The 57,671-nt window shown below is 63.7% G+C and carries 50 protein-coding genes (2 of these 50 running past the window's edge); 36 read left to right on the forward strand and 14 right to left on the reverse strand.

Annotation, left to right across the window (positions count from 1 at the left end):
* Positions 1-1,025 carry the 5' portion of a glutamate--cysteine ligase gene (locus tag KIO76_RS00785; RefSeq protein ID WP_213321023.1) on the reverse strand. Its footprint begins 346 nt before the window's first position, so 1,025 of the gene's 1,371 nt are visible here — the first part of the coding sequence; the start codon lies at positions 1,023-1,025; the stop codon falls past the left edge of the window.
* Between the two features lie 121 nt (positions 1,026-1,146).
* On the reverse strand, positions 1,147-1,932 hold the full coding sequence (locus KIO76_RS00790) for a 16S rRNA (uracil(1498)-N(3))-methyltransferase (RefSeq protein ID WP_349629355.1): 786 nt from the start codon (positions 1,930-1,932) through the stop codon (positions 1,147-1,149).
* 425 nt (positions 1,933-2,357) lie between these two features.
* Between KIO76_RS00790 and KIO76_RS00795 the strand changes: the two genes are divergently transcribed.
* Together KIO76_RS00795 and ubiA are read left to right on the forward strand one after the other, a co-directional pair.
* Positions 2,358-2,840: a hypothetical protein gene (locus KIO76_RS00795; RefSeq protein ID WP_213321025.1), complete on the forward strand. Its 483-nt coding sequence runs from the start codon at positions 2,358-2,360 to the stop codon at positions 2,838-2,840.
* Positions 2,841-2,974: 134 nt separating this feature from the next.
* Positions 2,975-3,913, forward strand: coding sequence for a 4-hydroxybenzoate octaprenyltransferase (gene ubiA, locus KIO76_RS00800; RefSeq protein WP_213321026.1), 939 nt, complete (start codon positions 2,975-2,977; stop codon positions 3,911-3,913).
* A 6-nt stretch (positions 3,914-3,919) separates the two neighbouring features.
* Here ubiA and KIO76_RS00805 read toward each other — a convergent pair whose 3' ends face one another.
* Positions 3,920-4,267: a hypothetical protein gene (locus tag KIO76_RS00805; RefSeq protein WP_213325371.1), complete on the reverse strand. Its 348-nt coding sequence runs from the start codon at positions 4,265-4,267 to the stop codon at positions 3,920-3,922.
* A 546-nt stretch (positions 4,268-4,813) separates the two neighbouring features.
* On the opposite strand from KIO76_RS00805, the gene KIO76_RS00810 reads away from it, so the two are divergent.
* The 5 genes from KIO76_RS00810 to lpxK all read left to right on the forward strand — a co-directional run bounded on the left by KIO76_RS00810 (position 4,814) and on the right by lpxK (position 9,324).
* Positions 4,814-5,638, forward strand: a complete 825-nt coding sequence (locus tag KIO76_RS00810; protein WP_213321027.1) for an inositol monophosphatase family protein — start codon at positions 4,814-4,816, stop codon at positions 5,636-5,638.
* Positions 5,639-5,667: 29 nt separating this feature from the next.
* Positions 5,668-5,901 (forward strand): DUF4170 domain-containing protein, encoded by a 234-nt coding sequence (locus tag KIO76_RS00815; RefSeq protein WP_213321028.1) that lies wholly within the window; start codon positions 5,668-5,670, stop codon positions 5,899-5,901.
* Positions 5,902-5,923: 22 nt separating this feature from the next.
* Positions 5,924-6,676 carry a lysophospholipid acyltransferase family protein gene (locus KIO76_RS00820; protein ID WP_213321029.1) on the forward strand — a complete coding sequence of 251 codons (753 nt, stop codon included), beginning with the start codon at positions 5,924-5,926 and terminating at the stop codon, positions 6,674-6,676.
* A 298-nt stretch (positions 6,677-6,974) separates the two neighbouring features.
* Positions 6,975-8,264 (forward strand): 3-deoxy-D-manno-octulosonic acid transferase, encoded by a 1,290-nt coding sequence (locus KIO76_RS00825; protein ID WP_213324923.1) that lies wholly within the window; start codon positions 6,975-6,977, stop codon positions 8,262-8,264.
* Positions 8,265-8,310: 46 nt separating this feature from the next.
* Positions 8,311-9,324 (forward strand): tetraacyldisaccharide 4'-kinase, encoded by a 1,014-nt coding sequence (gene lpxK / locus KIO76_RS00830; RefSeq protein WP_213321030.1) that lies wholly within the window; start codon positions 8,311-8,313, stop codon positions 9,322-9,324.
* Positions 9,325-9,392: 68 nt separating this feature from the next.
* Here the strand turns inward: lpxK and KIO76_RS00835 are convergent, their stop codons facing one another.
* The 3 genes from KIO76_RS00835 to KIO76_RS00845 form a co-directional block, all read right to left on the reverse strand.
* Positions 9,393-9,614, reverse strand: coding sequence for a DUF2093 domain-containing protein (locus KIO76_RS00835; protein ID WP_213321031.1), 222 nt, complete (start codon positions 9,612-9,614; stop codon positions 9,393-9,395).
* A gap of 28 nt (positions 9,615-9,642) precedes the next feature.
* Complete coding sequence (gene xseA / locus KIO76_RS00840; protein WP_213321032.1) at positions 9,643-11,256, reverse strand: exodeoxyribonuclease VII large subunit; 1,614 nt, start codon at positions 11,254-11,256, stop codon at positions 9,643-9,645.
* 93 nt (positions 11,257-11,349) lie between these two features.
* A complete protein-coding gene (locus tag KIO76_RS00845; RefSeq protein ID WP_213321033.1) occupies positions 11,350-12,237 on the reverse strand; it encodes a DMT family transporter in 888 nt (295 codons plus the stop codon).
* Between the two features lie 497 nt (positions 12,238-12,734).
* Between KIO76_RS00845 and cls the strand changes: the two genes are divergently transcribed.
* Both cls and KIO76_RS00855 read left to right on the forward strand, forming a co-directional pair.
* Positions 12,735-14,255, forward strand: coding sequence for a cardiolipin synthase (gene cls / locus KIO76_RS00850; RefSeq protein ID WP_213321034.1), 1,521 nt, complete (start codon positions 12,735-12,737; stop codon positions 14,253-14,255).
* Between the two features lie 15 nt (positions 14,256-14,270).
* Positions 14,271-15,035: a DUF3750 domain-containing protein gene (locus KIO76_RS00855; RefSeq protein WP_213321035.1), complete on the forward strand. Its 765-nt coding sequence runs from the start codon at positions 14,271-14,273 to the stop codon at positions 15,033-15,035.
* 861 nt (positions 15,036-15,896) lie between these two features.
* Here the strand turns inward: KIO76_RS00855 and parA are convergent.
* Positions 15,897-16,541 (reverse strand): ParA family partition ATPase, encoded by a 645-nt coding sequence (parA, locus tag KIO76_RS00865; RefSeq protein ID WP_213321037.1) that lies wholly within the window; start codon positions 16,539-16,541, stop codon positions 15,897-15,899.
* Positions 16,542-16,756: 215 nt separating this feature from the next.
* On the opposite strand from parA, the gene purD reads away from it, so the two are divergent.
* The 4 genes from purD (at position 16,757) to KIO76_RS00885 (ending at position 19,968) form a co-directional block, all read left to right on the forward strand.
* Positions 16,757-18,049, forward strand: a complete 1,293-nt coding sequence (purD, locus tag KIO76_RS00870) for a phosphoribosylamine--glycine ligase (RefSeq protein ID WP_213321038.1) — start codon at positions 16,757-16,759, stop codon at positions 18,047-18,049.
* A 48-nt stretch (positions 18,050-18,097) separates the two neighbouring features.
* Positions 18,098-18,784, forward strand: coding sequence for a GntR family transcriptional regulator (locus KIO76_RS00875; RefSeq protein ID WP_213321039.1), 687 nt, complete (start codon positions 18,098-18,100; stop codon positions 18,782-18,784).
* A 180-nt stretch (positions 18,785-18,964) separates the two neighbouring features.
* On the forward strand, positions 18,965-19,546 hold the full coding sequence (locus KIO76_RS00880; protein WP_213321040.1) for a biotin transporter BioY: 582 nt from the start codon (positions 18,965-18,967) through the stop codon (positions 19,544-19,546).
* Entirely contained in the window at positions 19,543-19,968 is a 426-nt protein-coding gene (locus KIO76_RS00885) for a DUF1284 domain-containing protein (protein ID WP_213321041.1), read from the forward strand. The genes KIO76_RS00880 and KIO76_RS00885 overlap by 4 nt, the downstream gene beginning before the upstream one ends.
* 7 nt (positions 19,969-19,975) lie before the next feature.
* Here the strand turns inward: KIO76_RS00885 and KIO76_RS00890 are convergent, their stop codons facing one another.
* Entirely contained in the window at positions 19,976-20,593 is a 618-nt protein-coding gene (locus KIO76_RS00890; RefSeq protein WP_213321042.1) for a glutathione S-transferase family protein, read from the reverse strand.
* A 197-nt stretch (positions 20,594-20,790) separates the two neighbouring features.
* Positions 20,791-22,377, reverse strand: a complete 1,587-nt coding sequence (locus tag KIO76_RS00895) for a peptide chain release factor 3 (RefSeq protein WP_213321043.1) — start codon at positions 22,375-22,377, stop codon at positions 20,791-20,793.
* Between the two features lie 478 nt (positions 22,378-22,855).
* Here KIO76_RS00895 and KIO76_RS00900 point away from each other — a divergent pair, with 478 nt between their 5' ends.
* The 12 genes from KIO76_RS00900 to KIO76_RS00955 all read left to right on the forward strand — a co-directional run bounded on the left by KIO76_RS00900 (position 22,856) and on the right by KIO76_RS00955 (position 36,683).
* A complete protein-coding gene (locus KIO76_RS00900; protein ID WP_213321044.1) occupies positions 22,856-23,764 on the forward strand; it encodes an alpha/beta fold hydrolase in 909 nt (302 codons plus the stop codon).
* On the forward strand, positions 23,761-24,222 hold the full coding sequence (locus tag KIO76_RS00905) for a GNAT family N-acetyltransferase (RefSeq protein WP_213321045.1): 462 nt from the start codon (positions 23,761-23,763) through the stop codon (positions 24,220-24,222). The genes KIO76_RS00900 and KIO76_RS00905 overlap by 4 nt, the downstream gene beginning before the upstream one ends.
* 91 nt (positions 24,223-24,313) lie before the next feature.
* On the forward strand, positions 24,314-25,810 hold the full coding sequence (gene hisS, locus KIO76_RS00910; protein ID WP_213321046.1) for a histidine--tRNA ligase: 1,497 nt from the start codon (positions 24,314-24,316) through the stop codon (positions 25,808-25,810).
* 106 nt (positions 25,811-25,916) lie between these two features.
* Positions 25,917-27,065 carry an ATP phosphoribosyltransferase regulatory subunit gene (locus tag KIO76_RS00915; protein WP_213321047.1) on the forward strand — a complete coding sequence of 383 codons (1,149 nt, stop codon included), beginning with the start codon at positions 25,917-25,919 and terminating at the stop codon, positions 27,063-27,065.
* On the forward strand, positions 27,062-28,036 hold the full coding sequence (gene hisG, locus KIO76_RS00920) for an ATP phosphoribosyltransferase (protein ID WP_213321048.1): 975 nt from the start codon (positions 27,062-27,064) through the stop codon (positions 28,034-28,036). The genes KIO76_RS00915 and hisG overlap by 4 nt, the downstream gene beginning before the upstream one ends.
* Positions 28,037-28,361: 325 nt before the next feature.
* A complete protein-coding gene (locus tag KIO76_RS00925; RefSeq protein ID WP_213321049.1) occupies positions 28,362-28,823 on the forward strand; it encodes an META domain-containing protein in 462 nt (153 codons plus the stop codon).
* Positions 28,824-29,237: 414 nt separating this feature from the next.
* On the forward strand, positions 29,238-29,525 hold the full coding sequence (gene groES, locus KIO76_RS00930; protein ID WP_213321050.1) for a co-chaperone GroES: 288 nt from the start codon (positions 29,238-29,240) through the stop codon (positions 29,523-29,525).
* Positions 29,526-29,608: 83 nt separating this feature from the next.
* Positions 29,609-31,249 (forward strand): chaperonin GroEL, encoded by a 1,641-nt coding sequence (gene groL / locus KIO76_RS00935; protein ID WP_213321051.1) that lies wholly within the window; start codon positions 29,609-29,611, stop codon positions 31,247-31,249.
* 339 nt (positions 31,250-31,588) lie between these two features.
* A complete protein-coding gene (locus KIO76_RS00940; RefSeq protein ID WP_213321052.1) occupies positions 31,589-32,059 on the forward strand; it encodes a hypothetical protein in 471 nt (156 codons plus the stop codon).
* Between the two features lie 244 nt (positions 32,060-32,303).
* A complete protein-coding gene (locus tag KIO76_RS00945) occupies positions 32,304-34,118 on the forward strand; it encodes an ABC transporter ATP-binding protein/permease (RefSeq protein WP_249729427.1) in 1,815 nt (604 codons plus the stop codon).
* A 132-nt stretch (positions 34,119-34,250) separates the two neighbouring features.
* Positions 34,251-35,672 (forward strand): lipopolysaccharide biosynthesis protein, encoded by a 1,422-nt coding sequence (locus tag KIO76_RS00950; RefSeq protein ID WP_213321053.1) that lies wholly within the window; start codon positions 34,251-34,253, stop codon positions 35,670-35,672.
* Positions 35,673-35,828: 156 nt separating this feature from the next.
* Positions 35,829-36,683, forward strand: a complete 855-nt coding sequence (locus KIO76_RS00955; RefSeq protein WP_213321054.1) for a L,D-transpeptidase — start codon at positions 35,829-35,831, stop codon at positions 36,681-36,683.
* A 330-nt stretch (positions 36,684-37,013) separates the two neighbouring features.
* Here the strand turns inward: KIO76_RS00955 and KIO76_RS00960 are convergent, their stop codons facing one another.
* Positions 37,014-37,769, reverse strand: coding sequence for a DUF2076 domain-containing protein (locus tag KIO76_RS00960; RefSeq protein WP_213321055.1), 756 nt, complete (start codon positions 37,767-37,769; stop codon positions 37,014-37,016).
* 139 nt (positions 37,770-37,908) lie between these two features.
* Positions 37,909-39,264, reverse strand: coding sequence for an omega-aminotransferase AptA (aptA, locus tag KIO76_RS00965; RefSeq protein WP_213321056.1), 1,356 nt, complete (start codon positions 39,262-39,264; stop codon positions 37,909-37,911).
* Between the two features lie 290 nt (positions 39,265-39,554).
* Between aptA and KIO76_RS00970 the strand changes: the two genes are divergently transcribed.
* Positions 39,555-40,433 carry a TIGR01459 family HAD-type hydrolase gene (locus KIO76_RS00970; protein ID WP_213321057.1) on the forward strand — a complete coding sequence of 293 codons (879 nt, stop codon included), beginning with the start codon at positions 39,555-39,557 and terminating at the stop codon, positions 40,431-40,433.
* A gap of 265 nt (positions 40,434-40,698) precedes the next feature.
* Here the strand turns inward: KIO76_RS00970 and KIO76_RS00975 are convergent, their stop codons facing one another.
* A complete protein-coding gene (locus KIO76_RS00975; RefSeq protein ID WP_213321058.1) occupies positions 40,699-41,085 on the reverse strand; it encodes a response regulator in 387 nt (128 codons plus the stop codon).
* A gap of 348 nt (positions 41,086-41,433) precedes the next feature.
* Between KIO76_RS00975 and KIO76_RS00980 the strand changes: the two genes are divergently transcribed.
* From KIO76_RS00980 to KIO76_RS01025, 10 genes are all read left to right on the forward strand, one after another.
* Positions 41,434-42,468: a bifunctional riboflavin kinase/FAD synthetase gene (locus KIO76_RS00980; protein ID WP_213321059.1), complete on the forward strand. Its 1,035-nt coding sequence runs from the start codon at positions 41,434-41,436 to the stop codon at positions 42,466-42,468.
* Positions 42,469-42,630: 162 nt separating this feature from the next.
* Entirely contained in the window at positions 42,631-43,863 is a 1,233-nt protein-coding gene (locus tag KIO76_RS00985) for a methyl-accepting chemotaxis protein (RefSeq protein WP_213321060.1), read from the forward strand.
* 330 nt (positions 43,864-44,193) lie between these two features.
* The gene (ileS, locus tag KIO76_RS00990) at positions 44,194-47,187 is read left to right on the forward strand and encodes an isoleucine--tRNA ligase (protein ID WP_213321061.1); all 2,994 of its coding nucleotides are present in this window, start codon (positions 44,194-44,196) and stop codon (positions 47,185-47,187) included.
* Between the two features lie 16 nt (positions 47,188-47,203).
* The gene (gene lspA, locus KIO76_RS00995; protein WP_213324925.1) at positions 47,204-47,722 is read left to right on the forward strand and encodes a signal peptidase II; all 519 of its coding nucleotides are present in this window, start codon (positions 47,204-47,206) and stop codon (positions 47,720-47,722) included.
* Positions 47,723-47,935: 213 nt separating this feature from the next.
* Positions 47,936-48,616, forward strand: coding sequence for a hypothetical protein (locus tag KIO76_RS01000; protein ID WP_213321062.1), 681 nt, complete (start codon positions 47,936-47,938; stop codon positions 48,614-48,616).
* 211 nt (positions 48,617-48,827) lie between these two features.
* A complete protein-coding gene (locus KIO76_RS01005) occupies positions 48,828-50,153 on the forward strand; it encodes a M16 family metallopeptidase (protein ID WP_213321063.1) in 1,326 nt (441 codons plus the stop codon).
* 22 nt (positions 50,154-50,175) lie between these two features.
* Positions 50,176-51,450, forward strand: coding sequence for a M16 family metallopeptidase (locus KIO76_RS01010; RefSeq protein WP_213321064.1), 1,275 nt, complete (start codon positions 50,176-50,178; stop codon positions 51,448-51,450).
* Between the two features lie 109 nt (positions 51,451-51,559).
* On the forward strand, positions 51,560-52,882 hold the full coding sequence (locus KIO76_RS01015) for a phosphoglucose isomerase-related protein (protein WP_213321065.1): 1,323 nt from the start codon (positions 51,560-51,562) through the stop codon (positions 52,880-52,882).
* Positions 52,883-53,246: 364 nt separating this feature from the next.
* A complete protein-coding gene (mutL, locus tag KIO76_RS01020; protein ID WP_213321066.1) occupies positions 53,247-55,112 on the forward strand; it encodes a DNA mismatch repair endonuclease MutL in 1,866 nt (621 codons plus the stop codon).
* Positions 55,113-55,211: 99 nt separating this feature from the next.
* Positions 55,212-55,598 carry a DUF930 domain-containing protein gene (locus tag KIO76_RS01025; protein WP_213321067.1) on the forward strand — a complete coding sequence of 129 codons (387 nt, stop codon included), beginning with the start codon at positions 55,212-55,214 and terminating at the stop codon, positions 55,596-55,598.
* Here KIO76_RS01025 and rsmD read toward each other — a convergent pair.
* Entirely contained in the window at positions 55,564-56,136 is a 573-nt protein-coding gene (gene rsmD / locus KIO76_RS01030; RefSeq protein WP_213321068.1) for a 16S rRNA (guanine(966)-N(2))-methyltransferase RsmD, read from the reverse strand. The two genes, KIO76_RS01025 and rsmD, sit on opposite strands and share 35 nt — an antisense overlap.
* A gap of 15 nt (positions 56,137-56,151) precedes the next feature.
* Positions 56,152-57,671 carry the 3' portion of a pseudouridine synthase gene (locus KIO76_RS01035; RefSeq protein WP_213321069.1) on the reverse strand. It continues 580 nt past the right edge of the window, so 1,520 of the gene's 2,100 nt are visible here — the last part of the coding sequence; the start codon falls outside the window, past its right edge; it ends in the stop codon at positions 56,152-56,154.

The raw sequence follows: 57,671 nt of genomic DNA on the forward strand, positions 1-57,671 counted from the left end.
CCGACCCAGAACGCCGGCAGCGCGCAGAGGAAAGGTGTCGAGCCGGTGTCAGCGCCCCGCATCTCCAGATAGCGCTTCAGGCGCACCTCGGGAAACAGCGTAGAGAGGTGGTTAGCCCAGTCGGAGAGCGTCGCGCGTTCCCCCGGCAGGGCCGCCAAGCGGCCGGTCATCAGATCCTTGAAAGAAGCGCCCGTGACGTCGTGGTAAGTGTCGCCACGCTTGACGAAATACATCGGAACGTCGAGCGCCCAATCCACATAGCGCTCATATCCCATGCCGTCCTCGAAAGCGAAGGGTAGCATGCCCGTGCGATCGGCGTCCGTATCGAGCCATATGCGCGAACGCATGGACTGGAAGCCGTTCGGGCGGCCCTCCGTGAAGGGCGAATTGGCGAACAATGCAGTCGCGAGCGGCTGCAGCGCCAGGCCGATTCGCAACTTCTGGACCATGTCGGCCTCGGAGGCGAAGTCGAGGTTCACCTGAACGGTCGCCGTCCGGAACATCATGTCGAGACCATGCTGGCCCACCTTCGGCATGTAGCGGCGCATGATCTCATAGCGCCCTTTTGGCATCACGGGCGTATCGTCCAGGCTCCACAGCGGGCTCATGCCGAGCGTGAGAAACGCAATTCCGAGCGGCTCCGCCACCTCGCGCACCTGGGCGAGATGGGCGTGGGTTTCGCAGGACATCTGATGCAGCGTTGTCAGCGGAGCGCCCGACAGTTCGAACTGCCCGCCGGGTTCGAGCGAGATGGCCCCGCCGCCCGTGACGTCCTCAAGGCCGATGGGATGGTCGCCTTCCATGATAGGCCGCCAGCCGAGAAGGCCCTGCATGCCGTCGAGCAACGCCCTGATACCGCGCGGCCCTTCATAGGGCACCGGACGGTTATCTTTGACATAGAAAGGGATTTTCTCGTGCTCGGTGCCGATTCGCCACTGCTCGGCAGGCTTGGCGCCCTCTGCGATATAGGCAATCAGCTCGTCGCGAGAGGCAATCGGCGACGCATTCGAGGAATCCCGGGCCATACAAAGACTTCCCTGCGGCCCGGCATCGGGCGTGATGACAATTGCAGGAGTAGATAGAGTGCTGAACGCGGCTCGGCAATGGACTCAGGAAAGCGAAATCTGAGCCGCCCCTCGGGCAATGCTAGCCCGCCCGTGGCGCAAGCTCCCGCCAATCGCCCATGACGCTCTGTACCAGGGCCAGCGCGGCGACGGCCGCCGTATCCGCGCGCAGGATGCGCGGGCCGAGCGCAAGCCGCAGCACGCCCGGGTGGGCGGAAAGGAGGCGGCGCTCGTTCTCGTCGAAGCCGCCCTCCGGTCCTATGAGGACCGCGACCTCGTCCGCGATGCCGAGCCCGGTGAGAGCCGCAATGGGATCAGGCTCCGGCGCTTCCTCGTCGCAGAAGATGAGCCGACAGGTCGGGGGCAGGTTTGCCAAGGCTTCGGCGAGGCGCACTTCCGCCCGAACTTCCGGCACGGAGAGGATGCCGCATTGCTCGGCCGCCTCGATGACATTGGCTACGAGGCGATCGTGATTGATCCGCGTGACCTGTGTGTGCTGCGTCACGGTCGGCGTCAGGCTTGCGACGCCCATCTCCACGGCCTTCTGGACGACATAGTCGAGCCGCGCCTGCTTAAGCGGCGCGAAGAGGTAGTGGACGCCTCCAAGACCCGTTTGCTCTCTGGTCTTCTCGCGGATTGCAAGTGCTAGTCCCCTTCGCCCCGACGATGCGATGTCGGCGCGCCATTCGCCGTCGCGGCCATTGAAGACGAGGACAGATTGGCCAGCCTTCAGGCGCAGCACGTTGCCGAGGTAGTTTGCCTGCGCCTTGTCGAGCTCCAGCACCCTCGCGCGCGCGAGGCCCGTATCCAAGAACAGGCGCGGCGCCCGGGCTGAGCGATGCGAGGATTGATATGCGGTTCCGCTCACGTCATTGACCGTCATGCAAATGGAGCCTTGCGTGTGGGTGATTCGGCTGCACCAAGGCCCGCCGACCTCACCGGAAGCCAGTGATCACGACATTGTAAGGTGGGTAAAGCCGCCGCCTCGGTTTTTTACGCCGTTGGCAGGCGTAGTGGATCCGCTCGAAAACGGCCACAATCCTGCAGCATCTGTGGCGGCGGGTTGGAAAGAGCGGGTCAAGGCGTTTCAGTGGTTTGCCTTTCGCGCCCGCTTTGTTCATAGACAGATGCAAGCTGTTTTTTCGCATTCGTGCGGACGACGCGGCGCGTCATTTGGAGTGGAGATCATGCATCTTGAGGTCAATCTCTCTTCGTAGAGCTCGGCCCCGGGGTGGCATTCTTCCCTGTTGCGAATTAAACTTATCGTTAATAGCGGCAAACGAGGGTTGGTTGATGAAACGGTTGGATGGTTTGCGGGTCCGTCACCTGGCTCTTTTCGCTGGGCTGATGCTCGCGCCGTTCATGGGCCCTGCGATTTCTCCCGCTGCAGCGCAGGCGTCCGGCTGCGAGCAGATCAAGACTTTTCTTGATCAGCGGAAGGCACTTGTCGAGCGTCTGAACAAACTCGGAAAGAAGCCCGACGCGAAATCGGCCTGCTCGCTTTTGACGAATCTCGCCAGCAATGGTTCGAGCACGTTGAAATGGGTCGATTCCAACAAGGCCTGGTGCCAGATTCCGGACGAGTTCGTGAACGGCTTTAAGGCTGATAACTCCCGAGTGACCAAATTCCGCGGGCAAGCCTGCAACGCGGCAGCCCAGCAAGCGGCGATGCAAAAGCGGGCCCAGCAGCAGCAACAGTCGAACTCGCCTTTCAACGTTCCGCCCGGCGGCGACGTCCTGACAGGCCCGATGCGGATTCCGCAGGGAGCGCTTTAACCCTTCGGCTACTGCCCGAGCGAAGTCGGGGCGTTCGTGCGTGATCGCCCCGCGTATTTCGCCCTCGAACGCTTCTTTTCCCATGCCTGTTACCAACTGGTGTGGGATTTCTCCGCCCGCAGGCATGATCGCCCATGATCGACAGTATCGACCGCCCCCTGCCCGATGCCCCCCTTGGCAACTGGGTCGATCGATATGCCCCGCAGGCCTGGCGGCCCTATCTGCGTCTCGCACGCATGGACCGGCCGATCGGCTTGTGGTTGCTCCTGCTGCCGTGCTGGTGGTCAGCGGCGCTAGCTGCCGGCGCGCTCGGACGCTCAGGCCCGGACCCCTGGCATCTCGTGCTGTTCATGATCGGCGCGACAGCCATGCGCGGGGCTGGAAGCACTTACAACGACATCGTCGATCGCGATCTCGACGCCATGGTGGCCCGCACGCGCCATCGTCCTTTGCCGTCAGGGCAGGTCACGCCCCGCCAGGCGCTCGTGCTTCTCGTCGCCCTCTGCCTGATCGGACTTGGCGTCCTCCTGCAATTCAACCGCTTCGCCATCATGGTTGGGCTCGCGTCGCTCATCATCGTCGCGATCTATCCGTTCATGAAGCGGGTCACATCGATGCCGCAGCTCGTGCTCGGCCTCGCCTTCGCCTGGGGTGGCCTGATGGGCTGGGCTGCGCTCGCCGGTCGGCTCGATCCACCCGCCTTCCTCATCTATGGCGCGGCCATCGCCTGGACGGTGGGTTATGATACGATCTATGCCCTTCAGGATATCGAGGATGATCCCATCGCCGGGATCAAATCCTCGGCGCGACTGTTCGGCGCCCATGCCAGACTTGGCGTGGGATTTTGCTATGCGCTGGCCGTGCTGCTCGCCCTCGCCGCTGTTGTCTTGGCGCATGGGGGGGCCCTCGCCTACTGCGGCCTCGCGGCTTTCGCAGGGCATCTCGCGTGGCAGCTCTCTCGGATCCGCCTGGGGGACGAGGCAGGCGCGCTCAGGCTCTTCAAATCGAACCGCGACGCAGGCCTCCTCCTGTTTGCGGGATTGACGCTGGATGCCATTCTGCGGAATGTCTGATCACGATCAGCGCCACACGAGCGGTGGTGCTTGCAGGGAGGCGGTCTTGCGGCGCACGAGGAAGCGAGGCCGGCGGCCTGAGAGCAATGCATGGCGGCGGCTCGCTCCGACGGCGCCAAGCCGCACTGCTCCGACATTGTCGTAAAGCCGCTCATAGATCTCAGCTCCGGGTGCGTTCCGGACGTCCGCACACCCAGTCGCTCGTCGGCCAATCGGCAGGAGCAATAGGAGGCCTGTTGCCTTCGCGCAAGCCTGCCATTGGGCCACGATCTCAGTCGCATCAAAGAAGCCCACAACATCCTGCCGGCTACCATCGACGACGATGAGAGCGAAGCGCTCCTCCAGGTGGGTCACCGAGGGGCTTGAAGGCGAGGCCCTGGTACCGTCGCCGGTCGGCGCCTGCGCCTCCCGGGCGGACGGCCAAGCGGGGGAGCGACGCCACCGGAGGCTTGGGTTCCGCTGATCGCGCCGCCCCGGGTTCGGGCTGCATTGAGCAGTTGTCGCCGGGGCGGCTTTTCCTAAAGGATGGAACGCCTGGCATTATCTGACACCTTCTGCTTGACGAGCTCTGGCTTTCTTGGATGAAGCCCTCGCATCGACGCCCGCATCATGCGCCAATCAATGGTATATTGGGTTAAAGTGTTGGGTTAAGATGCTGTAACTGTGTGAAACGTGCGGCGATGCTCAACGAAATCTTTCCGTGAGTGGGTTCTGCTCGTCGGAATACCTCCGACGGGCCGGTGATCAAGATGCTGCTCCTGCCCTGCAGAGCTGCGTTGCAGAAACGCCGGCAAACGCCCGCGCCCGGCCGTTTCACGCGGTTGCCGGAACAGTTGCCGGAACACGGGCGCGGGCGTAGAAGGCCCGTGCACTGGCGTTCTCATCCACAGCTCGGGACCGATGCCGCTTTCCTTCAACGAGCCGACCCAATTGCGAACCTTCCTGCGCGCGACGGCCGAGGAGGCCGGCCGTGTAGCGCTGGCTCATTTCCGCGAGGGATTGGCCACGACGGCGCGCACGTGGGCCAAGATGGGCGGCTCGCCGGTTACGGAAGCAGACATCGCTGTCGACAGGCTCCTTCGCCAGCGATTGTCCGATGCCCTGCCGGAAGCCGGCTGGCTCTCGGAAGAGACGACCGACGATCCGATCCGGCTTAACCAGCGGATCATGTGGGTGGTCGACCCGATTGACGGCACGCGCGCCTTTGCGGCAGGCGACCCGCGCTGGGCCGTGGCGATCGCCCTGATGGTGGACACGCGGCCGATCGCCGGCATCGTGCACGCTCCGGCGCTCCGGTCTAGCTACGAGGCGATCCGCGGCCATGGCGCCCTTCACAACGGGCGGCCTCTTCATGCCCGCTCCCAGCCCCTGGGTGAAGGCCTCCGCATCGCGGGCCCAAAACCGGAGCTCGAGCGCGTGGCACGGCACGTGGCCGGAGCACTGCCACAGCCGAAAATCCCCTCCCTCGCGCTGCGCCTTGCGTTCGTCGCCGACGGCCGCCTCGATGTGGGGGTGGCCTCTTCCAATGCGCATGACTGGGATATTGCCGCTTCCGACATTGTTCTGTCCGAAGCCGGCGCCATACTGACGGAGGCGGACGGCCGCCATCCCGTCTATAACAAACCCCGGCCAACCCATGGCATACTTGTCGCAGCAACGCCTCAGCTGCACAGGCAAGCTCTGGCGGCCTTCACAGCGTCCCGGCGGCCTGGTGCCACAACCTGACCCCAGGGCGCTTCACGCGGAGCTAGACCATGAGCGAAACCGGCAGCAGGCAACTTCTCCACCTCGTCTTCGGCGGCGAGCTGGAGCATCTGGACGGATATGACTTCCGCGACTTGTCGAAACTCGACATCGTCGGCATCTATCCCGACTACAAGAGTGCCCATGTCGCGTGGAAGGCCAAGGCGCAGTCGACGGTCGACAATGCCCACATGCGCTATTTCATCGTTCACCTGCACCGGCTCCTGACGCCGGACGCGGTTTGAGCGCGGGACTCTCGCGGACATAATGGCCAAGCCCCTCAAGCGGCTACTGCGATCGCGGCCGGTCCAATCCCTGCTCGGGCACCTGCTTGCGGGCTACCTCCGGCTTGTCCAGCGCACCAACACCTTCGTCTGGGACCGCGACGGCAGCGCCGACGCTGCCTATGCCCGCATTGGGCCCCTGCCAGTTATCGTGGCCATGTGGCACGGGCAGCATTTCATGATCCCCTTCGCGAAACGGCCAGGGGATCCGGCCGCCGCCCTCGTCTCACGCCATGGCGATGGCGAATTCAACGCCATTGCGCTGGCGCGCCTCGGCATCCGCGCCATCCGCGGCTCTGGCGCGCGCGGTACGAAGGTCCGAGAAAAAGGCGGCGCAGCAGCCTTGCGAGGCCTCCTCAAGACACTGGCCGACGGCGAGATGGTCGTGCTGACGGCCGATATTCCCAAGGTCTCGCGCGTCTGCGGAGAGGGGATCGTGATGCTCAGCCGATTGTCCGGAAGGCCGGTCGTGCCAGTGGCGGTCGTCACGAGCCGGCGCATCGATTTTCGTAGTTGGGACCGGGCCTCGATCGGGCTGCCCTTCGGACGAGGGGTCATCGCCGTCGGAGACGCAATCACTGTTCCACGCGACGCTGATCCCGAAACACTGGAGGCCTGCCGGCTCAGGATCGAGGAGGAACTCGACGCGGTGCACGCTCGCGCCTATGGCGGCATCGGCACTGTGGATCCCGGCGCACGCTCCATGGCGGCTGACACAAAAAGCCATGCCGCCTGATATTTTCACCGCTATTCAGTACGTTACATTCACGTGTTGTCGATCAGCGCATTCCGTACTTGCAATGGGATGCAAGAGGCTGTTGACGGTCAGGAATGACTTGAACCTCGCAGGAGTCAGTACTGTTTAACGCGGACCGGCCCTGACCATAACCGCCTTTGCCCGGCCTGCATGCCCGAAGCCTTTTGGCCCCATTTCTTTAGCCATATCTTGACGATTATCTCGTGGATGAAGAGCACGTGAGAGACTGGATAGCCCGCCCCTGGAGCCGCTTGGCAGGAGCCCCCGTCGCATGAGCATGCGTGACAGCTTTTTGCTTCGGCTCTACGGGACGATCATGGCGGCGCTCGAACCCGTTGCGGCGCTCGCTCTGCGCTGGCGCCAGAAGCGCGGCAAGGAGGACCCGACGCGCCTCGCGGAGCGGCGCGGCTTTCCCGGCCGCGCCAGGCCAGACGGGCGCATCGCCTGGGTGCACGGCGCGAGCGTCGGCGAGATCGTCTCTCTCCTGCCCGTCATGGAGCGCCTCACGCGCCGGGGTTTCACCGTGCTTGTCACGTCAGGGACGGTGACCTCCGCCAAGATGATCACCCGGCGCCTTCCGCCACGCGCGCTCCATCAGTTCATGCCGCTGGACGTTCCGCGCTACGTGAGGCGCTTCCTCAACCATTGGGAGCCCGACCTCGTCCTTATCGCCGAGTCAGAGCTATGGCCGAACATGATCAGTGAGGTGCATGATCGCGGCATCCCGCTCATTCTGGTCAATGCCCGGCTTTCGGAGCGCGCGCTCCGCCGCTGGCGGCGTTTTCCCAAGAGCGCTCGCTATCTCCTGCAGAGTTTCGATCTATGCCTGGCGCAGTCGAAGGCTGACGCCGAGCGCCTCGCAACGCTCGGCGCGCCGCGTGTCAACATCGCCGGAAATCTCAAGTTCGACGTGCCGGCTCCGCCCGCAGACGCATCCTCGCTCGCAACCCTGACGGGCTTGATCGGTGACCGACCGGTCTGGGTCGCGGCCAGCACCCACGGCGGCGAAGAGGAAATGGTTGCCGCGGCCCATCGCATGCTCCTCGCGTATCAGCCCGACCTTCTGACGATCATCGCCCCCCGCCACCCCGAGCGGGGCGAGGCCGTCGCCGAGATCGTCCGGCGGGCCGGGCTCACGGTGGCGCAACGGTCCCATGGCCTTTTGCCTGACCGGCACACGGACATCTATGTCGCCGATACGATTGGCGAGCTCGGCCTGTTCTACCGGCTGGCCACCGTTGCGTTCATCGGGCGCTCACTGGTGCCGCTCGGTGGTCAGAACCCGATCGAACCCGCCAAGCTGGGCACGGCGATCCTCCACGGTCCTTATGTGCACAATTTCGCGGATGTCTACGCGGCCATAGACCGTCGCGACGGCGCCTTGCCGATCTCCGACGAGGAAAGCCTCGCACGCGCGCTTTCGCTCTTATTCTCGGATGCCGCGCGCACCCGCTCGATGGCGAGGGCTGCGGCGGCGACGGTGGAGGAGCTCGGCGGCGCGGTGGAGCGCACCATGAACGCGATCGAGCCCTATATCCTGCAGATGCATCTGGAAGCACGCGCATGAGGGTTGGGGTATCTCAGTGCCGTGCCCTACGGCTGGCGGCCGATTGATGCGCACGCCGTCTTTCTGGTGGCGTCCGCAACCCACGCTGCTGGCCCGCCTTCTGCAGCCAATCGGCTTTATCTATGGCGCGATCACGGCGCGCCGCATGGGCCGTCCCGGCGCTAAACCGCCCTGCCCTGTGATCTGCATCGGCAATCTGACGGCGGGAGGCGCCGGAAAGACACCCGTCGCCATCGCCATCGCGGATCTGCTCAGCGCCCGCCAGGAAAGGCCTTACGTGCTGAGCCGCGGCTATGGCGGGCATCTCGCGGGTCCTGTCATCGTAACACCCGGCCTACACGACGCGGAAGCCGTTGGCGACGAGCCGTTGATCATCGCCCGCCATGTGCCTGTGGTTGTCTCGCGTGACCGGCCAGCCGGCGCGACCCTCGCCAAGGCTGAAGGCGCGTCGGTCATCGTGATGGACGACGGGCTGCAAAACCCCTCCCTTGCCAAAACGGTTACTTTCGCCGTGGTCGATGGCGCAGCCGGTTTCGGCAACCAGCTCTGTGTTCCGGCCGGCCCTCTCCGCGCCGCCCTGCCCGTTCAGTTACCCCATGTCGACGCGTTCCTCGTGGTCGGTCAAGGCCCAGCCCGCGCGGCTGTCATGGACATTGCCCGCCACCGCCCGGTCTTTACCGGGGCGCTCGTCCCAGACCCAGAAGCCGCTGCCGGCTTGCACGGCAAGCGTGTCGCGGCCTTCGCCGGGATCGGCCGGCCGGAGAAGTTTTTCGCAACCCTGCGGTCTATCGGAGCGGAGGTCGTCGACGAAGCAGCATTCGGTGACCACCAGCCCTACACGCCGGCGGATTTGCGAGCATTGGCGGCCCGCGCCAAAGCTCTGGACGCCCTGCTCGTCACGACGGAGAAGGACCTAGCGCGCCTCGGCGACGATATCAGCCATCTGCCAGGCCTCGTGGTGTTGCCGGTGCGGTTCGTGCCTGACGACGAAAAGGGTCTTGCCGCATTCGTGTTGGGCTGGCTGCGCAAGACGAAGAAGGGCCGGAAGCGGACCGCCTAGGAGCCGTCGGATGACACCGACATTCCGACATAACCTTCCATCTGAGAGTGCTGAATACCGAGTGACCCTTACGCCCGGCGAAGAGCCTTGTAGCGCTCGAGCACGGCCTCGGGCGAGGCATAGGCCTCTTGACGGTCGACACTCCAGTAGCGGAGCTTATCGAGGGGAATGCGCTCGCCCGTGACCGAGCAGACCACATAACTGCCGGGCTTCAGCACGCGAAAGTCCGCGTCGAGATATTGGAGACTGGCCTCACCATTTCCGTTGAAGCGATAGTCATGCCGGTTCATCGTGACGCCCTTGCTCGATCTGCCGCGATCATGTGTCGAACAGGCTGCTCTGCTTGTCCGAGCCGGCCTTTCCCGCCTCACCCGTCTTTCGGGTCGTGGTGCGGCCGCCCCGCGTTCCCCTTCCGGCGCCCTCCGCGCCATCAACCGCGACGGCGCCAAACTCGCCATCGGACAGCATGATCGTCATCGGCATGCCCGCCGCCACCGTGCTTGCACTCCGGACAGGGTGCCGCGCCTCATCCAGCACCAGCGCATAGCCCCTGGCGAGCACGCCCTTGTGGCCTAGACTGTCGATCAGTTTCCAGACGCTTTCAAGCTGCTTGCAACGGCGCGCCACGATTTCCGGTGCTATCTCTTCAAGGCGCCCCCCCGCGATCACGAGCCGATCGCGGCCGCGATCGAGCCTGTGTCTCAGGCCCTGGCTCGATAGCCGACCCGCTACCCGCATGAAAGCCCGGGCGTAGCGATGGCTGTTGGCTGCAAAACAGCGATCGAGCTGCTGCCCAGCCCGCGCCAGCCGGGCCCGCGACTGTTCCAGCTGCAGATGGGGCGAGAGGCGCACGAGACGCCGTGCAAGGGCCGTGAGCGCAATTTCGTGCCGGCGCGCGTTGACACGCAAGCCATGGACGAGCTTGCCGGCAGCGAGATCGAGCCGCTGGCGCGGCCCGGCGATAAGATCCTCCGGCCGGCGCAAGGCTCGCGTCAGGCTGCGCAGATCGGTTCGGCGGCGCTCACTGAGCCGCGCCATCGCCTCGCCGTGGCGGCGGCCAAGATCGGCAACGCGCAGCGCGAGATCCCGCCGCACGGGCACGACCTTCTCGGCCGCACCGGTCGGCGTCGGACAGCGCAGATCCGCGGCATAGTCGATGAGGGTCCAATCCGTCTCATGGCCCACAGCCGAAATGAGCGGGATGTCGCTGGCGGCGGCGGCACGCACGACCGCCTCGTCATTGAAGGACCATAGATCTTCCAGCGAACCGCCGCCGCGCGCGACGATGATGACATCGGGCCGAGGGATGGGACCGCTGGCGGGAAGCGCGTTGAAGCCGTCGATGGCTGCCGCCACCTCGGCGGCGCTCGTCTCCCCCTGCACGCGTACGGGCCAGACGAGTACATGGCTCGGAAAACGATCCTCCAGCCGATGGATGATATCGCGGATGACAGCGCCCGTCGGTGACGTGACGACGCCGATGACGTTTGGCAAGAACGGCAGAAGCTGCTTGCGCGCCTCGTCGAACAACCCCTCAGCCGCAAGCTTGCGCCGGCGCTCCTCCAGGATCGCCATGAGCGCGCCGACGCCCGCCGGCTCGATAGCCTCGATGATGATCTGGTATTTCGAGGAGCCGGGAAAGGTGGTGATGCGGCCGGTGACGACCACTTCCAGTCCTTCCTGCGGCTTGATCTTGAGGCGATTGAAGACACCCTTCCAGATCACAGCCTCGAGCTTGGCGCCCTCGTCCTTCAACGCGAAATAACAGTGGCCGGAGGAATGCGGTCCACGATAGCCGGAGACCTCGCCCTTGAGGCGGACGTGGCCGAACGCATCCTCCAACGTCCGCTTCAGGGCGCCGGACAGGCTCGATACCGTCCATTCCTGAATGTTCGTCGCGGAACCTTCACCCGCGAAGTTCTGACCCGTCATGCTGTCGCTCATGGCGGCACGATACCGGCTGCCGGGACGCGATCAAGCAGAAAGGCACGCGGCCACACGCCCTCTCAGGCAACGACGTCCCGCTCAGGCGACGCTCGGGGCAACGCCGCGCTTGCGCTCGCGATGGAACATGTAGAGCACCGAGGCGATGACGATGGCGGCGCCGAGCAGCATGTGGACGGTCGGCAGATCTCCAAACAGCAACGCGCCAACGATCAGCGCCCACACGAGCTTCGTATATTGCATCGGCGCGACGCTGGAGGCAGGCGCCAACCGCAGCGCTTCGAGAAAGAGGAACTGAGCCGCAACATTAAGAAGTCCGCCAACGACCACAAGGCCGATATCGAAAGCCGACGGCGGGGAGAACCAGAGGAAGGTACCTGGGATCCCGGCCATCAACTGGCCCGCGAGCACGGCCCCAACCATCATGTTGCGGCTTTCGGTGGCACCGATGGACCGCATGATCAGCACGACCGCAGTCGACACGAAGATGCTGATGAAGGCCGCGATATGGCCCATGTTGACCGCTGCATATCCCGGCCGGACCATAATGAGAATGCCGATGAGGCCCGCGATCACGGCAGCCCAGCGCCGAATACCGACTTCCTCCCGCAAGATAAGAACAGACGCCAACGTAACCAATAGAGGCGACGCAAAAGTTATCGCATAGACATCGGCAAGCGGAAGCAAGGAAAACGCATAAAGACCCGCCGTTGATCCGATGCCGGCTAACAGGCCGCGCAAAGCCAGAAGCTTCGGATTACGGACGTGTCGATCATGCACGAGCCCGCTTCTTTTGGCGATATAGCCACCCCGCATGAATATCAGCAGCACAACGACGGACGCCACGCAGGCCTGCATCGTGATGATCTGAAAAACCGGATGACGGGTCGAAAGGAGCTTTACGACCGTATCGCAGCCTGCGAAGACGAGATTGGCGAGCACGGCATAGAGCATTCCGCGCGCATGCATTGACAGTATCACGGCAATAGCTGGAGACGGCTCTCGCCGCTCACCTCTGGACGTTCCCTGGACGTCCTATCATGCACGCTCCGCACCTTTTGGGTTATTACAATTCAGCATGGCAGCCCAGCGTCAGGATCCTCCTTTAACGATCTGTTCATCATGCTTTTTTCGCGAGGCGAAACAGATCGAATCACACGGCGTCAAACGCCATTCAGCCGGCCAGGTGACGCGATCAATGCGGCGCGGCGCGAACCCCGCTTCAGATCCAACCGACGCATCCGCGAACTACCGCGCCGACCATTCCTCTTCGAAGTCAGCGCTTCACTCCCCCGGATCAACGACCGACGGCATGACGGAATCGAACCCTTCCCATCATGAAAGCGGCTTCCGCTTATGCCATTTGATTTTTGCAACTGCCTTGCTTGCGGTGATCGCATATGAATGGAGAGACAACGGGAGCCCTCTCGCGTCGTGCCATCACACTATGACAGGATGCCTGTAATTTGACTTTTCTTGATCCGGCCAATCTCGTTTGGCTGACGCATGGCGCGGTCATCGCGGGGATTTCCATCCACGTGATCATGAAGCGTCCGGCCACGGGCGTGGCGCTCGCGTGGCTCCTTCTGATCGCGCTCCTGCCCTTCGTCGGCCCTCTTCTCTACTTCCTTATCGGCAATCGACGCATCAGCGGCCGCCGCTCACGTGGCTTCCAGCATCTGCGCCAGGTTTATGAGAGCGATGCCGACCAGACCGACAGTGACGTGGTGCCCGAGATCGACTGGTCGGACCTTCCGCCGAGTGCTAACGGCATCCATCGCCTCGGCCTCCTCACCGCCGGCAGCAGCCTGACGAAGGACAACGCCTTCACGCTCCTCTCGGGTACCGACGAAATTCTCGACAGGATCACGCGGGACATCGATGGCGCCAAGACCAGCATCCTGATGGAGTTCTATATCTGGAACGCTGGCGGAAAGGCGGACGAGGTCCTGGCGGCGCTGGTTCGCGCCGCAGAGCGCGGGGTGAGCTGCCGCGTCCTCATCGATGCGCTCGGCGCACGGCCCTGGTGGAAGACCGGCCAGCCGCAACGGCTGCGCGATGCCGGCGTCGAGCTGCGCGAGGCATTGCCCGTCGGCCTGCTGCGCAGCGCTGTCGGCCGCACGGATCTCAGGCTCCACCGCAAGGTTGTCGTGGTCGACCAGGCCATCGCCTGGACGGGCAGCATGAATCTCGTCGATCCCGCGTTTTTCAAGCAGGATGCCGGCGTCGGGGAGTGGGTCGATGCCATGGTCCGCCTTGAAGGTGGCGTGGTGACCTCCCTGGCCGCCGTGATGATCGGTGACTGGTCGCTGGAGACCGGCGAAAAGCCCCTCATCCTCACGCCGCGACCGCAGATGGTTCTCACACCCGCGACAACCGCCGATGCGCTCGCGGGCGACGGCGCCTATGACGAGCCGATGCCGGAGAGACAACGGCCAGGCGCGGCGATGCAGGTGGTCGCCTCAGGCCCCGGCGAGACCGGTGATGGGCTTCTTCTGATGCTGATCGCGCTCGTGAGCGCCGCCACGTCCGAGCTCGTTCTGACCACGCCCTATTTCGTGCCGGACGAGTCTTTATTGCGCGCCCTACGCGCCGCCTCTGGTCGCGGCGTCAAGGTTTCTCTTGTCCTTCCGGAGAAGGTCGACTCTCTGCTCAGTCGTTATGCCAGCCGATCTTATTACGATGAACTTCTTGAGATGGGCGTGAACGTCTACCTTTACAAAGGAGGGCTTCTGCATACCAAGTCGATCACGGCGGATGGCGAGCTCGCGATGTTCGGAACCGTCAATCTCGACATGCGCAGCCTCTGGCTCAACTACGAGGTCGCCCTGTTCGTCTATGATCAAGATTTCGCGAGGACATTGCGTCGCCTCCAGGAAACATACATCTCGGATTCCGAGCTGCTCGAGCGGAGCAGTTGGTCTGCACGACCTTTCCTGGAGCGGTTCGTCGAAAATGTTCTGCGCCTGTCCGGTCCACTCCTGTAAGTCCCTGTCACGAAGGTGCGCGCCTTGATCAAGCGCGTCGCCCTGCTGATCCTCATCCTGTTTCTCATCCCGCTCGCCACCCACGCGGCCTGGTGGCATGAGCAGGGCTGGCCGCGTTCCTGGTCGGAAGCGGACTGGACCTCCGCCCGCATCCTGCCAGAAGCAACCGCCGAGCCCGAGGCGGTCGTCCATGTGCTCGCCGCTCGCGTCGGGCGCTGGCGAGGCATCGTGGCGCATCACAGCTGGATCGTGCTCAAACAGGCGGGTGCTGCGCGCTATACGCGCTACGATGTGGTGGGCTGGGGCAATCCGGTCAGAACCAACCATCGCGAGGCCGACGCCCGTTGGTTCGGCAACGAGCCCAGCATTCTGTTCTCGCTGCGCGGGCCGGAGGCAACAGCGCTTATCCCACGCATAGAAGCAGCCATAGCGGCCTACCCGCACGCTGCGTTCGGCAGCTATGCCGCATGGCCGGGTCCAAATTCCAATACATTCGTTTCATATCTCGCGACCCGGGTGCCGCAGCTTGCGGGCGCGCTGCTGCCAACGGCACTCGGTAAGGATTTCCGCGGCGACGGCTGGTTCAATGGTGGCCTGTTCGCGGGGCTGGCTCCGAGCCGCAGCGGCCTGCAGTTCTCCGTGCTCGGCGCCCTCGGTCTCACCGTGGCATGGATCGAAGGTATCGAGATTAATGTTCTCGGCCTCGTCGCCGGGCTCGACATCCGCCGTCCGGCCCTGAAACTGCCCGGCTGGGGCCGCATCGGCCTGTCGCCAGCCTGATCCCCCTATTGGCCGGATCCTTCCCGGCCCGCCCCATTGGCCTGACGACCTCAAGCCGCGGTCAGCCGCTGATGGATTTCAAGGCGGCGATTTCCTCCGCGCCGTTTCGGATAAGCGCATCGAGAATATCCGCGGTCCATCCGCCTGCTTTCCATACAATTCGACACTACCCGCGCCGCCACAAATTGAGCGAAATTTTACGTAAAAGCTAACTAATAATAGTAAATATATGATTTATAATTGTTATATTTTTAAAATACCTATCATATTATATTCAGGATTATTTAATAATGCCTACTATATATGATTTTATCCGCAACCTGCCCGCCGGATATGCATACAGATACGATGCGCGCCCACCTACGGAGATTCTGAAGAGAGGCTTCGAAGGAACCAACTCGCATGATCACGCGATTCTTACATTTGAGAATAGAACAATATTCGCATCACGAACCGCCGCTGGAGCGTTTTCTTTCCGAGAATCAGCATTAAACGTGGGTATACACCTAGACTATCTCTACAGAATAAATATTACCGGCCTTCGGTGTTTGGATTTTTGCAAATCATACTACAGTCGACGAGATGCGTTACTCAATGCGATAACAGATATGTCGTTCAATCAAAAAATTGAATATTATTCATCATCGAAAAAATACAGAAATATGGGACATAGGGCGTTCTTTCTCTACTTGAAGGAGAGAATCGATGCCAGGCTGCGAGCTGCCTTTTTGCAAGTGGACGAGATACATATTCAAGGCCCGATTGAACCCCTCCGGATAAGGCCGACAACCGCACATTTCGAGCTCGAAAGACAGAGCAAGGTCTGATGGATGGAGCCGACAGGCACCATCTGTCTCGCTCTTAGTTCATGGCAAGTCGCAGACTGATCTCCTGTGTCAAGGCGGCGATTTCCTGCGCGCCCTTGCCTGAGGGCTCGATCTCCTGGACGCTCAACCCCCGCCCGATACTGGCAGCGAAGGCCACCCGGTTGCCAAGGCTGGTGGCAGCCGTGTCCCTACCTAGCGCCTGGACCGCTTCCATCATCTCGCTGGTCAGGCCAGCGCGCTGCACCACACGATTGAGAACGATGAGCGAGGGCGTGCCCTCCCGCGCGATGTTCTGCAAGGTGGGGTCGGTCGCCCAGAGATCGATCTGCGTGGGTTGCACGGGAACGACCACGAGGTCCGCCGCCTCGATCGCCGACCGGGACTCGACGTCGGACTTCGGAGGGGTATCGACGATGACGATGTCATGGTTGCGTGCCAGGCTGCGGGCCTCGCGCCTGGCACCCCAACCACTCGCCGTGCCGAAACGAATGTCGATCACGTCAGAGCCAAAATGGCTCTCACGACGCTCGAACCATTGGCCGAGGCTCCCTTGCGGATCCACATCGAGGATAGCGACAGCACGGCCGAGGCGGGCGAAGGCAACGGCCAGATGCGCCGCAAGCGTCGTCTTGCCGGAACCGCCCTTCTGCTGGGCCAGGGTAATGATTCGCCCATCCATCGCCGTTGTCCCTCCGTGTGTGCGAAGGTTGCATCGCCCTCCCGGCCCTGCAACGGAAATGTGAGCTCAAGGGAGTATCGGCATGATGACAGCCGCGTCAGCCTTGTCGCTGCTTCCCTGACGCGTTAGACCGCGAGGATCCGCATGTGAGGTCGGGCAATGCGGGCCCGCGCATCGCACCAGCTCTGGCAACGATCATCGAAGAGATCCTACAGATGAACATACTCCTCATCGGCTCCGGCGGGCGCGAGCACGCCCTGGCATGGAAGATCTCCGCGAGCCCCCTGTGCGATCGGCTGTTCACCGCGCCGGGCAATCCGGGGACGGCTCAATGCGGCGAGAATGTCGCCCTCGACACCACGGATCACGCGGCTGTCATCGCCTTCTGTGACGCCGAGGCCATCGATCTCGTGGTCGTCGGGCCCGAGGCGCCTCTCGTGGCCGGCCTGGTCGATGATCTGACGGCGGCAGGCATCCGGGCCTTCGGACCGACGAAAGCGGCCGCCCAGCTCGAGGGATCGAAAGCCTTCACCAAGGAACTCTGCGTCGAGGCCAACATTCCCACGGCCGCTTTTGCGCGGTTTACGGACGAGGCGGCTGCGCGAGCCTATGTGGCGGAGAAGGGCGCGCCTATCGTCATCAAGGCGGACGGTCTCGCCGCCGGCAAGGGCGTTGTGGTGGCGATGGGCCAGGCGGAGGCCAACGAGGCGCTCGCCATGATGTTTGCCGGCGGCCTCGGCGAGGCCGGGACAGAAGTCGTCATAGAGGAATGCCTCGTCGGCGAGGAAGCGAGCTTCTTCGCTCTCTCCGACGGCACCAATGTCGTGGCATTGGCCTCGGCTCAGGACCACAAGCGCGCCTTCGACGGCGACGAAGGCCCCAACACCGGGGGCATGGGCGCTTATTCACCGGCCCCCGCGCTCACGGCGGCGCTGGAAGCGGAGGTGATGGAGCACATCATCCGTCCGACCGTCGCCGCGATGAAGGCGCGCGGCACTCCCTACAAGGGCGTGCTCTATGCCGGACTGATGCTGACCGCCGATGGCCCCAAGCTCATCGAATACAACGCGCGCTTCGGCGACCCGGAATGCCAGGTGCTGATGCCGCGCATGAAAACCGATCTCGTGGCTGCGCTCCTTGCCACGGTGGACGAGGAGCTCAGCAGCTTCGACGTCCGCTGGTGGGACGATGCCGCACTCACGGTGGTTATGGCAGCGAACGGCTATCCCGGCGCTTACGAGCGCGGCAGCGAAATCGGGGGCATCGACGCCGCTGAGGCGATCGATAATGTCATCGTCTTCCATGCCGGCACAAAGCAGGATGGGCCGCGCTATCTCGCCAATGGCGGAAGGGTGCTGAACGTCACCGGTCTCGGCCCCTCGATCGCTGACGCCCAACGCCTCGCCTATAGGGCAGTGGCCGCAATCGATTGGCCGGAAGGCTTCTGCCGCAGCGATATCGGCTGGCGCGCGGTGGGGCAGGATGCTGTAGGGCAGGACAAGGCGTGAGGGCATTCCTGCCCTGACGCATCAATCTAGGGTCCGGGGAGCGAGACCATGGCACGCGGCGTGGTGGCTAAATCTGACGCACCGGACGACACCATCGCCACCCGGATCAGCCGGATCCTCGCGGACCGGATCGTTTCCGGCGCCCTCGAGCCAGGATCGCGACTGAGACAGGATCATATTGCTGCGGAATTCGGCACCAGCCATGTGCCGGTGCGCGAGGCCTTCCGGCGGCTGGAAGCGCAGGGCCTTGCCATCAGCGAACCCCGCCGGGGCGTCCGAGTCGCGTCCTTCTCGCTGGAGGAGGTGAAAGAGGTGGCGGAGATGCGCGCCGCACTTGAGGGCCTCGCACTGCGCCATGCCGCGCCGCATCTGACCCCGGCCATTCTCGAGGCAGCCGAGGCTGCCACGAAGGCCGGCGACCTCTCCCGCGACGTGCGCTCCTGGGAGGAGGCCAACCGTCGCTTCCACCGGCTGATCCTGACCCCCTCCGCAATGCCCCGCCTCCTGGCGGCGATCGACGACCTGCACGCGGCGAGCGCACGGTTCCTCTTCGCGAGCTGGCAGACGCAGTGGGAAGCGCGCACGGACCATGATCACCGCGCCATCCTCGCCGCCTTGCGGCAGGGCGACATCGACAATGCCTGCGGACTGCTGGCCCGCCATGTGCGCTGGATCGGGCAGCGCCCCGTCGACGGCCCTGCTGGCCAAAGACGCAAGGCCTTCGTCGTCGGCTGACGGCCGAACTAAGCGTCGCGGCGATCGAACGCACCACCAAATTATCTACAATTTTCTCAAATTGCAGTACACGGCCGCTGTCTCTGGGCTCTCACTGCCAATAGGGCTTGCACGCGTGCGCCTTTTGTGGATTCATCCATAGATCGAATGTTGATTTTATCTATAATTTGGAGAAGCGGTATGACAGACCTCACTGCCTCAGGCTCCTCGTCCCCGCTGCTGCTGCAAGGGCGCTCGCTTCCGGTCCAGCTCGGAGCCATCATCCTGGGCACTGTGTTTCTCGCCATTTCCTCCCAGATCGCTGTGCCGATGGTCCCTGTGCCGGTGACGATGCAGACCTTCGCCGTCACCATCATCGGCGCGATCTTCGGCTGGCGGATGGGCGCCATTACCGTGCTCGCCTGGCTCGCCGAGGCCATGCTCGGCCTGCCGGTGCTCTCCGGCGGAGCGAGTGGTGTTACGCCGTTCCTCGGGCCGACGGCCGGCTATCTCCTGGCCTTTCCTTTCATGGCGGCGGGAGTCGGTTTCTGCGCCGAGCGCGGATGGCTCGGAAGTCAATGGCTGCTCGCCTTCGCAGTCATGCTCTCCGCCAATCTCTTCGCGCTGCTGCTCGGCACCGCATGGCTCGCGGGTATGCTTGGCCTCAGCAAGGCCATTGCCGTCGGCGCGGCGCCCTTTCTCCTGGGCGCGGTGCTGAAGTCAGCCTTGGCGGCGGCGATCGTCAAGGCAGGCGGGCATCTCTGCAAGGCGCCCCGGGGGTGACCGTCCGGCTGCGCCCGCACCATCTCCTCTGCATGCTGACCTATGCCGGCCGCGGTTATTCCGCCGCCTTCACCGCCAATTTCGACGCAATCATCCAGCGCCTCGGCGCCGAGGACATCCTCATCGTGGCCGGCCCCGACGACATCTGCGCGCCGCTCCTATCGGGACCGGATATTGACGACGCGCATTGCCGAGCCGCGCGTGTCGAGGCTCGCGACGGCGCAGCGGCGCAGGCCGCCGCGTCTCTGCTGCAACGACCGGTCAATCCCGGCGAGCGTCTCGCCATCGGCCAAACCGAGCTGGAGCGCCTGAGAGATGCCTTCAAAGCCGGCACATCGCGCTCCGCCTGTGCCGGCTGCAACTGGGCGACTCTCTGCAGCGAGATCGCCGCTGCGGATTTCGCCGGCACCCGGCTGCTGTGAACGGAACTCAAGTAAGCGGGATCGCCACGATCTCCCGGAAGGCCGGCCGCTCGTTCAGCCGCGCGAACCAGGCCGCGAGATGCGGCAGCTCAGGACGGTCGATCGACACGCCGAGCCAAGCATAGGCATGTGGCCCGAGCGCGATGTCGGCCACGCCGAAGGACGCGCCCGAAAGATAAGGCTGCTTGGCGAGAGCCGCATCAGCGATGGTGAAAAGCTTGGCGCAGCCTGTGAGCCCGCGCTCGAGCTCAGCATTGTCCCGCTCGGCGGGCGCACGTCGCAAAACGTTCCAGATCACGCAGCGGAAGGGCTCAGCGAGCCCTAACACCCAGTCCATCCACTTTTCCATGGACGCGCGCCCGACCGGATCGGCTGGATAAAGCGCGCCGTCACCATAGCGCGCCGCGAGGTAGCGTACGATCGTGTGCGATTCCCATAGGACGACGTCGCCGTCCTTCAAGGTTGGGACGAGGCCATTCGGGTTCATCGCCCTGTAGTCGGGATCGTTGACAACGCCGAAGACACCACCCGCGTCTATTCGCTCGAAGGGCAGATCAAGCTCCCGGGCGCACCACAAGGCCTTCTTCACATTGGTGGAGTTGGTTCGGCCCCAGATCGTCAGCATCACCCATGTCTCCTTCATGCCTGGAGCGGCAGTGAAGAGCGCCCGCGCTGCAAGGTCAAGGCCGCCGCTTGGATGACATGGATTCCGAAGACATGGAATACGCGGAGCGAATACCGCGTGTCATTCGCGTCGGCGCCGAGCGCGAAGACGCGTTGTCTCCGCTCAACCGCTAGGGCGCATCGACCGGCCCGATCAACTCACGCCGCCTTAGCGCTCTTCTGGTAGTCCTTCACGTCAGTGAAGGTGATGTCCGGCCAGCGGTCCTGCTCGTATTTCAGCGAGAAGGCGTTGGAGGCGAGGAACACCGGATCGCCGTCGAGGTCATTGGCGATCGAGGAGCCATGGGCGTTCAGGAAGCGCTCGTGCTCGACCTTATCCTTGGCCTCGATCCAGCGGCAGATGGAGAAGCGCGTCTGCTCATAGTCGATCGGCAGGCCGTATTCCGCCTGCAGCCGATCCTTCAGCACGTCGAGCTGCAGCGCGCCGACGACGCCGACGATGGCGCCGGAGCCGTCATGCGGCAGGAAGAGCTGCACGACGCCTTCCTCCGCCATCTGCTGCAGCGCCTCGCGCAGCTTCTTGGCCTTCATCGCATCGGTGAGCTTGATACGGCGCAGGATTTCCGGCGCGAAGCTCGGCACGCCGCGGAAGACAATGTCCTCGCCCTCGGTCAGTGTATCGCCGATGCGCAGCGTGCCGTGGTTCGGCAGCCCCACCACGTCGCCGGCAAAGGCCTCGTCCACGATGCCGCGCTCACGCGCGAAAAAAAACTGCGGCGCCGACACCGTGATCGGCTTGCCCGTACGCACGAGCTTGGCTTTCATGCCGCGCGCCAGCTTGCCCGAGCACACGCGGATGAAGGCGATGCGATCGCGGTGGTTCGGGTCCATGTTCGCCTGGATCTTGAAGACGAAACCCGTCATGCGCGGTTCGCTCGCCTCGACCATCCGCTGGTCAGCCTCCTGGTCGCGCGGGGCGGGCGCCATTTCGGCGATGGCGTCGATGAGATCGCGGACGCCGAAGTTGCGCAGCGCGCTGCCGAAGAACACCGGCGTCAGGTGCCCCTCGCGAAAAGCTTGAAGGTCGAATGGCTTGCAAGCTTCGAACGCGAGCCCCGCCTCCTCGCGCCAGGCCTCGATTTCATGAGCGGGCAAGAGCGTATCGATGAACGGATCATCCGGCCCCGACACCGGGGTGGGCGCCTCGTCGGTGTCGATGCGGCGCATGACGTTGTTGCGAATGTCGAGCGTGCCCGCGAAGCTGCGGCCAGATCCCACCGGCCAGGTGACGGGGGCGGTGTCGAGCGCCAGCGTCTTCTCGATCTCATCGAGCAGCTCGAACGGGTCCCGGGTCTCGCGATCCATCTTGTTGATGAACGTGATGATCGGAATGTCGCGCAGCCGGCAGACCTCGAACAGTTTCTTGGTGCGCGCCTCGATGCCCTTCGCCGCGTCGATGACCATAATGGCGGAGTCGACGGCGCTCAGCGTCCGGTAGGTGTCTTCCGAGAAGTCCTCGTGGCCAGGGGTGTCGAGCAGGTTGAAAACGCGATCAGCATATTCGAAGGTCATAACCGAAGTCACGACCGAGATGCCGCGCTGTCGTTCGATGGCCATCCAGTCGGACCGCGTCTGGGCGCCGCTGCGCTTGGCGCGCACCTCGCCGGCCATCTGGATGGCACCGCCGAACATCAGCAGCTTTTCGGTGAGCGTCGTCTTGCCCGCGTCCGGATGCGAGATGATGGCAAAGGTGCGCCGGCGCGCCACCGGGGACGTCTCAGTCATGACTTTATCTATGATCTTGGCAACGAGGGCCGCCGCGCGGCATTGGCGAGAGGCGTAGGCCCTCCGCGCCCAGAGATCAAGCCAAGAGATAGCCAAGAGATAAACCAAGAGAGCAGGCTCCCGAGATTGGCGCTCTCCAAAACCGCACATCTCGTTGGTCTGACGCCGCGGGTTTAAGCGATCGCCTTGCTGGTTTCCGGTGCGCAGACCACGCACGTCCTCCTCCCTTGGAAGGAGGCGCCGTTTCGCTCCCTCACCCCGGCGGGGAAACGGCTAGAGTGAGAGGTTGATCGGTGTTTCCCGGCAAGTGTCCCTCACCCGCGCCTGCGGCGCGACCTCTACCGCCGGGGGAGGTGAACGCGGCTTGTCTTCCCGCATCATCAAGTCATTTGTGTTAATCCTGAACGTCGATCCAGCCTTGCGGGAACCGGCGCGGAGCCGCATGAATTGCCCCGAGAGGCACCCGAAGGACCGCGCCATGCCCGATCTCGCTGATCTCTTCCCCGACTTTCAATCCCACTGGATCGATGTGGAAATGGGGCGCATCTTCGCCCGCACTGGAGGCTCCGGTCCGCCGCTCGTGCTGTTGCATGGTTTTCCGCAGACCCATGTCTGCTGGCACCGGGTAGCGCCGCGCCTAGCCGAGCATTTCACCGTCGTCGCCATGGACCTGCGCGGCTACGGCTGGTCCACGGCGCCTGAAAGCGACCCGGCTCACGAAATCTATTCCAAGCGGGCGATGGGTCTTGATGTTGTCGCGGTCATGAGCGAGCTGGGGCATGCGCGTTTTGCCCTGATGGGGCACGATCGCGGGGCGCGGGTGGGTTATCGCCTGGCGCTGGATGATCCCGGCCGCCTGACTGCACTCGTGCTTCTCGACATCGTCCCGACAATGGTGCAATGGCAGCGGATGGCGCGGGACGAGAGTGTCGCACCGCACTGGCGTTTTCTGGCAGAGCCCGCGCCTCACCCCGAGACCGAGATCCTGAAGAACCCGCAGCGCTATTTCGATGGGCTGCTGGCGGCTTGGTCGGGCACGGGGGATCTCAGCGCCTTTGATCCGCGCGCGCTCGCCCATTATCGTGCTGCCAGCAACGAACCGAACCGGATCCATGCCTTCTGCGAGGACTATCGCGCAGGCGCGGGCCTCGACCGCGAACAGGACGAGGCCGACCTCGGCGCGGGCCGGACAATCGCCTGCCGGACCTTTCTCGTTTGTGGCGAGAGCTACCTCTCGGGTGGGGCCGGGCCGGCCTTGGCCGCGTGGCACAAGACCTTTGCGCCAGACATGACCGGAACAGGCGTTGCAGCAGGGCATTTTGTGGCAGAAGAAGCGCCTGAGGCGGTGATCGACGCCGTTATTCCTTTTCTCTCAGGTGACCAATGACGTCCATCCGCGATGCAACAAGCGATGACCTCAGAACGATCATCGGGCTGCTGGCGGAGGACCAGCTCGGCAGGACGCGCGAGATCCTGCCGGAGGACGTCTTACCCGCCAGCTATCTTGCGGCTTTTGCAGCCATAACATGTGATCCCAACAACCGGCTCATCGTCATGGAGGACGGGGGCCGGGTCGTCGGCTGCTGCCAGCTCACATTTATTCCCGGCCTGAGCTACCAGGGATCGACGCGCGGGCAGATCGAGGGCGTGCGGATCGCTGAGAGCCACCGCAACAAGGGGTTGGGCCGCGAGCTCATCACATACGCCATCAACGCCTCCCGCGCCCACGGTTGCCGCTTCGTGCAGCTCACCAGCAACGCTGTCCGCACCGACGCCCGCCGGTTCTACGAGCGCCTCGGCTTCGTCGGGAGCCATGTCGGCATGAAGCTCGACCTGGGCTCCTGACGCTGCGGGGATGACAGCAGGGCCTGCCTGCGCTAGGACGCAGGGAAACGCGGACGGTCCCGCGTTCAGATTGTCATTACGGCGCCATTCCATGTCAGACCAAGCTAAAGCCCAGAAGCTTCTCGCCCGCCTGCCCCGCGGTTTCGGTGACCGCGGTCCTGCCGACGTGGCGGCGACCGAGCATATGCTGGCGAAGATCCGCGAGACCTATGAGCTCTACGGCTTCGAGGCGGTGGAAACGCCCTTCATCGAATTCACGGATGCGCTGGGCAAGTTCCTGCCCGACCAGGACCGGCCGAACGAAGGCGTGTTCTCCTTTCAGGACGACGACGAGCAGTGGCTCTCGCTGCGCTATGACCTCACGGCGCCGCTCGCCCGCTATGTCGCGGAGAATTTCGACGTGCTGCCGAAGCCCTACCGCAGCTATCGCGGCGGCTGGGTGTTCCGCAACGAGAAGCCCGGCCCCGGCCGCTTCCGCCAATTCATGCAGTTCGATGCCGACACGGTGGGCGCGGCCTCGGTCGCGGCCGATGCCGAGATCTGCATGATGGCGGCCGACACGCTGGAGCGCGTCGGCATCAGCCGCGGTGACTATGTCATCAAGGTCAACAACCGGAAGGTGCTCGACGGCGTGCTGGAGGCGATCGGCCTCGGGGGCGACGCCCATGTCGGCCAGCGCCTGACCGTGCTACGCGCCATCGACAAGCTCGACAAGGTTGGAGCCGACGGCGTGCGTGATCTCCTCGGCAAAGGCCGCATGGATCCCTCGGGCGATTTCACCAAAGGCGCAGGGCTCGAGCCAGACGCCATCGAGCGCGTTCTCGCCTTCACTGCCGCGCGCGGCGCTGACGCCATTGCCACCTGCGACAATCTCGATGCGGTCGTAGCGGGTTCACCCCGCGGTGCCGAGGGCGTCACCGAACTGCGCGAGATCGCTGCCCTGATTACCGCCGCCGGCTATGACGACGGACGCATCCTCATTGATCCCTCGGTCGTGCGCGGCCTCGAATATTACACAGGCCCCGTGTACGAGGCCGAGCTCACCTTCACGGTCCAGAACGATGAGGGCCAAACGGTGCGCTTCGGCTCCGTGGCGGGCGGTGGACGCTACGACGGCCTTGTCTCGCGCTTCCGGGGCGAGCCGGTGCCGGCGACCGGTTTCTCCATTGGCGTGTCTCGGCTCCTCGCTGCGCTCAAGGCTGTCGGAAGCCCGCTCGTGTCCGCGGCCGCCAGCCGTGGCCCCGTGGTCGTCCTGGTGATGGATCGCTCCGAGATCGGCCACTATCAAAAGCTGGTGGCGACCCTGCGTCAGGCCGGCATCCGGGCAGAGCTCTATCTTGGCTCGTCCGGCATGAAGGCACAGATGAAATATGCCGACCGGCGCGGCAGCCAGTGCGTGGTCATCCAGGGCTCGGATGAGCGCGCCAAGGGCGAAGTGACGATCAAGGATCTCGTGCTCGGCGCGGAGCTCGCGGGCTCAGGCAAGGACCGCGATGATTATCTGCACCGCCAAGCCGAAGCGCAGTTCGCCGTTCCGGAGGCCGATATCGTGGCTGCCGTGACCAAGGTGCTCGCCCGCCACGGCTGACGCGCAGGCATCTTTTCGCGTTCCCGCTAGCCGCCATTCACCCTTCCACGAGAATTGGGTCGCGCGTGACAGGCGCGCTTGCTAAAGACGCCTGCAGTGAAGGTGAATGGGTTTCGTCATGCTTGAACTCGATCAGGCGAATGCGCTGGGTGCGCTGTTCGCACGGGCCGGCTACAGCCGGGTCGAGCCGGCTGTGTTGCAGCCGGTCGATGTCTTCCTCGATCTTTCGGGCGAAGACATCCGCCGGCATATGTTCGTCACCCAGGACGCCGCGGGCCGGGAGCTCTGCCTCCGCCCGGATTACACAATTCCCGTCAGCCGCGACTATCTCGCCTCGCCCGAGGCGGGGAGCCGGGCGTCCTTCAGCTATCTCGGCCCGGTGTTCCGCCTGCGCGCCGGCACCTCGGGCGAGTTCCCGCAGGCCGGCGTCGAGGCCTTCGGCCGGACCGACGCGGAAGCGGCAGACGCTGAGATCATGGCGCTCGCTCTCGAGGCGCTGGCGTCGCTCGGCATAACTCATCCCGTGATACGGATGGGCGATGTCGGCCTCCTCACCGCGCTCCTCGACAAGCTCGATCTCGCGCCGCCGGTACGCCGCCGCGTGCTGCGGGCGGTCGTCCAGGGCCGGCTGGAAGCCGTGCTCAATGGCGAGGATGGCAGCGGCCGCAATGGCCAGGACCATGCGGGACTGCTTACCGCCATCGAAGGACAAGATCCGCAGGCGGCCCGCGCCTTCGTCGAGGACGTGATGGCGATCGCCGGCGTGACCAGCGTCGGCGGCCGCTCGGCCGGCGAAATCGCCGAGCGCTTCCTGGCGCGCGCCTCCAGCCGCAATGCGCAGATCAGCGACGAGCTTCGTGACATTCTGAAGCGCTATCTCGCCATTTCCGGCGATCCCGACACGGCTATCGGCGAGATCCGCGCGCTCACCCGCGACGCCGGCCTAGACCTCGACGCAGCGCTCGATCAATGCGAGGCGCGCACGGGCTTCATGGCCGCGCGTGGGCTCGATGTCAGCAGCTTCGTCTTCGCCGCTGATTTTGCCCGCAATCTCGATTACTACACGGGCCTCATCTTCGAGGCGCACGATCCCGGCCGCCCTGAAACGAAACCGATCGTCGGCGGGGGCCGCTATGACGGCTTGCTGAGCCATCTCGGCGCCAGCGAACCGATCCCGGCTGTCGGCTTCGCCATCTGGCTCGACCGGCTCAGCGGCGGAGCGCCTCGATCCACTAGCGCGGGAGACCGGACATGACGGCGCCGCTCGTTCTGGCCGTCCCTTCAAAGGGGCGCTTGCAGGAAAATACCGCCCGGTTCTTCGCCCAGGCGGGCCTCGAATTCGTGCAGCCACGCGGCGCGCGCAACTACCGCGCGTTGATTTCCGGCGTGCCGAATGCGGAAGTCCTCTTCCTGTCCGCCGCCGAGATCGTGACGCAGCTCGCGGCTGGGACGGCGCATCTCGGCGTTACGGGCGAAGACCTGATCCGCGAGGAAATCTCCGACGCGGACAGCGTCGTTGAGTTGCTCACGCCGCTCGGCTTTGGCCAGGCTAACGTCGTCGTCGCCGTACCCCAGGCGTGGATCGACGTGCGCAGCATGGCCGACCTCGACGACGTGGCGGCGGACCTGCGCCACCGCCATGGCCGGCGACTGCGGGTCGCGACCAAATACATCAATCTCACGCGGCGATTCTTCGCCGAGCACGGCATCGCCGACTATCGGATCGTCGAGAGCTTCGGCGCCACGGAAGGCGCGCCGGCCTCCGGCACCGCCGAGCTCATCGTCGACATCACGACGACGGGCACGACCCTCGCCGCCAATGCTCTCAAGATCGTCGATGATGGCGTCATTCTGCGCTCGGAAGCCAATCTCGTCGCGTCAGTGACGGCCGAATGGAGCCTGGAGGCGCAGGCCGCCGCCCGCACCATCCTCTCCCGCATCGCCGCCGAGGAAGAGGCGCGCACATCGCGACAGTTGCGGGCCGTGCTGCCGAACTTCGACGCGGCCCTTCACGTGGAGATCGAAAGCCGCCTTGGCTGTCGCCTGCCCTTCGGCGGACCGGATGAACGTGGGCTCGTGACAATCCACGCGCCGGTCAAGAACGTCTTCGCGGTCGTTGATCTGCTCTCTGCCAAAGGCGCCGATCCTGTCACGGTGCAGCGCGTGGATGCGGTTTTCCGCGCCGCCAACGCCCTCTCCGACCGGCTGTTTGCGCGAATCGGCTGACGCCTTAGCTCGCACGGGCTGCGTCGATCCGTCCTGCCAGATGCCACGTCTTCGCCACGGAGGTGTGGCCCCTTCCGGCTTGGATGCGCCGGCCTCTTGCATTTTGCCTCTGGCGATTGGCGGCCGATATGGTTAACAACACGAGGAATATGAGATGCGGCGATCAGCAATAGGCTTGCACGAGGCGAACCGCTGATGACGGACACGTGATCGGACCAATGAACCTGATCATTTCCAATGGGATAGAGTTTCAGACCCCCTGAAACCGGCTTTCCCTGTGCGGTATCATACTCTAAGGTCCGGCTGAGATTGGTTGGAAGAATCCATGAAGTTTCGCTACGCTCTGATTGCCCTCTGCCTTCTCTCGGTCGTGCCCGCCCAGGCCCAGGAGGGTGGCTCCCGTGGTGGGAAGCCCCAGGAAACGAAGCAACAGCAGCCTCGACGCGAGAAGCAGTTTCCCCTCGGGGCATCCTGGGTGGCCGTCACCCTGAATGACAAACCCCTGCCACGTGGCGCGGCGCGTCCTTCCTTCACGGTTGACCAGACGCTGCGCATGCGTGGTTTCGGCGGCTGCAATACCTTCTCGGCCACGGCCTACCCCTTGCGGGGCCAGACCTTCGCCGTTGGCCCGTTCGCGCTCACGAAGCGGTCGTGCAGCAAGGAGATCGAGGCTGCGGAGCGGGCGTTCTTCATTGCTTTGAGGACGGCGCAGCAGTGGGACATCGTCGGCGGGCAACTCGTGCTGCGGGGGCAGGCCGGTGTTGTGAAGGCTGAGAGATCACTCTGAGGCTGACCAAGATTTGAGGATTGCCCCGCGTCGCTTCTCCCAGGATGGACGGCTCCCGCCCGGGATTCCGTAAGGGCCTCTCTTTCTGCAGCGGCAGGTTTTCCGGCTTCCCGCCAACGCCTTCACCGTCTCGGGCGACGCGGAGCCTCCCTTCCAAACAGCTCGCGAGCAGAATACGCCAAGGCTGCACCGGATGACGCGCGTGCATCAACAATCCGGCGCTACGCAGGACCTGCCTTAACCTTGTCTGTATCGCTCCTCATTTTTCGCGCATTTGAAGCTTACGCAGCTCCTTGACTCCTCTCAGGGACATGCTTATCTCGGTGGCGCGTTAGCACTCCTCGACAATGAGTGCTAACAAGCCCAACAATTCAGCCCCCCATCCATGGTGGGTCTGCCGAGAGGAATAGATTCATGGCTTTCCGTCCCCTGCACGACCGCGTGGTCGTTCGCCGTCTCGACAGCGAAGAGAAGACCAAGGGCGGCATCATCATTCCGGACACCGCGAAGGAAAAGCCGCAAGAGGGCGAGATCGTGGCCGTGGGCTCCGGCGCTCGCGACGATAACGGCAAGCTCGTTGCCCTCGACGTCAAGAAGGGCGACCGCGTCCTGTTTGGCAAATGGTCGGGAACCGAGGTCAAGATCGATGGCCAGGACCTCCTGATCATGAAGGAATCCGACATCATGGGCGTGATCGGCTAATCGCATAGCGACCGGCGACGTCATTCCCGTCGCCTTTGGCCAGAACGTCTTTCCCCACATTCAGGTTTGCTCAGGAGCTATCCATGGCTGCCAAGGAAGTAAAATTTTCGTCCGACGCCCGCGAGAAGATGCTGCGCGGTGTCGACATTCTCGCCAACGCCGTGAAGGTAACGCTGGGTCCCAAGGGCCGTAACGTTGTCATCGAGAAGTCCTTCGGCGCTCCGCGCATCACGAAGGACGGCGTGACCGTCGCCAAGGAAATCGAGCTTGACGACAAGTTCGAGAACATGGGCGCCCAGATGGTGCGCGAAGTCGCCTCCAAGACCAACGACCTGGCTGGTGACGGGACGACGACCGCGACCGTGCTCGCCCAGTCCATCGTCAAGGAAGGCGCCAAGGCTGTCGCCGCCGGCATGAACCCGATGGATCTGAAGCGCGGCATCGACCTTGCCACGACGGAAGTCCTCAAGGACATCGAGAAGCGCGCCAAGAAGGTGAAGTCTTCCGAGGAAGTCGCGCAGGTCGGCACCATTTCCGCCAACGGCGACAAGTCGATCGGCGAGATGATCGCCCATGCGATGCAGAAGGTCGGCAACGAGGGTGTCATCACCGTCGAGGAAGCCAAGACCGCCGAGACCGAGCTCGACGTCGTCGAGGGCATGCAGTTCGACCGCGGCTACCTCTCCCCGTACTTCATCACCAACGCGGAGAAGATGGTCGCCGAGCTCGAGGACCCCTACATCCTCATCCACGAGAAGAAGCTCTCCTCGCTCCAGGCCATGCTGCCGGTCCTCGAGGCCGTGGTGCAGTCCGGCAAGCCGCTCGTCATCATCGCTGAGGACGTCGAAGGCGAGGCTCTCGCCACGCTCGTCGTGAACAAGCTCCGTGGTGGCCTCAAGGTTGCCGCCGTCAAGGCTCCGGGCTTCGGCGACCGCCGCAAGGCCATGCTCGAGGATATCGCCATCCTCACGGCCGGCCAGGTCATCTCCGAAGACATCGGCATCAAGCTCGAGAACGTGACCCTCAACATGCTCGGCCGCGCGAAGCGCATCCGCATCGAGAAGGAAAACACCACGATCATCGACGGCACGGGCAAGAAGAAGGACATCGAAGCCCGCGTTGGCCAGATCAAGGCGCAGATCGAGGAGACCACCTCGGACTACGACCGCGAGAAACTCCAGGAGCGTCTTGCCAAGCTGGCGGGCGGCGTGGCCGTCATCCGCGTCGGTGGCGCCACCGAGATCGAGGTTAAGGAGAAGAAGGACCGCGTCGACGACGCCCTCAACGCCACGCGCGCTGCGGTGGAAGAAGGCATCGTTCCCGGTGGTGGCACCGCGCTGCTGCGCGCCAAGGCCGCCGTCGGCAAGCTGAAGGACGACAACGCCGACGTTCAGGCCGGCATCAATATCGTTCTGAAGGCTCTTGAGGCCCCGATCCGCCAGATCGTCGAGAACGCGGGCGTCGAAGGCTCGATCGTCGTCGGCAAGATCCTCGACAACAAGTCGGCCACCTTCGGCTTCAACGCCCAGACGGAAGAGTACGTCGACCTCCTCGAGGCCGGCATCGTCGATCCGGCGAAGGTTGTCCGCACGGCTCTCCAGGACGCGGCCTCGGTCGCCGGCCTCCTCGTCACCACCGAGGCGATGGTTGCCGAACTGCCGAAGGAAAAGCCCGCCATGCCGATGGGCGGTGGCGCCGGCGGCATGGGCGGCATGGACTTCTAAGGAAGCCCCGTTCATCAGCCAGCTTGGACAGGCAAACCTGTCCAAGCCGACAGGACGTTTCGAGAAAGCGCGGCTCCGGCCGCGCTTTTTTTGCGCCGTGGTCTCCCGCTGAGGTGACCTGACCGCCGCCGAGAAAGCCAAGCCCATGCGAGCGATGCTTATGGCCGGCCTATGCTTTCAAGAATACTAAAGCTGTTACTTTGGACCAAGGCTCCGTCCAAGAAGAACGGACGTCACCCGCTGTGCGCTGACGGCAATACGGAAAGCGCGACACTCAAAACGTCGCACGGGAATATATGTATAACGGCACTACTAATTATCAAAATTGAGGTAATAAGGGTGCTTAATCTCAGTAAAATTCCTAGCCGCGCCACCTTCGAGGGAGATTTACCTACTTTCGTGGCGAGCGATGATCTTATCGAAATACCGTCGAGCGAATTTGACGTGATTGAACTCTATGCCGGAAACCACATCGTTCCACTCACCGGAAATGTAAATACTCTTTATGGCGACGGATACGACGTTTTTGTAGCTACAAATGACACGAATTTTGCTTGGATCGATTACTTCAACGAAGGCGACACGATCAACCTCTATGCCTTTGGCTTTACCGACAATAAACATGTCGTTGAAAACGCTAAAGACTGGGAGAATGACGAGGATCTGTCTGATGAATACCATTACACGGCTGTGACGATTACATCGCCATCCGGCGCCAAGGTGACGATTAACAACATGACGTTCGCCGACTTTGAAAAGAACGTCGACGCGATCGTGGATCTGACACCGACGCTGCCTGACTTGGTCTAGCTTCTCGCGGCAAGGCGCGGACTGCCAGCGATACCCATTACAAATCCTTAACGCACTCGCAATCCAATCGAGAGTGCAGGTCGCACATTGTCGCCTTCCGATCTTCGCGCTAGCTATGGCGGGGGTCGGGTTGCGACGCCGCCACGCCACACGGCATGGCGGATGGAGCGATTTGGGCGAGTACTATGTTCGGGCATCGCGCAGCCGCGCCAAACACGGGGACATCGGCCATGCATTTCCGTGCATGGCCGGCACAGGCATGATCGACGGATTGAAAAGCTTCCTTCTTGCCATCTGGCATCTCACCAAGCCCTATTTCAACTCCCGCGAAATCGGGGAAGTTCGGGTTTGGCCCCTCGGCACCTTCCGCGCACAGGAACGTTGGATCGGGCTCTTCATGCTGACGACCGTCGTCCTGCTTGCGCTGGGTGGTGTCGCGCTCAACGTCGTTCTGTCCTACTGGAACAATAATTTCTACACCGCGCTGCAAGGCAAGGACGAAAGCGCATTTTGGCGGTTGCTGGGCTTTTTTTGCATTCTCGCGACCGTCTGGGTGACACGCTCTGTGATCGCCTATGTCGTGCGCTCCTATCTCGTCATCCGCTGGCGACGCGTAATGACGGATCTTTACCTCGACCGCTGGATGCGTAACAACGCTCACTATCGCATGCGCTTTCTGGGTCAGAAGGCGGACAACCCAGATCAGCGTATTCAGGAAGACATCGACCAGTTCGTTACCACGACGATGACGCTCTTCCTCGGATTGCTGACATCGGTCGTCACGCTGTTTTCCTTTGCCTTCATCCTTTGGAATCTCTCCTCCAGGATGACGTTGCCCTTCACGGACATCACCATTCCAGGCTTTCTTTTCTGGGTGGCGCTTATCTATTCGATCGCCGGCACCGCGGGCGCGCATTATTTTGGCCGCAAGCTGATCCACCTCAACTTCATGCAACAGCGCTATGAGGCGGACTTTCGCTTCGGCATGGCTCGTGTGCGAGAGTATGGTGAACAGATCGCTCTAGTAGGCGGCGACCAAGCCGAGCGTCGTAATCTCGGCCGGCTATTTGGCTTCGTGGTCAAGAACTTCCTACAACTCGTCGGGGTCCAAAAGATTCTCACCGCCTTTACCTCCACGTATGGGCAGGCGGCGATCGTGTTCCCATTTCTTTTGACGGCACATAATTATTTCAGTGGCCGTGTGACCTTCGGCGACCTCATGCAGACGAGCCAAGCCTTTGGGCAGGTGCAGGATTCGCTTTCGTTCTTCGTCGATGCTTATTCCACTATGGCTGCCTACAAGGCGGTCGTCGACCGTCTCACCGGCTTCGATGAGACCATGGAGCGGGCGACTGTGGTTGGCACTGATACTCATGTGCTCGCCCGCAGCGAAACCGCGAGCGGCGACCTCGTCGTCGATAACGCGACCCTCTCGGCGCCCACCGGGGAGACGATCCTCACCGTGCCGCATCTCGCATTGGAGGAAGGCCGTGAAACGTTGATCGCCGGCCCTTCGGGCTCCGGAAAATCAACGCTTTTCCGGGCGATCGCCGGCATCTGGCCCTATGCGGAAGGCAAGCTGACGGTGCCGGCCGGAAAGAAGCTCATGCTCCTGCCGCAGCAGCCTTATATTCCGCTTGGCACCCTTCGCGAGGCAGTCACCTACCCGGCGCAGGAAGGTGCTTATGACGACGCGGCCATCCGTGAGGCACTCGCCGCCGTGCAATTGCCGCATCTCATTCCGCAGCTCGACGAGGCGCATCCGTGGCAGCAGCGCCTGTCGGGCGGCGAACAGCAGCGTCTGGCCATCGCGCGCGCGCTGCTGGCCAAGCCTGACTGGCTGCTTCTCGACGAGGCGACCGCGGCCCTCGACGAGCCGCTCGAAAAGGCCGTTTACGCCGTGATCGCCGAGAAGCTGCCCAACACGACTGTCGTGTCGATTGGCCATCGCTCCACGCTGAACGCGCTGCATGACCGCCGCATCATCATGGAGCGTCACGCGGACGGCATCTTCAGCCCGGTGACCACAGGCCGGCCGATGAGTTCGGCTCCCGCCTGAGCCCCGGAAACGACGGGCGCGTTTAGATGAAATTCATCAAAACGCGTCTTTTCTCTGGCGTGGGCCGCGCTCAGTCCAAATGACGCACGGATCAGCCCACGCTCCAGAAGTCGAGGCTTGGATTAAGACGGCATGACGATCATCTTGACCTTTGCCGTCAACTCCATCCTCAATTTTCTACTCGGGCTCCTGGTCGCCAAATTCCTGGGGCCCGCGGAGTTTGGGCGCTATGCCATAGCCGCGGCGATCGCCACCGTCGTCAACACGATTTGTCTGGACTGGTTACGGCTGTCGGCCACGCGCTTCTATTCCGAGCGGACGCGGCGGGAGGAGCCTGCGGTCCGCGCGACCCTGGAAACCAGTTTCGGGATGATGGCGCTGGTCGTCTTCCTGGGGGCCGGGCTCGTCATTCTCTCCGGTATCGATACCGGCTTCACCCCAGGATTGATCGCCGCCACCGCCGCAATGTGCGTGGCTATCGGGATCTTCGATTTCCACACGGCTCTCGCCCGCGCACGCTTTCTGGAACGCGGCTACGCGCATCTCGTGATCGTCAAGAATGTCGCGCTGTTCATCTTGATGGTCGGCAGCGCGATGATGTTCGAGAATGCCACGATCGTCGCGCTCGGCTTTGCCGCCGGCTCGCTCATCGCCATTGTCGTCGGTCGCGTCGCCCTCAGGGATCCCGAGGTCAGCCCGCGAGCGGCCCGCTCCGCGTTGGCGCGGAGCTTTCTCGCCTATGGCCTGCCGCTCGTCGGGGCGAACGCCATTTTCCAGCTGATGACGATCCTCAATCGCGGCGCGGTGGCTTCACACTACGGCTTCGCCGAAGCCGGCTATTTCTCGCTCGCCGCCGACCTCGGCATCCGCATCTTCGCGGTTGCGGGCTCGGCGGTCGACATCCTTCTGTTCCAGCTCGCCGTCCGCACGGACGAAACGCATGGTCGCGAGGCGGCAAACCAGCAGGTGTCCCGAAATCTCGTCATTATCCTGGCTTTCCTTGCGCCGCTGGCCGCCGGCTATTTCGTGCTCCTACCGCCGTTTCAAAGCCTGTTCATCCCATCCGATTTCCAGGGACCGTTCGCACGCTATTCGCTCGTGCTCATCCCGGCGCTTCTGTCCTTCTCGCTGCTGCAGTTCGCTCTCAACCCTGTCTTCCAGATAGAAAAGCGGACGAGACCCGTCATCGTCGCCGCCGGCTTCGGCCTTGCGGTCAATCTCGCACTGATGGCGGTGCTGCCAGCCCTCTACGGCCCGATCGGCTTCGCCCTGGCGCAGATGGGAGGCATGCTGGCGGCGCTGGGCCTCACCTTCGTGCTCGCCTTGCCGTTGCTGTCGGGTCGCCCACCGGTGAAGGATGTTCTGGTCATCATCGGCGCCACCGCCCTCATGGCCGCTGCAGTTTGGTCGCTGCGCGGCATCGCGAGTGCGCCCGTAGCGCTTGTTGCCGGTCCGCTGATCGGCGGCGCGATCTACGCCGCCCTTATCCTTGGGCTCGACGTGGCAGGCCTTCGTGCCGCTATCCTTCAGCGGCTCAAAGCAAAGTTATCCTGATGGCATTGTTGATTGCGCGCATCAGCGCAAGAATACTCTAACCTTGTTGCCGATTTCTCGCCCGTGTGGCGATGAGAGAAGGTAAATCAGTAAGGGCGGATTCACCACTCGGCCCGCTATCCTTGTCCAAGCGGACATCCGAAACGAGGACAGCCGATGCGCCATCGCCAACTTCTGCCAGCCGTCGCGCTGACATTGAGCCTCATTGTGCCGTCACTCGCCCTCGCCCAGCAGGGAGGCTATTCCGGGTCGAACGGCAATCTTGGCGGTGGTTTCCTGGAATTCCTGGCGACCGGCGGCCGACAAAGCGGCACCCAGGCGCCAGAGTACTTCTATCAGCCTGCCCCGCCGGCCGGCCGCGGCGCGCGAGCCGGTCGTGCGGATTATGGCGACGAATACCTGCCCATTCAGCGCGATCCCCTGGCCGATGCGCTGAATGGTCCGGCGCGCGATGACTACTACGGCTCTCGCCAGGGCAGACGCTACGATGGCCGCCGCATGCGAACGGCGAATGTGCCGCCGGACGGCATCGACGCCCGCCGCAGCTATGCGCCGCAGGCGGAGATTGCAGGCCGCCTTCAGCGCCAGGAAGTCGCCTATGACGGCAAAGAGCGGGCCGGCACGATCATTGTCGACACCCGCACACGCTATCTCTATCTCGTCCAGCCCGGTGGCCGGGCGATACGCTATGGGATCGGCGTCGGCCGGCAAGGCTTCACATGGAAGGGACGCGAGACGGTGAGCATGATGCGCGAATGGCCCTCATGGCGGCCACCGGCGGAGATGCGCAAACGCCGGCCCGACCTGCCGCGCTACATGGACGGCGGCCCGAACAACCCACTCGGCGCACGTGCGCTTTATCTCGGGAACACCTTATTCCGCATCCACGGCACGAATGAGCCGCATACGATCGGCCGGGCTGTCTCGTCCGGCTGCATCCGGATGATGAACGATGACGTCATCGATCTCTACAACCGGGTGGGTATCGGCACGCGGGTTGTGGTGAGCTAGGGCGGATCGACAATCAACGAGGTTGTGTGGACGGTTGCCACGGTAAACCTCCGCCGTCATTGCGGGGCGGGCCGCAAGGCCCGAGCCCGGAACCCATGAACACGACGGGGAACGAATAAGGTGCCCGGCCCGACCCGTCTTCCTGTCCAACGCCGTGTTCATGGATTCCGGGCTCTTCGCTGATGCGAAGCCCCGGAATGACCGCGACACTGTGACAAGGCTGACGTGACCAACTGTCCACACGGCCTGGGAGGGTCCGTTCTCGGCCCGTGTCATCCCCGGCGGGCTGCCGAAAGCCCCTTCGGCAGCCCGCTGCGCCCCTGGCCGAGCCTACAGCCAGTCTGAGGTGTCGCCGCCGTTGTCGTACCCAGCGTCGTAATCATCCTCAGCGGAATCAGACTCGTCGTAGTTCGCCTCTTGCACCTGAGGGCTGTCATCCCTCGTATCCGCCCCCGAGGCCGGATCGGCCTGCGGCGTCGAGGCAGCCGAGGCGGTATCTGCCGAAGTGCTCGCCTGGCCGTGCGAACCAAGGCCGAAGGCATCGGCGAGGAGATTTCCGGCAACGAGGCCGCCCGCGACGCCAGCAGCTGTGGTCAGCGCCGAGGACAGGAATCCGCCCCCACCCATGCGTTGCCCCCAGGGACCATTCGCGCCCGCACCGAAGCCCGGCGCGTTCGCGCCACCCCAGGGGCCGGCTGGGGGTTGGGCGCCCTGGAAATCCGTCTCCGTCTGGCGCGCGCCGGGCCGCGGGAAAGTCTCAGGCGCCGCGGGCGCCGCGCTGGCGCGTGCCGGCGCGCCTGGCGCACCGCCGCCGAACAGTCCGGAGAGAAACCCGCCTGCCTGCTGAGCCTGCGGCGCATTGCGCGCTTCCGCGAGCTCGGCCTCAAGCGTGGCGACACGCTCGCTCAGGTTGGCGAGCGCCTGCTCCTGCACATGCACGACCTGGGCCATGATATAAGGAGCGCTGGGCTGGGCGGCGATACGCTCGCGAATGAAGGCTTCCGCCTCGGGATCGCGCGGCTGGTTCTCGGCCTGCCGCAGGCGGTCGAATATCCCGCCGATAACGTCCTTCTCCTGCTCATTCATCGCGCTCGTTCCTCACATGTTATGCGCGGTACATCCCCACCGACGCATAGAGCTTTCTAAAGGAAAGACGTGACGAAATTCGGACCGAGCGGAGAGAACGGAACGGGGACGCGCTGGACACCCCCGTCCCTTATTCAGCTTACGCGACCGCGCGGATGACGGCCTTTAGCTTGTCGGCGATCTCGCCGATCTGGCTCTCGGTGATAATCAGCGGCGGGGACAGGGCGATTGTATCGCCGGCGGTGCGGAACATCAGGCCATGCTCGTGGAACGCGCGGTCCAGCGCCTCATAGCCTCGCGTGCCCGGCGCGCCATCGCGCGGCTTGAGATCGATCGCGCCGACTAGGCCGATCGACCGGATGTCCTCAACGTTGGGCTCACCCTTCAGCCCGTGGATGGCGTCGGCCCAGACGGGTTCGAGCTCGCGGGCCCTTTCGAACAGCCCTTCATCGCGATAGATGTCGAGCGTGGCGAGGCTCGCGGCGCAGGCCAAGGGATGAGCCGAATAGGTGTAACCGTGCGTCAGCTCGATCGCATGCATCGGCCCGCCCTGCATGAATGCCTCATAGATGCCCTTGCGAACGAAGCAGCCGCCCATCGGAACAGTGCCGGAGGTAACACCCTTCGCAAAGGTCATGATGTCCGGCACAACGCCGAAACGCTCGGCCGCGAAGCTTGCGCCCAGGCGACCGAACCCGGTGATGACCTCGTCGAAGATCAGCAGGATGCCGTGCTTGTCGCAAATCTCGCGCAAGCGCTTCAGGTAACCCTTCGGCGGCGGCAGCGCGCCCGTCGATCCCGCCATCGGTTCGACGATGACGGCCGCAATGGTCGAGGCATCGTGAAGCGCGACCAGACGCTCGAGGTCATCGGCGAGATGAGCGCCCCACTCCGGCTCGCCGCGGGAGAACGCCTGCTTTTCGCGGTTGTAGGTGTGGCTGATGTGATCAACACCCGCGAGCAGATTGCCATAAAGCTTGCGGTTAGCGACGATGCCCCCAACAGCTGTGCCGCCGAAGCCGACGCCGTGATAACCGCGCTCTCGGCCGATGAGGCGCGATTTCGCACCCTTGCCTTGCACGTTCCAATAAGCCAAAGCGATCTTCAGCGCAGTGTCGACGGCTTCCGAGCCAGAGTTGGCGAAGAACACATGGTCGAGATCGCCCGGCGCGAGCGCCGCGAGACGGGCAGCCAGGGTGAAGGCCTTTGGATGACCGAATTGGAAGCTTGGCGCGTAGTCGAGCTCGGCCGCCTGCTTCTGGATGGCATCGATGATCGCATCGCGATTATGGCCGGCGTTGCAGCACCATAGGCCCGACGACCCGTCAATGATCCTGCTGCCGTCATTGGCGATGTAATGGATGTCCTTCGAACTCACGACCAGGCGCGGCTTGGCCTTGAACGACCGGTTCGCCGTAAAGGGCATCCAGAAGGCTTCAAGGTCGTTCGGGGTGGAAGACGCCGATCGACCGGCGTGATCGTAGGCAGAGGACATGAAAAGGCTCCGTGGGTGACGTAACCACCGCTAAACACCCGCAATCTGCGTTCGCAAGGCCAGTCGGCAGCCAGGAGAAGCGGGGCTGAACTCCCTTCATGACACCGGCATCAAGGAACTTCAAACGCGATTTTGCTCAAGCCGGTTCGACCTTGCCTATGGCACCGGCAGCCGAGATGTATTAGGCGTGACAAATTCCAACACTACGCTGCTGCGACGAGAGCCACACCGGCTTCCTGTTGCTCGATCATGGAATTTTATACTGAAGCGCCGATGCAGAAGGGGATATTATGTCAGACGCGGTGGGGCCCATTCCAGTGATCGAGGGCCTGTCTTCGGTCGCGGATCGCTATGACGTCATTCTATGCGATATCTGGGGGGTCCTCCACGACGGCGTGCGCGCTTTCGCCGCAACCGGCGACGCGTTGAACCGATTCCGCGGCAAAGGCGGCACCGTCATCCTCATCTCCAACGCGCCGCGTCCAGGCCAGGAAGTATTGCCGCTCCTGGATAGCCTCGGGGTCCGGCGAGACGCCTATGACGACATCATCACTTCGGGTGATGTTGCGCGGCGCAGCATTGCCCAGCATGGCAATGATCCGCTCTTTCACTTGGGGCCTGAACGCGACCTGCCGCTTTTCCAGGGCCTGCACGCGCGCCTCGTGCCGGTCGAGGAGGCACGCTACGTCGTATGCACCGGTCTGTTCGACGACAACCACGAGACGCCCGAGCACTACCGCGAGCAGTTCGAGGCCATGCAGGCCCGTGATCTGGCGATGATATGCGCCAATCCGGATCTCGTCGTCGAGCGCGGCCATCATCTCATTTACTGCGCCGGCGCGCTGGCGGCACTTTACGAAGCACTTGGCGGCACGGTTACCTACGCGGGCAAGCCGCATCGCCCGATCTATGATGCAGCCTTCGAGCTCGCATCAACGGCCCGCGGAGCGCCGATCGACGCTCGTCGCGTGCTCGCCGTCGGCGACGCCATCCGCACTGATGTCGCGGGCGCCGCTGCGATCGGCATTGATGCGCTTTTCGTCAGCCGCGGCATCCATGCACGTGAGTTTGCGGACCCGGCTGGAGCCCTCGATACGGCCGCGCTCGGTCGCTGGATCATGGAACAAAGCCATCATCCCGCGATGATGATCGATATGGTGCGCTGGTGAGGCGAATGGCGGCTCGGGCCCTGGGGCGCCGTTTAAAGAAACCTGGCTCGGCTGGCCATAAGCCAGTCGGCCTCTCCCGCCGGCGCTTGTCGTCGAGATCTGTCCGCGACAAGGTTCTCTGACCGGCCGAATCGCCGGGAAGCCAATACGCAGACACATTTAGTTATTTAGCCGCAGAAAATCGCCAGCGGATTGCAGCTAAAACACAATCAAGGCACGTCAAATTACACGAGGGACTTCGACAACTTTCGCGGCCGAGAACTGCTCAACCTATGCCGCAGGTCGCTTCGATCTTTGCTTTCAAGATCTGGGCATTGAAGGGTTTGACAATATAGTTGTCGACGCCGGCGCGCTTGGCCGCGATGACGCTCTCCGTCTTGGATTCAGCCGTCACCATGATGAAACGCATGCTGTCGAATGCGGGATTGGCCCGAACAAGCTGGACGAGTTCGAAGCCACTCATCGGCTCCATGTTCCAATCGGAAATAACCAGTCCATATTGCTTGAGTTTAAGCTTGGCCAAAGCGCTTTCCCCGTTCGGCGCTTCGTCAATGTCATGAAAGCCAATCTGCTCGAGGAGATTTCGAACAATGCGGACCATCGTCTGGAAATCATCGACGATGAGAATCGGCATTGCAAAGTCAAGCATCACAGCCAGCTCCAAATGGATTCGTCATGCGGTCTGGAACAATCCAAACCAAACCGGGGACCGAGCAAGAAGCGCAATTCTTCTTGCCCGTGCCAGCGCATTGAACGGATCACAGCCCCCAGCGCGGTTAATAGAGAAATGGTGGTAGGACGCAACCAAATCTTTACTCTGCGCACAAACATCAAACGGCTCGCTCCCAAAGCTGCGCCAGCGCATGGCGCCGAAATGAGCGGGCGTGCGGCTTGAACCCGGACGTTTTACGACGACCTGCCGCTTGACCATGATACGGGCATGGGGGCAGGGTTCGACGCCGGCCGGCATTCGTTGTCCAAGATTGATCGCGACTGAACCATGACCCAAGATACACCATTTCTCGTAACGCGATCGAGCACCCTGCCGGCAGGTCTCGCGAGCCCAATTCTCGCCATCGGCAACTTTGACGGAATTCATAGGGGCCATCAGGCGGTCATCCGCACAGCGGTTGAATTGGCGCAGGACCGAGGCCGCCCGGCCAGCGCCCTCACCTTTGACCCGCATCCCAGCCTGTTCTTCGCGCCGCAGCGGGCGGCGTTCGCGCTCACCCCGCTGCCGCTCAAGAAACGCCTGATGGCCCATTTCGGTCTCTCCGGCGCCATCGTCCTTCCCTTCGATCACAAGCTTGCGGCCACGACTGCCGAGGAGTTCGTCGACCGATTGCTAATCAGCGAAATCGGCGCTGCCGGCATCGTTATCGGCGGGGACTTTCATTTCGGACGCGGCCGCGAGGGCTCCCCGGACTTTCTCAGCAAGCGCGCTGCACACCATGGTATTCCGGTCATCATGGTGACAGCGGTCGGTGATGGGGAGGATCAGAACGTCAGGGTATCCTCCACCGCGATCCGTGAGGCGCTGGCGCGCGGCGACATAAATTCGGCCAACAAGATGCTCGGCTACCGCTGGCTCGTGAGCGGCACAGTCGTGCACGGCGACAAGCGAGGTCGGCTTCTCGGCTTCCCCACCGCAAACGTGCATCTTTGGAAAGACTTCGGCCTTCGCTATGGCATTTATGCCGTTCGTGTGCGCCATGGCGAAGAAGTATTTGACGGCGTCGCCAGCTTCGGACGCCGCCCCACCTTTGACAACGGGCCTGCGTTGCTCGAAGTTCATCTCTTCGCTTTTTCCGGCAATCTTTATGATGCGCTGATCGACGTCGAGTTCGTGGCGTGGCTGCGGGGCGAGGAGCGCTTCGATGATGTCAATGCGCTGATCGCCCAGATGAACCGCGATTCAGAGGACGCTCGCGGTCACATCGCCCATCCGGACGGAGCAATTCCGTCGCTGATCGCTTCACTGATGCCACCCGATCTGACAGACCGCTCCGCCTGCCATTCTCCCTATTCCGCCTGATACGAATCCGCCTAAGAGGCGCGACGGCCTTTCTGTCTCGTTCCCGGGACGAACGCGGCTGCTTTCATAAGCTCCACAGTGTCCTACAGTGGTATTTCTCCACATTTTTTTAATCATGTTCGGTAAGATGGACCATCCTTGTAACGGACGGTCGCTTTGCCAATGCCCCTGACCCGAATTGTAAAGGCCACGCCCGGCGAGCTCGTTGTCCGTTTTGGCATTCTTTTCGTTGCGTTCGCGGCTGTGATGGCGATTGCGCGTCGTCTGGAGGGCGCTCTATCGGTCGATTCGATGATCGTGATGCTCCCAATCGCAGCCATTCTCGCCCTGATCTCCCTGTTTCTGCCTCTTCCCGCGTCTCCTGGCCTCAGTACCCTCGGGGCCAGGCTCGTCGCACTCGGCGAGGGCGACCTGACGAGCCCTGTGCCGGACAGCGCAAGATCCGGTGAGGAAATGCGGCTGTCGCAGGCGTTGGAGCGCGTGCGTCAGGAATTGCTCTCCACCAAGGCTGCCGTCGCGAAGCTCACCGAAGCGCAGGCAGCGGCAACGCGTGAGCAGCGCATCAGCCTTGATCCGCGCGGCGTCGAGCGCCTGACGCGTTTGGCGAATGCCGTCGCAGAAGCAGCCCGCTCCATCGATGCATCCTCCAAGGAAACGAGCGACATTTGCGAAACGACGATTGCGCGCATCCGCGAAAGCGTGCGCTCCGCGCACCTGTCCACGCATGGGGTTCAGACAGCGGCCGCGGCCGCCGTGGAACTCACGAGCTCGATCAATGAAATCGGCCGGCAGCTTTCACAAGGCTCCGACATCGCCGCCCGCGCCGTACGCGAGGCCGAAGGAACGAGCGCGCTTGTCGGGGCGCTTGACCGTTCCAGCGCCAAGATCGGTGAGGTGGTCACGCTGATCACAGCCATCGCCGAGCAGACCAACCTGCTGGCGCTCAACGCCACGATCGAGGCCGCGCGTGCCGGTGAGGCTGGCCGCGGCTTCGCAATCGTGGCGCAGGAAGTGAAGGCGCTCGCCAGCCAGACCGCGCGAGCCACCGAGGACATCCGCGGGCAGATCAATTCGATGCAGTCTGCGACGTCGCAGGCGGTCGCTGCGATCGGCTCGATCACCGGCACCATCGCGTCCATCGACAGGATGACCATGATCATCGCCGATGCGGTCGGACAACAGAGCGCCGCGACGCAGGAAATTGCCCGTTCCATCGAAACGGCCGCTGCTGGCGCCGGTGAGCGCAGCGATACGCTCGCCCTGGTCGAGCGCACAGCCGAGGACACGACACGTACCCGCGAGAGCCTGGCGCGCGGGGTCACGAAGCTTCGCACGGATCTCGAGAATTTCAGGTCGCATTGTGAACGGTTGCTTACGCCTTCACAGGGCGCCTGAGGCCAAGCGTGGCCAGACCGCCGCCCAAAGACTGCGCGCCCCATCGGGTGCCACGGGCCGGGGCTGCGGCGCCCCCGGGATAAGCTTCCGCACGGTCTTTATTCTGGCGGAGGCTGCTGCTAGAAGACCTTGCATGGACAGGTTTCTTGCTACGCGGCGAATTAAAAGCCCGGCTTTCGCCTGAGCGCACGGCTTCTGGAGCATCCGCCTCCCGGGCCGCACCTCGCGAAGGTCCGGGTTATCATGGGCTGGGACAGCCCATCCGCTATGATTTCATGCTCAGCGCCTCTGCGGTAATGCAACGGGCGCATTCTTCAACCGGCCAGGCTCATGACCGATTCACCTGTTTCACCCGCTGACCCGTCCCCCTCTTCCGCGCAGCGGGACTATTCCGAGACGCTTTTTCTGCCGCAGACGGATTTCCCGATGCGCGCAGGGTTGCCCCAGCGGGAGCCCGAATTTCTGGAGCGCTGGGCGCGCATCGGCCTCTTCAAGAAGCTGCGTGCCGCTGGAAAGAACCGTAAGCGCTTCGTCCTGCATGACGGCCCCCCCTATGCGAACGGCAACATCCACATCGGCCACGCGCTGAACAAGATCCTGAAGGATCTCGTCACGCGTTCGCAGCAGATGCTCGACCACGACGCCAATTACGTCCCCGGATGGGACTGCCACGGTCTGCCTATCGAGTGGAAGGTCGAGGAGCAGTACCGCGCCAAGGGCCGCGACAAGGACGACGTGCCTATCATCGAATTCCGTCGCGAATGCCGCGCCTTCGCCCAGCATTGGCTCGATGTCCAGCGCGAGGAGTTCAAACGGCTCGGCGTCGAAGGAGACTGGGACCACCCTTACGCAACCATGACCTTCGACGCAGAGGCTCAGATCGCCTGCGAAGTCATGAAATTCGCGGCGAGCGGCCAGCTCTATCGCGGCTCCAAGCCCGTCATGTGGTCCATCGTCGAGCGCACGGCCCTCGCGGAGGCCGAGGTCGAGTATCAGGAACACACGTCTCCGACGATCTTTGCGAAGTTTCCAATCGTCACGAGCGCTGACCCCGCGCTTGTCGGCACCTCGGTGGTCATCTGGACGACCACGCCCTGGACGATCCCCGCCAACCGCGCCATCGCATTTTCGAAAAACATCGCCTATGGCCTCTACCAGGTCACGACCGCCCCGGAAGGCAACTGGGCCAAGCCTGGAGACCGCTACATCCTGGCCGACAAGCTCGCGGCCGAGGTGCTGAATGCAGCGAAGGTCGAGTCCTATGAGCGCCGCGGCGCCATCAGCGCTGAAACGCTCGCCGGCATCCATGCCGCGCATCCTCTGCGCGGGCAAGGCTATGACTTCGACGTGCCGCTCATTGCCGCCGACTACGTCACAGACGACGCCGGTACGGGCTTCGTGCACACCGCGCCGGGGCATGGCGCCGACGACTACATCACCTTCATCAACAACCGCGCGACATTCGAGCGTGCCGGCACGTCGGTCGTGCCGCATACGGTCGGGCCGGACGGCGCGTATTATGCCCATGTGCCGCTGTTCGCCGGCGCGCGGGTGCTCGACGACAAGGGTAAGGAAGGTGACGCCAACAAGCGGGTCATCGAGGCGCTGGTCGCCGCCAACGCCCTGATCGCACGCGGCCGCCTGAAGCACCAGTATCCGCATTCCTGGCGCTCCAAGGCCCCGCTCATCTTCCGCAATACGCCGCAATGGTTCATCGCCATGGACAAGGACATCGCCGGCCCCGGCGACACCTTGCGGCAGCGCGCCTTGACCGCGATCGCCGCGACCGAATGGGTGCCGGAGACGGGCGAGAACCGCATCAATGGCATGATCCAGAACAGGCCCGACTGGGTGATCTCGCGCCAGCGCGCCTGGGGCGTGCCGATCGCCATCTTCATGCGTGAGGATGCCGCGGGCAATGTCATCGACCTCGCGCCGGGACCAGACTTCAAATTCAACAAGGAGCTGTCGGACCGCGTCGCGGCGGCCTTCGTCGCGGAAGGCGCCGATGCCTGGTTCGCGGCCGATCCGCGCCGGTTCCTCGACGGTTTCGTCGACAATATCGAGGACTGGACGCCGGTGAACGACATCCTCGACGTCTGGTTTGAATCAGGCTCGACCCATGCCTTCACGCTTGAGGTACGGCCGGAATTGAAGGCACGCCGCGCCGTCGACGGTGGACATGACAAGGTCATGTATCTTGAGGGCTCCGACCAGCACCGGGGCTGGTTCCACTCCTCACTGCTGGAGAGTTGCGGCACGCGTGGTCGGGCGCCGTTCGACATCGTGCTGACGCACGGTTTCACGCTCGACGAGCAGGGCCGGAAGATGTCCAAATCGCTCGGCAACACCGTTGCGCCGCAGGATGTCATCCGCACCGCCGGCGCCGATATCCTGCGCCTGTGGACGGCCTCGGTCGACTATTCAGACGACCAGCGCATCGGTCCCGAAATCATCAAGAGCGTTGTCGACCACTACCGCAAGCTCCGCAATACCATCCGCTGGATGCTCGGCACGCTCCATCACTTCAAGGGGCATGACCTCGTTCAGGTCAGCCAGATGCCCGAACTGGAGCGGCTGATCCTGCACCGCCTCGCCGAGCTCGACGAGGAGGTCCGCAAAGCCTATGCGGCCTTCGACTACAAACGCGTCGTCGCGGCGCTTTCGGTCTTCATGACCTCGGACCTGTCGGCCTTCTACTTCGACGTGCGCAAGGATGCGCTCTATTGCGATCCGGCCAACAGCGTGACGCGGCGGAGCGCGCTCACCGTTATCGATCAGGTGTTTCGCTGCGTGACGACCTGGCTCGCACCGATTCTCGTGTTCACAGCCGAGGAGGCGTGGCAGGCTCGCTTCCCCTCAGAGGAAGGCTCGGTGCACCTCGAGCTCTTCCCCCAGATCCCGCCGGACTGGCGCCACGACAGCCTCAAGGCGAAGTGGGATAAAATTCGCCGTGTCCGCCGCGTGATCACCGGGGCCCTCGAGATCGAGCGCGCCCAGAAGCGCATCGGCTCCAGCCTCGATGCCGCGCCCATCGTCTTCATCGAGGATGCGGAGCTGATGGCCGCTCTCAAGGGCATCGACCTCGCGGAGGTCGCGATCACCTCCGCGATTCAGGTCATTTCCGGCGTTGGTCCCGCGGACGGCTTTCGCCTTGATGATGTGGCGGGTGTCGTCGTCGTTCCCGGGCTTGCGCCGGGGCGCAAATGCGCCCGCTCGTGGAAGATCTCGCCTGACGTCGGCAGCGATCCGGACTATCCGGACGTGACGCCGCGCGACGCCGAGGCGCTGCGAGCTTGGGATGCGGCCCATAGGGGCGCATGAGCGTGCGCGCATGAACATGTCGCCCGCCCGCCTGGGGACCCTCCTGGCCGGCCTGACCTTCGTAGCCGACCAGGCATCGAAGCTCTGGCTCTACCATGTGGTCGATATCGGCGCCCGACCACCTATCGCGGTCACGCCGTTCTTCGACCTCATGCTGGTCTGGAACAGGGGTGTCTCCTACGGGCTCTTCCAGCAGGAGGGGCCTATCGGCCCATGGGTGCTCGTGATCCTGTCGCTGGCAGCAGCCATCGGGTTGAGCATTTGGCTTAGGCGTATCAAGACGGGGCTTATGGCTGTCGCCATCGGTCTCATCATCGGCGGGGCGCTTGGCAATGCCGTTGATCGGGCCGCTTACGGCGCGGTGCTCGATTTTGCCCATCTTCACGCCTTTGGGTATAGCTGGTATGTCTTCAACATCGCCGACGCGGCGATTGTCGCGGGCGTCATAGGCATCCTTTATGATGCCTTGTTCCTGGAGCATCGACGGGCGAATGCCCCGGGTTCCCATGCGTCCGGTCCAGACACGACCTCGTGACGGGAGCTTCCTCGCATGGGCTTCTCGCTGAGCGGTTCGGCTGGTATGAAGAGGGCATCGAGCTGCCCGTCACACCACGGATGGGTTATTTTTGGGGGAGATGTAGCCCGATCACAGTGTTTGTTATGATTTCGTTGGGCGGCGCCTCACTGTTGCCGCATCATGTCAACAACACTGATCAAGCGCTGCCGACATGAGAGTAGGACTGACATCATGACGCGTCTCGACGTAAGGACATGGGGACTGCCGGTCGCCGCCTTGATGCTTGGGCTTATGGCCGGCGCGACCCCTGCCTCGGCGCAGGACACATCTGGCGTCTTCATGAAGGACGTCCTGGGTAAACTCGGCATCATCGATGAGGAGCGCCCGCCGATTGAATACCGCGAGCGCGCACCCCTCGTGATCCCTCCGGGTGCCGGCAATCTGCCACCGCCCCGCGCTGCAGCCAATGCCCGCGACGGTAATTGGCCGAATGATCCGGACGTCGCAGCAGCCCGCCGCGCGCAGCGAGAGGCGCGCCAACCGGTTCCTGTTCGTAATGACAGCTACGACGGCCGCGCGCTGAGCGTGGATCAGATCCGTGCTGGCCGTCGCGCCGGCTCGGGAGCATACGCGCCTGGAGAGCGCGCCAGAAGCTGCATGGGCGACAACTGCCGCGACGAGCTGCTCGTCAATCCTGACGTGCTTCGCAACAACGGGCACCCGATGGAGCAGAAATCCAACCTCGCCTATGGACAGGAACCAGGCCGCGGCTCCCTCGCCGAGCCCCCGAAGGGCTATCGCATCCCGTCGGCGAATGCGCCGCTCGGTGACGGCAAGGCCTCGCCGATCGTCCGCGAATCACCAGGCGATGTCGAGCGGGAATTCATTCGGCAGCAGGCGGGCAGCCGCTAACCGTACCGCTCGATAAAACGCGACGTCGCAATCGCGCTTCATTGAAATTGACATCAACGAAGCTTAGCTTTTGGCAACGCTCCCCTTTGCAGGGAGGGCGTTGTCTGGCGTTGGATCGTGGCTTCTACCGCCCGCACGATCCTGTGTTGTACCCCAAAGCGCGATCGCGTTACGGTAGCGCGGTTCACGTCCTGATCCTGAAGAGCTGCTGATGCCCTCAACACCGCTCGCCGGCCTCAATCCCGCTGTTTCCCCTTCGGCCACGGGTGGCGGCCCGCAGGTGTCCTCCTTCACTCTTGCCAATGGGCTTGAAGTGGTCGTCATCCCGGACCGGCGCGTCCCCGTGGTGACGCACATGGTTTGGTATCGGAACGGCTCAGCGGATGATCCGCCGCTCAAGTCCGGCATCGCCCATTTTCTTGAGCACCTGATGTTCAAGGGTACGGCCACCCATCCTGCCGGCGAATTCTCACAGGTGGTGGCGAGCCTCGGCGGACAGGAGAACGCGTTCACCTCCTACGACTACACCGCCTATTTCCAGCGCGTCGCAAAGGAACACCTCGGCACGATGATGCGCTTCGAGGCGGACCGCATGAACGGCCTTGCTTTTGACGAGGACGTCGTCGGCCCCGAGCGCGACGTGGTGCTGGAAGAACGGCGCATGCGGGTGGAGACGGATCCCGGCGCCCAACTCGCCGAGGCGCTCTCCGCCTCGCTGTTCGTGCATCATCCCTATGGCACGCCCATCATCGGCTGGATGCACGAGATCGAGGGCCTGACCCGCGACGACGCGCTCGCCTATTACAAGCGGTTCTACACCCCCGAAAATGCGATCCTCGTCGTTGCCGGGGATGTCGAGGCGGAGACCGTACGCGCGCTGGCAGAGGAAACCTACGGCAAGGTGCCGGCTCGCGGCGCGCCTCCAGAACGACGCCGCCCGCGCGAGCCTGTTCTCAATGCCTCGCGGCGCGTGACCGTGACGGACGAGAAGGTCGAGCAGCCGTACTTGCAGCTGAGCTATCTGGTGCCCTCATCCCGCACGCAGGAAGGGCGGGAGAGCTACGCGCTCGAGCTTCTGGCCGAGATCCTCGGCGGAGGCCAGACCTCGACCCTCTATCGCAGCCTTGTTCTGGAACAGGAACTCGCCGTTTCCGCAGGCGCTTATTACTACGGCTCGCTGCTCGACGCCGGCCAGTTCATCATCCATGCGGCCCCCCGGCCGGGCGTGACGCTCGAGGCGCTTGAAGCCGCCATAAACAAGGCCGTCACAGCCTTCCTCGAACGCGGCGTCTCAGGCGAGGAACTGGAGCGCGCCAAAACCCGCTTTGTCGCCGAGATGGTCTATGCACAGGACAGCCAGGCGCATCTCGCACGGCTTTTCGGCTCGTCACTCGCCATCGGCGAAAGCGTCGAGGACGTGAAGCTGTGGACCCAGCGCATCGAAGAGGTAACGGCTGACGAGATCCGCGACGTCGGGGAGCGCTTCATCCATAAGGGACACGCTGTGACCGGCTATCTTGAGCCGCGCCGCGCCTGACGCCATCCTAGAAGCGAGATGCATGATGACCGTTCGTGAATCCTCCGCCGCCTCGCGCGCCGTGCAACGGGTCATTTCGCCCGGCGGCATCGAGGCCTGGCTCGTCGAGGAACATGCCATTCCGCTCATCGCCATGGAGGTGGCCTTCCTCGGTGGCGCGGCGCAGGATGCAGATGGCAAGGCGGGCACCGCCGCCCTGATGGCCGGCCTTCTCGACGAGGGGGCGGGCGAATTATCCGGCGACCAGTTTCAGGAACGCTTGGCGGATCGCGCCATCGAGCTCCACTTCAACGCCGATCGGGATAGCTGGCATGGCGCCCTCAAGACCTTGACGCGCCATGCGGATGAGGCCTTCGACCTGTTCCGGCTCGCGTTGACCCGACCACGCTTCGACACCGATGCGGTGGAACGCGTCCGCGAACAGATCCTGGCCGGTCTCCGTCACGAGGCGAAGGACCCGGACAGTCTCGCGAACCGCGCCTTCTTCACGGAGGCCTGCAGCGGGCATCCCTACGCGCACCCTGTGCGCGGCACGATCGAGAGCCTCGGGACCGTCCGCCGGGACGATGTCAGCGCACTGCACAAACGCGGTTTCTCACGCGCCAATCTGTACGTCGCCGTCGTGGGTGCGATTGATGCCGACAGCCTCGGCAAACGCCTGGACCAGCTTTTCAGCGAGCTGCCGGCGGCGGCGGAACTTGCGCCAATCAGCCCGCTCACCCTCGGCAATCTCGGCAAGCATGCCATCGTCGATCTCGACGTGCCGCAGTCCGTGGTGCGCTTTGGCCTGCCAGGACTGGCGCGGCGGGACCCGGACTACATGGCCGGCTATATCGCCAATCATATTCTAGGCGGCGGCACGTTCACCTCCCGCCTGTTTCAGGAGGTGCGCGAGAAACGCGGCCTCGCCTACAGCGTTTGGACATCGCTTCATCCGCTGCGCCATTGTCCGCTCTTCATGGGCGGCACGGCCACCAAGAACGAGCGCGCGGGCGAGGCGCTTGACGTCATCAAGAGTGAAATCGTCCGTCTGGTGAAGGATGGCGCGAGCGAGGAGGAGTTCGCCAAGGCGAAGCAGTTCCTCATCGGCTCCTATGCGCTCCATTTCGACACCTCGACGAAGATCGCCCGCCAGCTCGTGCATATCGCGATCGACGGTCTCGGCATCGATTATATCGATAGGCGCAACGCGCTGGTGGAAGCCGTATCGCCGGATGATCTCAAGCGCGCGGCACAGCGCCTCTTCGGTAATGGCGATCCGCTCGTCGTGGTCGCCGGTCGGCCTGTCGGACTGTAACAATCCGGCGGTATCAGACTTGCACATCTGCCGACTCGCAGACTTGCGGAACCTGCCTTAGCTCGGGGCCGTTCCCACCCATAGCCTTATCGGCTGACAGGAGTGACGCATGAGTTTCACCCAGTCCATAGATCTTGCCCTGGCCGCACAGGTCGGCGGACATGGTCTGCCGGCGACGGCCATCGAGGCCGCCCTTTCGGCCGTCGGCACCGCCGCCGATCGCCTGCGCGAGGATCAAAGCAAGGGCACCCTCCCCTTGCTTCGCCTGCCGGCGACCACGGATGATCTCGACAGCATACGCGCCACGGGCCGCAAGCTCCGTGATGGCGCAACCGATATCGTCATCCTCGGTGTGGGCGGCTCGAGCCTCGGCGCTCAGGCGCTGGCGCAGCTCGCTGATTATCTGGTGCCCGGCCTCGGCCGCTTGGGCGATGGCCCGCGCATCCATTTCTTCGACAACCTCGATCCGCTCACATATGAGGCCGTGCTTGAGCGGCTGCCGCTTGGCACGACGCGCTTCTTCGCCGTGTCGAAGTCCGGCGGCACCGGCGAGACGCTGATGCAGGTGATCGCCGTGCTGACGGCGCTCGACCGAGCGGGACTCAGGGACCGCGCCAAGGACCTCATCTTCGGCCTGTCCGAGCCGCAGAAGGACGGGAAGCGCAACGCCCTTCGCGACCTGCTCGCCCCCGAAGGCGTGAGCTTCCTTGAGCATGATCCGAATGTCGGCGGGCGCTATTCCGTTTTGAGTAACGTCGGCCTGGTACCAGCGGCGGCGCTCGACATCGATGTCGCGGCAATCCGCGCGGGTGCGGCCAAAGCCCTCGCGCCGTTTGCCGACGGCACCGATCTCAAGGACAACCCCGCTGCCGTGGGAGCCGCGCTCAACGTGGCAGCCACCCTCGAGGGCAAGGGCATCGCCGTCGTGATGGCCTATGCCGACCGCCTCGAGCGCTTCATGAAATGGTGGGTGCAGCTGTGGGCGGAGAGCCTCGGCAAGGATGGCAAAGGCACGCAGCCCGTGGGTGCGCTTGGCCCGGTGGACCAGCACAGCCAGCAGCAGCTTTATCTTGCCGGCCCCAAGGACAAGCTCTTCACGGTGATCACCACTGACGTGGCCGGCAAGGGATCGGTCATCGATGAGGCGCTGTCACGGCGCGCGGGCGAGCCGGGCTTCGCGCACAAGCGCATCGGCGATTTCGTGGCAGCCCAGGGGCTTGCCATGATCGATACTTTCGCCAAGAACGGCTGCCCGGTCCGGCGCATTCACGTGCCGGTGCTGAACGAGACGGCGATGGGCCAGCTTCTGATGCATTTCATGCTGGAAACGATCCTCACCGGCTACGCGCTTGGCCTCGATCCCTTTGATCAGCCCGCCGTCGAGGAAGCCAAGATCCTCGCGAAGAAATATCTGACCGAAGGCAAGGGCTAAGCTCCGGCGCCATTTTGCGAGAACTGACCCGCCCTCTACCATCATGGCCGGGCAAAGGCCCGGCCCTCTCAATGGTAGGCACCATGATCACCGCCACTCACCTCTCCCCGCCGGGGGGAAGTCGGCACGAAGTGGCGTGTGAGGGGGGTGAGCGTCGTGAGGAGATAGCCCTCACCCTGCCCTCTCCCGCACGGGAGAGGGGACGTCGGCGATAAGCGTTCACGGACATCTTCACGAGGTGGGCTTTCCTCATCGTGTCGTCGCCGCGGGGAAATCACAGCCCGAGCTCATGCGAATCATCCGTTGTGGGCGAGCAGTCATCCGGCCTCCCGCCATACCGCGAATCGTCTAGACTGTCCGGGTGATGCGTCCGCTTTCCCTTGACGAACGGCCGGCTGGCCTTGTCCGGCGCCTCGAGCCCGTGCTCATCGACCAGATCGCGGCGGGCGAGGTGGTCGAGCGGCCAGCTTCGGCCGTCAAGGAACTCGTGGAGAACGCGATTGACGCCGGCGCGACCGCCATCGAGGTGGTCATCGACGGAGGCGGCCGCCGCCTGATCCGAGTCACGGACAATGGCATCGGCATGTCAGCCGAGGATCTGGCGCTCGCCGTCGAGCGGCATGCGACGTCCAAACTGCCGACCTCTGATTTGTTCTCCATCAATTCTCTCGGCTTCCGGGGCGAGGCCCTGCCCTCGATCGGTGCCATCGCGCGCCTCTCCATCACCACGCGCCGGCGCGATGGTGCGAACGGCTGGCAGATCATGGTAGATGGCGGGCAGAAGGGCGATGTCCGACCTGCCGCGGCCAATCCTGGCACGCGTATCGAGGTCACGGACCTGTTCTCAGCCACCCCTGCCCGTTTGAAATTCCTGAAGACCGACCGCGCCGAAGCGCAGGCCGTGGTCGAGGTGGTCAAGCGGCTCGCTATGGCGCATCCTAACGTGCGCTTCACGGTTGCTGGAGAGCACCTCACCACCGTCGACCTGCCGGCGGAGGGCGCCGATGACGAGGCGTTGCTGCGGCGTCTCGGCCGGCTGCTCGGACCGGAGTTCCTCGCCAATGCCATCCCGATCGATGCCACTCGCGAGGGCGTGATCCTAGGCGGCTACGCGGGCCTGCCCACCTTCCATCGCGGCACCGCTGCCCATATCCACGCTATCGTCAATGGTCGCCCGGTTCGCGACAAGCTGATCTTCGGCGCCGTGCGGGCTGGTTACATGGACGTGCTGCCCTCGGACCGGCACCCCGCCATCGGCCTCATCGTCACTTGCGATCCCCGGCTGGTGGACGTGAATGTGCATCCCGCCAAGACCGAGGTTCGTTTCCGCGATCCCGGTCTCGTACGCGGCTTGATCGTCGGAGCCCTGCGCGAAGCCTTGGTGCGGGCAGGCCATCGTGCTGCGTCGACGGTTGGGGACCGCACGCTTGCCACCTTCCGCCCCGCTACGCTCCCGCCACCGGCTGATGCGGGGCGCCCCGCCGCCTTTCCGCAGCGTGCCGTGCTCACGCGTGATTTCACACCCCGCCCCAGCGTGACCGGCTGGCAGGCGCCGCTCACGGGTTTCGGCGAGCTGACGAGCCTTACCCTGCCGCCGCTCTCGGCTGATGCCAGCGCCGATGCAGCGCCGATACGCGAGGAGGACCTCGACCAGCCGCTCGGCGCCGCGCGCGCCCAGATCCACGAGAACTATATCATCGCGCAGACACGCGAAGGTCTCGTGATCGTCGACCAGCACGCAGCCCATGAACGCCTCGTCTATGAGCGCATGAAACGCGAGCGGGCCACTAATGGTATCGCACGCCAATTATTGCTCATCCCGGAGGTAGTCGAACTGGATTCGGGTTCGGTCGAGCGGCTGGACGGGCAGGCCGAGGTCCTGGCAGGATTAGGCCTTGTGCTCGAGAGCTTCGGGCCGGATGCTGTTGCCGTGCGCGAAATGCCCGCAGCGCTTGCTGGCGGCGACATCCGCCGGCTGGTGATGGATGTGGCCGACGCGCTCACGGAATGGGGGGACGCGCGCGCTCTCGAGGAACGATTGGACCATGTTCTCGCAACGATGGCGTGCCATGGCTCCGTGCGCTCCGGCCGCCGCCTGAAGCCCGAGGAGATGAATGCTCTTCTCCGCGACATGGAGGTGACGCCGCTATCCGGCCAGTGCAACCACGGCCGACCGACGTATGTCGAGCTCAAGCTTGCCGATATCGAGCGCCTGTTCGGCCGGCGCTGATATCAACGACATCCTGCGACTGATCGGCAATGTTGGGTGCCGGGCCTCCGAATCGAGGTCGAGCGTCTCTCACCGTTACAGGGTCAGCACAGGATAGCCATGACGAAGCAACTCAATGGCCTGATGATCGCTTTCGCCTCCTTGACGATTTCAGGAAGCGCCACCCATGCGGGCTCATTCGAGCGCGAGCTTCTTAAACAGGATCCGCGAACACGGGCGGTATGGGTCTGCGAACGGCTTGGCCTGCAGAAAATGAAAAAGGACCGCTCGCTCAGGAAGCCTGACCGCCTTTTTCTCGACGTGCCCGTGAACTCCGCCAGCCTGTCGGAGAATATCCTTACCGGAAATGGCCAGATCCGCGACGAGCGAGGCTGGACCGACCTCTCCTTCCGCTGCACTGTCAGCGCTGATCGGCTGAAGGCACAGGCGCTCACTTATACGCTGGGCAAACTCACGCCTTGGGAGGTGACGAGCCCCAAGCCATGAAGACGACTTCGGTCTCGCCATAGTCGCGGCGATCGAGCAGCGCGAACCCGGCGGGCACAACAAAATTAGCGCCCGCCGCCTCCTCCACGAGAACAAGCGCTTCCGGCGCGATCCAGCCGCCCTCGGCGGCCGACGTCAGCGCGCGTTCCGCCAAGCCTTTGCCGTAGGGCGGATCACAAAAGACGAGGGTGGAAGGTTCAAGCGGTTTGGCCGGGCCCATGTGCATTGCGTTGCGGCGCAGGATGCGCGTAATGCCCGCCACTCCGAGCGCCTCGACATTGGCGCGCATCAAACCGCGCGCCTCAGTACCATCGTCAACCAGGATGGCGAAGGCAGCGCCGCGGGACAGCGCCTCGAGCCCCATAGCGCCGGTGCCGGCGAAGAGATCAAGCACCCGCGCGCCGGGAACCGGATCATCATAGGCATGCGCAAGAACGTTGAAGATCGTCTCACGCAGGCGATCGGACGTCGGCCGTACCGCGCTCGATTTCGGCGTGGCCAGCCGGCGCCCCTTATGGTCTCCACCGATGATCCGCATGGCAAGGGGACCGCCTCACGAGGACCTTGGCCGACGTGGCGGCCCGCTGAAACCTCCGGGCTTGCCCCTGCCGCCGCCGGGGCGTCCGCCGGGCTTTCCGCCCGCGGGGTTGCCGCCGACAGGCTTGCCGCCGAACGACTTGCCGCCGAACGACTTGCCGAACGACTTGCCGCCCGGCCTAGCCGGGGAAGCCGTGCCGCCAAACGATTTGGCACCACCCTCGTCGCGGCCCTTGCCCGTGAAAGACTTAGCTCCAAAGGACTTACCACCGAGAGATTTGCCACCAAAAGATTTGCCGCCCGCTGGCCTGTCGCCGAAGGACCTGCCTTCTGCGCCAGAGCGTTTCGGCCGGGCATCCCCGCCATCTCTCACCCGGCGAGGTGCCCCCTCGGCCTCGTCACGGTGGAACGACCGTGAGCTTCGGCGTGCGGGCTTGGGCTCGGCGGGCGCCGAGACGATCCGTTCCACCAGGACGCGGCGTCCCTTCGGGTCGCTCACAGGGCTCCCGCGGCGATGCTCGCGGGCAGCGCTCTCCTGGCGCGCCGTCTGCGGGTCTGAGCCCCGCCGTGGCAGGCGCTTGCCTTGCGGGCGGGCTGCCTCAGTCTCCTCGTCGCGCCAAATGCTGCGCGAGGGCCGACCAAGATCGTCACGGCCACGGCCCCTACCGCCCGCCCTGTCCTCGAACCCTTCGCTGCCACGCTCCGCGTCCCGCTCCAGGCGCTCCCCCGATCGTTCGCCACGCGCGGGGCGCGGGGCGCGGGCAGGCGGTGTTACGCTTCCTTCGAAATCAACGCCCGCTTCCGCTGCCAGCGTTGGCCCAAGCTGATCGCGCAGAATGGCGGTGCGCAGTTCCTCCACCGCACCTTCGCCGAGATCGCCGAGTTGGAACGGACCGAAGGACACGCGGATCAGGCGATTGACGCGCAGCCCGAGATGTTCGAGCACGCGCTTGACCTCGCGGTTCTTGCCTTCGCGCAGACCGAGCATGAGCCAGACGTTGTCACCCTGCGCGCGTTCCAGCTTCGCCTCGATCGGCCCATAGTGCATGCCGTCCACGGTCACGCCATCGGCCAACGTGTCGAGAATGGCCTGATCGATTTCACCGAAGGCACGCACGCGGTAGCGACGGAGCCAACCTGTGGTGGGATGCGCCAGCACCTTGGCGAGACCGCCATCATTGGTGAGGAGTAGAAGGCCCTCGGTGTTTATATCGAGCCGGCCGACAGTCACCACGCGCGGCATGTCGGGCGGCAGCGCCTCGAAAACGGTGGGGCGCCCCTCCGGATCCCTGGCTGTCGTCACAAGACCGCGCGGCTTATGGAAGAACCACAGACGCGTACGATCCCGGGACGGCATCGCCGCGCCGTCGATGGCGATCTTGTCGTGCGGGCCGACGAGGGTTGCCGGGGTGGTCAGCACTTCGCCGTTCACGGCGACGCGGCCCTCCTCGATCATCACCTCTGCATCACGGCGCGAGGCAACGCCGGCACGGGCCATGACTTTCGCGATACGTTCGCGCCCGTCGGACTGGCCCT

This window comes from Chelatococcus sp. YT9 (assembly GCF_018398315.1).
Taxonomy (GTDB): Bacteria; Pseudomonadota; Alphaproteobacteria; order Rhizobiales; family Beijerinckiaceae; genus Chelatococcus.

Bases quoted from the DNA above. Each gene is read 5' to 3' on its own strand.
- KIO76_RS00795 (WP_213321025.1), top strand. From the start codon at position 2,358: ATGAAACGGTTGGATGGTTTGCGGGTCCGTCACCTGGCTCTTTTCGCT.
- KIO76_RS00945 (WP_249729427.1), top strand. From the start codon at position 32,304: ATGGCCGGCACAGGCATGATCGACGGATTGAAAAGCTTCCTTCTTGCC.
- KIO76_RS00980 (WP_213321059.1), top strand. From the start codon at position 41,434: ATGACCCAAGATACACCATTTCTCGTAACGCGATCGAGCACCCTGCCG.
- KIO76_RS00835 (WP_213321031.1), bottom strand. From the start codon at position 9,614: ATGAACCGGCATGACTATCGCTTCAACGGAAATGGTGAGGCCAGTCTC.
- KIO76_RS00815 (WP_213321028.1), top strand. From the start codon at position 5,668: ATGAGCGAAACCGGCAGCAGGCAACTTCTCCACCTCGTCTTCGGCGGC.
- parA (WP_213321037.1), bottom strand. From the start codon at position 16,541: ATGGATGGGCGAATCATTACCCTGGCCCAGCAGAAGGGCGGTTCCGGC.
- groL (WP_213321051.1), top strand. From the start codon at position 29,609: ATGGCTGCCAAGGAAGTAAAATTTTCGTCCGACGCCCGCGAGAAGATG.
- rsmD (WP_213321068.1), bottom strand. From the start codon at position 56,136: ATGCGGATCATCGGTGGAGACCATAAGGGGCGCCGGCTGGCCACGCCG.
- KIO76_RS01015 (WP_213321065.1), top strand. From the start codon at position 51,560: ATGAGTTTCACCCAGTCCATAGATCTTGCCCTGGCCGCACAGGTCGGC.
- purD (WP_213321038.1), top strand. From the start codon at position 16,757: ATGAACATACTCCTCATCGGCTCCGGCGGGCGCGAGCACGCCCTGGCA.
- mutL (WP_213321066.1), top strand. From the start codon at position 53,247: ATGCGTCCGCTTTCCCTTGACGAACGGCCGGCTGGCCTTGTCCGGCGC.
- KIO76_RS00895 (WP_213321043.1), bottom strand. From the start codon at position 22,377: ATGACTGAGACGTCCCCGGTGGCGCGCCGGCGCACCTTTGCCATCATC.
- KIO76_RS00900 (WP_213321044.1), top strand. From the start codon at position 22,856: ATGCCCGATCTCGCTGATCTCTTCCCCGACTTTCAATCCCACTGGATC.
- KIO76_RS01010 (WP_213321064.1), top strand. From the start codon at position 50,176: ATGATGACCGTTCGTGAATCCTCCGCCGCCTCGCGCGCCGTGCAACGG.
- KIO76_RS00950 (WP_213321053.1), top strand. From the start codon at position 34,251: ATGACGATCATCTTGACCTTTGCCGTCAACTCCATCCTCAATTTTCTA.
- hisG (WP_213321048.1), top strand. From the start codon at position 27,062: ATGACGGCGCCGCTCGTTCTGGCCGTCCCTTCAAAGGGGCGCTTGCAG.
- xseA (WP_213321032.1), bottom strand. From the start codon at position 11,256: ATGACGGGTCAGAACTTCGCGGGTGAAGGTTCCGCGACGAACATTCAG.
- KIO76_RS00825 (WP_213324923.1), top strand. From the start codon at position 6,975: ATGCGTGACAGCTTTTTGCTTCGGCTCTACGGGACGATCATGGCGGCG.
- KIO76_RS00985 (WP_213321060.1), top strand. From the start codon at position 42,631: ATGCCCCTGACCCGAATTGTAAAGGCCACGCCCGGCGAGCTCGTTGTC.
- groES (WP_213321050.1), top strand. From the start codon at position 29,238: ATGGCTTTCCGTCCCCTGCACGACCGCGTGGTCGTTCGCCGTCTCGAC.
- KIO76_RS00955 (WP_213321054.1), top strand. From the start codon at position 35,829: ATGCGCCATCGCCAACTTCTGCCAGCCGTCGCGCTGACATTGAGCCTC.
- KIO76_RS01005 (WP_213321063.1), top strand. From the start codon at position 48,828: ATGCCCTCAACACCGCTCGCCGGCCTCAATCCCGCTGTTTCCCCTTCG.
- KIO76_RS00925 (WP_213321049.1), top strand. From the start codon at position 28,362: ATGAAGTTTCGCTACGCTCTGATTGCCCTCTGCCTTCTCTCGGTCGTG.
- ubiA (WP_213321026.1), top strand. From the start codon at position 2,975: ATGATCGACAGTATCGACCGCCCCCTGCCCGATGCCCCCCTTGGCAAC.
- KIO76_RS00960 (WP_213321055.1), bottom strand. From the start codon at position 37,769: ATGAATGAGCAGGAGAAGGACGTTATCGGCGGGATATTCGACCGCCTG.
- KIO76_RS01000 (WP_213321062.1), top strand. From the start codon at position 47,936: ATGACGCGTCTCGACGTAAGGACATGGGGACTGCCGGTCGCCGCCTTG.
- KIO76_RS00810 (WP_213321027.1), top strand. From the start codon at position 4,814: ATGCCGCTTTCCTTCAACGAGCCGACCCAATTGCGAACCTTCCTGCGC.
- KIO76_RS00915 (WP_213321047.1), top strand. From the start codon at position 25,917: ATGGGTTTCGTCATGCTTGAACTCGATCAGGCGAATGCGCTGGGTGCG.
- KIO76_RS00905 (WP_213321045.1), top strand. From the start codon at position 23,761: ATGACGTCCATCCGCGATGCAACAAGCGATGACCTCAGAACGATCATC.
- KIO76_RS00880 (WP_213321040.1), top strand. From the start codon at position 18,965: ATGACAGACCTCACTGCCTCAGGCTCCTCGTCCCCGCTGCTGCTGCAA.
- KIO76_RS00890 (WP_213321042.1), bottom strand. From the start codon at position 20,593: ATGCTGACGATCTGGGGCCGAACCAACTCCACCAATGTGAAGAAGGCC.
- lpxK (WP_213321030.1), top strand. From the start codon at position 8,311: ATGCGCACGCCGTCTTTCTGGTGGCGTCCGCAACCCACGCTGCTGGCC.
- KIO76_RS00970 (WP_213321057.1), top strand. From the start codon at position 39,555: ATGTCAGACGCGGTGGGGCCCATTCCAGTGATCGAGGGCCTGTCTTCG.
- hisS (WP_213321046.1), top strand. From the start codon at position 24,314: ATGTCAGACCAAGCTAAAGCCCAGAAGCTTCTCGCCCGCCTGCCCCGC.
- KIO76_RS00875 (WP_213321039.1), top strand. From the start codon at position 18,098: ATGGCACGCGGCGTGGTGGCTAAATCTGACGCACCGGACGACACCATC.
- lspA (WP_213324925.1), top strand. From the start codon at position 47,204: ATGTCGCCCGCCCGCCTGGGGACCCTCCTGGCCGGCCTGACCTTCGTA.
- ileS (WP_213321061.1), top strand. From the start codon at position 44,194: ATGACCGATTCACCTGTTTCACCCGCTGACCCGTCCCCCTCTTCCGCG.
- KIO76_RS00820 (WP_213321029.1), top strand. From the start codon at position 5,924: ATGGCCAAGCCCCTCAAGCGGCTACTGCGATCGCGGCCGGTCCAATCC.
- KIO76_RS01025 (WP_213321067.1), top strand. From the start codon at position 55,212: ATGACGAAGCAACTCAATGGCCTGATGATCGCTTTCGCCTCCTTGACG.
- aptA (WP_213321056.1), bottom strand. From the start codon at position 39,264: ATGTCCTCTGCCTACGATCACGCCGGTCGATCGGCGTCTTCCACCCCG.
- KIO76_RS00845 (WP_213321033.1), bottom strand. From the start codon at position 12,237: ATGCATGCGCGCGGAATGCTCTATGCCGTGCTCGCCAATCTCGTCTTC.